The 50,117-nt window shown below is 44.2% G+C and carries 45 protein-coding genes, 3 tRNA genes and 1 riboswitch; of the genes, 9 read left to right on the top strand and 39 right to left on the bottom strand.

Features of this window, described 5'->3' with window-relative positions:
* Window positions 1-193 precede the first annotated feature (193 nt).
* The 8 genes from CIK93_RS04465 to rpsF all read right to left on the bottom strand — a co-directional run bounded on the left by CIK93_RS04465 (window position 194) and on the right by rpsF (window position 8,060).
* On the bottom strand, window positions 194-463 hold the full coding sequence (locus CIK93_RS04465) for a hypothetical protein (RefSeq protein WP_144007615.1): 270 nt from the start codon (window positions 461-463) through the stop codon (window positions 194-196).
* A gap of 432 nt (window positions 464-895) precedes the next feature.
* The gene (locus CIK93_RS04460; protein ID WP_094446700.1) at window positions 896-1,120 is read right to left on the bottom strand and encodes a hypothetical protein; all 225 of its coding nucleotides are present in this window, start codon (window positions 1,118-1,120) and stop codon (window positions 896-898) included.
* 302 nt (window positions 1,121-1,422) lie between these two features.
* The gene (locus CIK93_RS04455; protein WP_094446699.1) at window positions 1,423-5,448 is read right to left on the bottom strand and encodes a non-ribosomal peptide synthetase; all 4,026 of its coding nucleotides are present in this window, start codon (window positions 5,446-5,448) and stop codon (window positions 1,423-1,425) included.
* A gap of 12 nt (window positions 5,449-5,460) precedes the next feature.
* On the bottom strand, window positions 5,461-5,739 hold the full coding sequence (locus CIK93_RS04450) for a hypothetical protein (protein ID WP_094391827.1): 279 nt from the start codon (window positions 5,737-5,739) through the stop codon (window positions 5,461-5,463).
* Window positions 5,740-6,317: 578 nt separating this feature from the next.
* Entirely contained in the window at window positions 6,318-6,605 is a 288-nt protein-coding gene (locus CIK93_RS04445) for a hypothetical protein (protein ID WP_094446698.1), read from the bottom strand.
* 286 nt (window positions 6,606-6,891) lie between these two features.
* The gene (gene rplI, locus CIK93_RS04440; RefSeq protein WP_094390756.1) at window positions 6,892-7,425 is read right to left on the bottom strand and encodes a 50S ribosomal protein L9; all 534 of its coding nucleotides are present in this window, start codon (window positions 7,423-7,425) and stop codon (window positions 6,892-6,894) included.
* Window positions 7,426-7,445: 20 nt separating this feature from the next.
* Complete coding sequence (rpsR, locus tag CIK93_RS04435) at window positions 7,446-7,712, bottom strand: 30S ribosomal protein S18 (protein ID WP_094390757.1); 267 nt, start codon at window positions 7,710-7,712, stop codon at window positions 7,446-7,448.
* Between the two features lie 3 nt (window positions 7,713-7,715).
* Entirely contained in the window at window positions 7,716-8,060 is a 345-nt protein-coding gene (gene rpsF, locus CIK93_RS04430) for a 30S ribosomal protein S6 (RefSeq protein ID WP_094390758.1), read from the bottom strand.
* A 146-nt stretch (window positions 8,061-8,206) separates the two neighbouring features.
* Here rpsF and CIK93_RS13605 point away from each other — a divergent pair, with 146 nt between their 5' ends.
* Complete coding sequence (locus CIK93_RS13605; protein ID WP_158215469.1) at window positions 8,207-8,383, top strand: hypothetical protein; 177 nt, start codon at window positions 8,207-8,209, stop codon at window positions 8,381-8,383.
* Here CIK93_RS13605 and CIK93_RS04425 read toward each other — a convergent pair.
* From CIK93_RS04425 to CIK93_RS04370, 12 genes are all read right to left on the bottom strand, one after another.
* A complete protein-coding gene (locus tag CIK93_RS04425; protein WP_094446697.1) occupies window positions 8,377-9,066 on the bottom strand; it encodes an SGNH/GDSL hydrolase family protein in 690 nt (229 codons plus the stop codon). The two genes, CIK93_RS13605 and CIK93_RS04425, sit on opposite strands and share 7 nt — an antisense overlap.
* Before the next feature lie 104 nt (window positions 9,067-9,170).
* Window positions 9,171-9,244 (bottom strand) — tRNA-Asp (locus CIK93_RS04420).
* 21 nt (window positions 9,245-9,265) lie between these two features.
* Window positions 9,266-9,342 (bottom strand) — tRNA-Asp (locus CIK93_RS04415).
* Between the two features lie 71 nt (window positions 9,343-9,413).
* Entirely contained in the window at window positions 9,414-9,926 is a 513-nt protein-coding gene (locus CIK93_RS04410; protein WP_094446696.1) for a GNAT family N-acetyltransferase, read from the bottom strand.
* Entirely contained in the window at window positions 9,923-10,831 is a 909-nt protein-coding gene (locus CIK93_RS04405) for a glycosyltransferase family 2 protein (protein WP_094446695.1), read from the bottom strand. Before CIK93_RS04405 ends, CIK93_RS04410 begins: the two co-directional genes overlap by 4 nt.
* Window positions 10,828-11,262: a hypothetical protein gene (locus tag CIK93_RS04400; RefSeq protein ID WP_094446694.1), complete on the bottom strand. Its 435-nt coding sequence runs from the start codon at window positions 11,260-11,262 to the stop codon at window positions 10,828-10,830. The genes CIK93_RS04405 and CIK93_RS04400 overlap by 4 nt, the downstream gene beginning before the upstream one ends.
* A 78-nt stretch (window positions 11,263-11,340) precedes the next feature.
* On the bottom strand, window positions 11,341-11,958 hold the full coding sequence (gene recR, locus CIK93_RS04395) for a recombination mediator RecR (protein WP_173815116.1): 618 nt from the start codon (window positions 11,956-11,958) through the stop codon (window positions 11,341-11,343).
* Window positions 11,959-11,985: 27 nt separating this feature from the next.
* Window positions 11,986-13,779, bottom strand: a complete 1,794-nt coding sequence (abc-f, locus tag CIK93_RS04390; RefSeq protein ID WP_094446693.1) for a ribosomal protection-like ABC-F family protein — start codon at window positions 13,777-13,779, stop codon at window positions 11,986-11,988.
* 1 nt (window position 13,780) lies between these two features.
* A complete protein-coding gene (gene yihA / locus CIK93_RS04385) occupies window positions 13,781-14,383 on the bottom strand; it encodes a ribosome biogenesis GTP-binding protein YihA/YsxC (protein WP_094390764.1) in 603 nt (200 codons plus the stop codon).
* 101 nt (window positions 14,384-14,484) lie between these two features.
* The gene (locus CIK93_RS04380; RefSeq protein WP_094435367.1) at window positions 14,485-15,183 is read right to left on the bottom strand and encodes a response regulator transcription factor; all 699 of its coding nucleotides are present in this window, start codon (window positions 15,181-15,183) and stop codon (window positions 14,485-14,487) included.
* A 47-nt stretch (window positions 15,184-15,230) separates the two neighbouring features.
* A complete protein-coding gene (locus CIK93_RS04375; RefSeq protein ID WP_094390765.1) occupies window positions 15,231-16,787 on the bottom strand; it encodes a sensor histidine kinase KdpD in 1,557 nt (518 codons plus the stop codon).
* Window positions 16,788-16,963: 176 nt separating this feature from the next.
* Window positions 16,964-19,291: a TonB-dependent receptor gene (locus tag CIK93_RS04370; RefSeq protein WP_254046733.1), complete on the bottom strand. Its 2,328-nt coding sequence runs from the start codon at window positions 19,289-19,291 to the stop codon at window positions 16,964-16,966.
* Between the two features lie 720 nt (window positions 19,292-20,011).
* Here CIK93_RS04370 and CIK93_RS04365 point away from each other — a divergent pair.
* Window positions 20,012-20,086 (top strand) — tRNA-Arg (locus CIK93_RS04365).
* Window positions 20,087-20,566: 480 nt separating this feature from the next.
* On the opposite strand, the gene CIK93_RS04360 is transcribed toward CIK93_RS04365, so the two are convergent.
* Window positions 20,567-21,286, bottom strand: a complete 720-nt coding sequence (locus CIK93_RS04360) for a DUF5715 family protein (RefSeq protein WP_094390767.1) — start codon at window positions 21,284-21,286, stop codon at window positions 20,567-20,569.
* Window positions 21,287-21,304: 18 nt separating this feature from the next.
* A complete protein-coding gene (gene feoB / locus CIK93_RS04355) occupies window positions 21,305-23,686 on the bottom strand; it encodes a ferrous iron transport protein B (RefSeq protein ID WP_094446691.1) in 2,382 nt (793 codons plus the stop codon).
* A gap of 386 nt (window positions 23,687-24,072) precedes the next feature.
* Here feoB and CIK93_RS04350 point away from each other — a divergent pair, with 386 nt between their 5' ends.
* Window positions 24,073-25,512, top strand: coding sequence for a tagaturonate reductase (locus CIK93_RS04350; RefSeq protein WP_094390769.1), 1,440 nt, complete (start codon window positions 24,073-24,075; stop codon window positions 25,510-25,512).
* Between the two features lie 103 nt (window positions 25,513-25,615).
* Here CIK93_RS04350 and CIK93_RS04345 read toward each other — a convergent pair whose 3' ends face one another.
* The 7 genes from CIK93_RS04345 to CIK93_RS04315 form a co-directional block, all read right to left on the bottom strand.
* Window positions 25,616-26,626: an iron ABC transporter permease gene (locus tag CIK93_RS04345; protein WP_094446690.1), complete on the bottom strand. Its 1,011-nt coding sequence runs from the start codon at window positions 26,624-26,626 to the stop codon at window positions 25,616-25,618.
* Complete coding sequence (locus tag CIK93_RS04340; RefSeq protein ID WP_094446689.1) at window positions 26,623-27,759, bottom strand: ABC transporter substrate-binding protein; 1,137 nt, start codon at window positions 27,757-27,759, stop codon at window positions 26,623-26,625. Before CIK93_RS04340 ends, CIK93_RS04345 begins: the two co-directional genes overlap by 4 nt.
* A gap of 10 nt (window positions 27,760-27,769) precedes the next feature.
* Window positions 27,770-28,960, bottom strand: coding sequence for a YncE family protein (locus tag CIK93_RS04335; protein ID WP_094446688.1), 1,191 nt, complete (start codon window positions 28,958-28,960; stop codon window positions 27,770-27,772).
* Window positions 28,961-28,999: 39 nt separating this feature from the next.
* Window positions 29,000-31,018 carry a TonB-dependent receptor gene (locus tag CIK93_RS04330; RefSeq protein WP_094446702.1) on the bottom strand — a complete coding sequence of 673 codons (2,019 nt, stop codon included), beginning with the start codon at window positions 31,016-31,018 and terminating at the stop codon, window positions 29,000-29,002.
* Window positions 31,019-31,060: 42 nt separating this feature from the next.
* Window positions 31,061-31,251, bottom strand: a riboswitch (cobalamin riboswitch).
* A gap of 69 nt (window positions 31,252-31,320) precedes the next feature.
* Window positions 31,321-32,841, bottom strand: coding sequence for a cobyric acid synthase (locus CIK93_RS04325; protein ID WP_094435310.1), 1,521 nt, complete (start codon window positions 32,839-32,841; stop codon window positions 31,321-31,323).
* A gap of 57 nt (window positions 32,842-32,898) precedes the next feature.
* Window positions 32,899-33,840, bottom strand: coding sequence for an adenosylcobinamide-phosphate synthase CbiB (cbiB, locus tag CIK93_RS04320; RefSeq protein WP_094446687.1), 942 nt, complete (start codon window positions 33,838-33,840; stop codon window positions 32,899-32,901).
* 15 nt (window positions 33,841-33,855) lie between these two features.
* Entirely contained in the window at window positions 33,856-34,917 is a 1,062-nt protein-coding gene (locus tag CIK93_RS04315) for a UDP-N-acetyl glucosamine 2-epimerase (protein WP_094390775.1), read from the bottom strand.
* 190 nt (window positions 34,918-35,107) lie between these two features.
* Here CIK93_RS04315 and CIK93_RS04310 point away from each other — a divergent pair, with 190 nt between their 5' ends.
* From CIK93_RS04310 to CIK93_RS04295, 4 genes are all read left to right on the top strand, one after another.
* Complete coding sequence (locus CIK93_RS04310; protein ID WP_094446686.1) at window positions 35,108-35,731, top strand: flavodoxin family protein; 624 nt, start codon at window positions 35,108-35,110, stop codon at window positions 35,729-35,731.
* 4 nt (window positions 35,732-35,735) lie between these two features.
* Entirely contained in the window at window positions 35,736-36,629 is an 894-nt protein-coding gene (locus CIK93_RS04305) for an AraC family transcriptional regulator (RefSeq protein ID WP_094446685.1), read from the top strand.
* 62 nt (window positions 36,630-36,691) lie between these two features.
* Window positions 36,692-37,309 (top strand): formate/nitrite transporter family protein, encoded by a 618-nt coding sequence (locus CIK93_RS04300; protein WP_094446684.1) that lies wholly within the window; start codon window positions 36,692-36,694, stop codon window positions 37,307-37,309.
* Between the two features lie 43 nt (window positions 37,310-37,352).
* Window positions 37,353-37,748 carry a hypothetical protein gene (locus CIK93_RS04295; protein ID WP_144007616.1) on the top strand — a complete coding sequence of 132 codons (396 nt, stop codon included), beginning with the start codon at window positions 37,353-37,355 and terminating at the stop codon, window positions 37,746-37,748.
* 84 nt (window positions 37,749-37,832) lie between these two features.
* On the opposite strand, the gene CIK93_RS04290 is transcribed toward CIK93_RS04295, so the two are convergent.
* From CIK93_RS04290 to CIK93_RS04255, 8 genes are read right to left on the bottom strand one after another with little or no spacing between them, the layout of a single operon-like run.
* Window positions 37,833-38,105 carry a TIGR03905 family TSCPD domain-containing protein gene (locus CIK93_RS04290; protein WP_094438941.1) on the bottom strand — a complete coding sequence of 91 codons (273 nt, stop codon included), beginning with the start codon at window positions 38,103-38,105 and terminating at the stop codon, window positions 37,833-37,835.
* A gap of 13 nt (window positions 38,106-38,118) precedes the next feature.
* Entirely contained in the window at window positions 38,119-38,856 is a 738-nt protein-coding gene (locus CIK93_RS04285; protein ID WP_094390792.1) for a YebC/PmpR family DNA-binding transcriptional regulator, read from the bottom strand.
* Window positions 38,857-38,889: 33 nt separating this feature from the next.
* Window positions 38,890-41,340 (bottom strand): phenylalanine--tRNA ligase subunit beta, encoded by a 2,451-nt coding sequence (pheT, locus tag CIK93_RS04280; RefSeq protein WP_094446683.1) that lies wholly within the window; start codon window positions 41,338-41,340, stop codon window positions 38,890-38,892.
* Window positions 41,341-41,386: 46 nt separating this feature from the next.
* Window positions 41,387-42,955, bottom strand: a complete 1,569-nt coding sequence (locus tag CIK93_RS04275) for an NAD(P)/FAD-dependent oxidoreductase (protein ID WP_094446682.1) — start codon at window positions 42,953-42,955, stop codon at window positions 41,387-41,389.
* Window positions 42,952-43,344 (bottom strand): YkvA family protein, encoded by a 393-nt coding sequence (locus CIK93_RS04270; RefSeq protein ID WP_173815115.1) that lies wholly within the window; start codon window positions 43,342-43,344, stop codon window positions 42,952-42,954. The genes CIK93_RS04275 and CIK93_RS04270 overlap by 4 nt, the downstream gene beginning before the upstream one ends.
* A 27-nt stretch (window positions 43,345-43,371) precedes the next feature.
* Complete coding sequence (locus CIK93_RS04265) at window positions 43,372-44,217, bottom strand: N-acetylmuramoyl-L-alanine amidase-like domain-containing protein (RefSeq protein ID WP_094390796.1); 846 nt, start codon at window positions 44,215-44,217, stop codon at window positions 43,372-43,374.
* Window positions 44,217-45,389: a DUF4421 domain-containing protein gene (locus CIK93_RS04260; RefSeq protein ID WP_094446680.1), complete on the bottom strand. Its 1,173-nt coding sequence runs from the start codon at window positions 45,387-45,389 to the stop codon at window positions 44,217-44,219. Before CIK93_RS04260 ends, CIK93_RS04265 begins: the two co-directional genes overlap by 1 nt.
* 7 nt (window positions 45,390-45,396) lie before the next feature.
* Window positions 45,397-46,383 (bottom strand): Gfo/Idh/MocA family protein, encoded by a 987-nt coding sequence (locus CIK93_RS04255; RefSeq protein WP_094390798.1) that lies wholly within the window; start codon window positions 46,381-46,383, stop codon window positions 45,397-45,399.
* 121 nt (window positions 46,384-46,504) lie between these two features.
* Here CIK93_RS04255 and CIK93_RS04250 point away from each other — a divergent pair, with 121 nt between their 5' ends.
* Both CIK93_RS04250 and hisB read left to right on the top strand, forming a co-directional pair.
* Window positions 46,505-47,485, top strand: coding sequence for a hypothetical protein (locus tag CIK93_RS04250; RefSeq protein ID WP_094449304.1), 981 nt, complete (start codon window positions 46,505-46,507; stop codon window positions 47,483-47,485).
* 273 nt (window positions 47,486-47,758) lie between these two features.
* Window positions 47,759-48,817 carry a bifunctional histidinol-phosphatase/imidazoleglycerol-phosphate dehydratase HisB gene (hisB, locus tag CIK93_RS04245; RefSeq protein WP_094435338.1) on the top strand — a complete coding sequence of 353 codons (1,059 nt, stop codon included), beginning with the start codon at window positions 47,759-47,761 and terminating at the stop codon, window positions 48,815-48,817.
* A 154-nt stretch (window positions 48,818-48,971) separates the two neighbouring features.
* Here hisB and CIK93_RS04240 read toward each other — a convergent pair whose 3' ends face one another.
* Together CIK93_RS04240 and CIK93_RS04235 are read right to left on the bottom strand one after the other, a co-directional pair.
* Window positions 48,972-49,496, bottom strand: a complete 525-nt coding sequence (locus CIK93_RS04240) for an alkaline phosphatase (RefSeq protein WP_094446679.1) — start codon at window positions 49,494-49,496, stop codon at window positions 48,972-48,974.
* A 169-nt stretch (window positions 49,497-49,665) separates the two neighbouring features.
* Window positions 49,666-50,117, bottom strand: a 452-nt coding sequence (locus CIK93_RS04235; RefSeq protein WP_144269528.1) for an IS982 family transposase, incomplete at its 5' end; no start/stop codon positions are given.

Genomic DNA, 50,117 nt, shown 5'->3' with positions numbered 1-50,117 from the left:
GTTCACGCATGTCTGGAGATACCTGCGAGAGCACTAATTTCACAAAATCCAAGCCTTTTCCAAGTTTTGGCATGGCTGGAGCAGTCTTTGTTGTAATGTCGTAAGTCATTATATTACAGCTTTTTAGGTTGAAATTTTATATACCCTCAAAAAAACAACTGTAACTGATATTAACTGATATTTTGGCTAGAATTCACACTCCCTCTCCGAGGCCTGTTGCACTATCTACCAGTTTGGCAACCTGCCTCAGTTCTTTGGCAGCTTCCATACAGAACTTAGCGAAAGTGAGTTTCTCGTTGTAGTCTGGGCGATTGAACGTAGGATAGATAGTCCCGTCAGGTTTTCTATTCACGTTGATATACCGTCCCACAAACACGTGTGGGTTACGCTTTACCGGCCATAACGCCTTTGCCACATGCTCCACGAAGAGGTAATGATTTGGCAATAGTTTTAACTTCTCCAATATTCATACGGTTGCTTGGCAAGCAACTCTTTTCTTTTGGCAAATTTACTCAGGTTTTAGAAATGCATGAATTTAAACTGACATGTCAGTGTTTTTGGTAAGTTCTGATTAAACTTTGCAAACTTCAGCTATTCCCTGATGCAAAGATACTTAGGTTTTAGAAATGCAAAAATAAAGACTGACATGTCTGTTTTTTGGTAATAGAAAATGAGTTTGACACTTTGACACCCTATAGCCTTAATCGGTTTCTTATCAAGAGAATCATCCTCAGAAGGCTAAACAAGACTCCCTACTTGTTCCCTTGATGAATTCGAACCCTTCCCAGAGGATTGAAAATTCACAAGACAGACAAGAATCAGGAACCTGTCCCCTGATCCTCCCGAAACTTGCAATGTATTAGCATTTTTGTCCGCAATTCCTCTCGGTTCTCCTTCATATAGGATATTCCCTTCTATCCTTCTCCTTTACAATCGTTCTCCAATGTTCGGCAGAATATTCAAAAGTCAAACCATATTCTTTGGCATCTTCAATCAGCACCTGGCGTAGCTCTTCCGAAACACCGCCAACGGAGTAAGTTGGTGCTGCGTTTGCTTCTGTTGTCAGGACGAGTGCTGCTGCGAGCACTGTCGTCCTGTCGAGTAGTTTTTTTATGTTCATATCAATCAAAATGGGTTCTTCGTTTTCGACTGCAAAGTTACGTCGAAAACATTTTCCTTACAATACCAAATAATTATAAAATCCTCATAATCGCATTAATACACTCATTTTCCCGTAGTTTTTTACTAATATCTCGGTATATTAATTCCTTACAAAATGTTCAAAATACCTACTATCATTATCCTGTTTCCGTCATCCTATTTACGCCCTACAAATCCCCTCCTTACCTCGTTTAAGGTATTAAAAGTGGCGGCAGTATCGTACTGAAGACATCAGTATTAAAACTTTTGCGACTATGATTATCAAAACGAGAAACTATTTAATACAATGTCCTGTATTCTGTCGAGAATGTCTTTCCGGTCTCGTACTTCCATATGGTTGCAGTCGAGAAGATGGCAGGGAGAAGCGGGATAATGGGAGTTCCAATTGTCTATGTTCCCCTTCCACGATTTTCTCATCTTTTCGTTTTCTTCTCTGGTCTTTCCCTCGTCATTGGCTTGGTTCTCATGCAGGATGGGCTTGTTGACCATAATGTTCACTACGGTGCCATCGTAGTTTAATTCGGGCATATCGGCATATACCTTGTTGAAGATTTCAAGGCGACGGTCGTTAGACTTCTGAGTGGTATCAAGGTTCAGGAAATAATAGTTCTTGCGGTCATATACGGCTTCGATGTTCACCACACTGAGATTAATGCCGGGATGACGCTGACTCATAAACTTGGCAAATGCGATGGCTATTTCGGCTCCGATGCAATAACCGGTCAAGAAAAGGACTTGCTTGTCTCTCAATGCCACCATCATAAGGTCTTCGTATGTTTCAAACAAAACTTGGAGGGAGACATCCTTGCCGCCAATGAAGAAATTGTATATCGACTCGATGTTAAAGACCGAGAAGTTCTTCTCGAAACTGGAAATGACAGGCATGTTATAAGGGTATGACTCCACAAAACCGTTGAAATAAATAATCACCGGCTTTCTCTCGTCGGTACCCTCGCCCCAAGAGTATAGGTTCCTGTCGATGTTGTCTGTTAAGTTCTTCACACTCTTGAACTTCAAAACGTCGAAAGTGGTGAAGAAGACATAGGCTTTGGATGCCGACATATGAACAAAATCATCCAATAGAGCCTTGTTCATTCCCGCCTCAAAGAGGTCGGTATCGGCATCAATTCCTTCTGTGCCCATCACCTCCCTGGCTATGGAAAGGAGTTTAAGGCAAGCGTTGTCGTCGGTGTTGTCAAGCATTGTGTCGATAAGCCGTGCCATGCCTTCGAGAGTGGGATTCTCGTAGATGTTGGACGCGTTGACGGAGATACCGAAATGCTTGTGAATTCCATATACGAGTTGAATGACCATTATCGAATCGCCACCCAAAGAGAGGAAACTGTCGTTACTGTCTATAAAATCCTTGTTTAGCAGGTCGCCCCAAATCTTTACAAGACGTCTTTCCGTCAAAGTGGTTGGCGCATTGTAGTTGGCAAGGTCTGTCTCGGAAACTGGCATAGGGAGTTTTTGCCTGTCGATTTTACCGCTCGTGTTGTATGGAAATGCCGTAAGCGGCACAATAGCCGACGGAACCATATAAGAAGGGAGACGGTTGAGGACATGGGCTTTAAGGTCATCAACAGGGAATTTTTCCGCGTCAGGAACGAGGAGATAAGCCACAAGCATTTTGTTTCCGTTGTTTTCCCTTATCATTGCCAAGACATTCTTGATGCCATTGCCAAATTCCGAGATTATCGTCTCCACCTCGCCCAACTCTATTCGGAAGCCGTTCAGCTTCACCTGATGGTCGGTGCGTCCGAGGAACAACAGATGCCCGTTGCGGTCACGCATCACAAGGTCGCCGCTCTTGTAGAGTACGAGATTACGGTGGTTTTTCCTGTCGTCGTCGGATGCAAAGGGATTGGATATGAACTTGGTTTGGTTAAGGTCTGGCCTGTTGATGTATCCGTCAGACAACTTTACTCCACCGATGTATAGCTCTCCCACGGCATAGTCGGGCACCATGTTCTGATGGCTGTCGAGCACATAGGAAGCTACACCTGGCATGCTGGTGCCAATATCGTTGACGGCAGATCGAGGCGTAACGATGTTGTATGTTACATCGACACAGTTTTCCGTAGGTCCATAGGCATTGATAAACAACCTGTCCTTGCTCCAAAATTCTATTACATTATTATTCGTCAAATCGCCTCCTACCACTATAGTCTTCAAGGCTGGCAAATCCGTATGGGGCAAGGTGACAAGAAGCACTGGCGGAATGTTTATGAGCGAAATCTTGTGACGAGTGAGGAAACCAAGCAGCAGGCTCGTGTCCCTTCTCTCTTCCTCCAAGGGCAGATAGAGTGTAGCTCCGATGGCAAGAGATGGAAAGATTTCCACCACGGAGGCGTCGAAAACAATGTTGGCAAACTGCATTACCCTCGACTCTTCTGTCATCTTCTGCAAGGCAATGTTGTTGACAATAGTTTGGCTAAGCATTGAGTGCCTAATTGGAACGCCCTTCGGCTTGCCCGTTGTCCCGGAGGTGTAGATGATGTAGGCGACATCGTCTGGAAGAACCTGGGGCAAAGCCACAGATTCGTCGTCGGCAATGATGTCAGCTGCACTTGGGTCAAGACACGGTAGAGTGCCGAACATATCACGTGTTTCCCTATGGGTGAACACAAGCCGTAGGGAAGCGTCGTTGACGATAAATGCGATGCGGTCCTTCGGATGGTGGATGTCGATGGGCACATAGGTGTTGCCTGATTTCAGTGTGGCGAGTATTGCCACAATCATATCGATGGTCTTGGGCAATGCAATGCCGATATTGGACCGTGCAATGCCCATGGCATGCAGTTTGCGGGCAAGGACATCGCTCCGTTTGTCAAGTTCAGAATAAGTGATTTCTTGTTCCTGATGCACCACTGCAATGTGGTTGGCATGTTCCATCGCCTGTTTTTTGAACATACAGGTGAAGGGATCGTGGTTGGAGGCAAGTTGTAGGTTTGCCTGCTCAATCTCTATGAGTTCTTGCTGTCTTTGAGGGTCGATGAGCCTTATCTGCGACAACAAGACTTTGGGATTGTCCGTCACCTGTCGGAGGATGTATCCGAAGGTGTGGCCCAGCATCTTCACATATTCCAATGATATGGTTTGCTTATAGCGCAAGTCACAAGTCAGTTGTTTGTCGGCGTCGATGACAAGAAGCAGTTCGGCAGACACGTTGGTGTTGACGTGTCGCCAATCCAACACCTCGCAATCTTTGAAATCAACGGTTAACTCATCCAGTTTCAGAGGATAGTTAATGCTGAAATTAAAAGAGTCCCTTATGGCGTTGTGGGTCTTTGGCAGATAGTCGCCATAGATGGCAAAAATATGCTGTTGCTCTGCCATACGATTGGAGTTGGAGTATTCCAGAAGGTCGGTGAAAGACTTGTCGGAAAATTCGCTGAAAGGGTATTTGATGGGGAAATTATTTACAAACACGCCTAAAAGCGGACAACCCTTGGGACGCATGTTCAAGGCGTGGTCCAAGGCTATGGCACTGGTGTTAAGCACCTTAGACAGTGTAAGAGTCCAAACGGCGGAATAGACTCGAAAATGGGTGGTGTTGCATTGCTTGCATAGCCCGCTGACCTTAGAGTCCATCTCCTCTCCAAGGCGGAAACGCCAGGTGTTGGGCGCATCTGTGGTCTTGGTGTTGTCATACACTGTCTGAGGCAGTATCACCTTCACCGGCACATCTTTGATATATTGCTTCCAATATGCGGTGTCGGCGGCATTGTTTGTCTTGAACTGACTGTCGAGCACCTTGTTGAACTGCAAGAGTTGTTCAATTTGGTTTTCAGCGACATACCTGTTGTCCATCAGCTGATTGTAGATGGTTGTCAGGCGGTCGAAGAATGTCCTTATCGACATACCGTCCATAACCAAATGATGGAACGAATGGAGCAGATAGTGGAGTTCTCCCTTCCTTATGCAGCAGAAACGGCAAGGCAGCTCACGACCAAGGTCGAAGGGCACATTGACAAGGTCAGACAGCATCTTTTCAACGTGTTCAGCATCAGTGTCTTTGTCAATGGTGAGGAGCTTGAACGGCAGTTCAAAATTCTCCTGTGGAACGAAATAGGGATTGCCGTTATCGACCTCGACGATGGAAGAAAACGGCGGATATTCAACCATTATCTTCCTGTATGCCTCCTTCAGGACAGGCAACGACAGATTTCCCTTGATGATAAAGGTATGGTTAGGGTCGTTATATTCTGTGGACGGCGATTTCAACAAATCGTCCATCCAGAATTTTTCTTGAATAACATTTAATCTTATCCTTATTCGTGTCATTGTGTAATCTCATTAAAAGACATAAGAAACCTTGGCAAGGAAGTTAAACTTCTGCTGTGGTATTGGCAATATGAAACTCCCGCCTTGGTAATAGTCTTTGTTCAACATGTTGTAGAAATCTACCGATGCCTTAATCTTCGAGTACTGACAGTCGATGCCCGAATTGACAATCACCCTTCCGTCGATTTGATATTCAGGATTCATCACATTATTCTCTCCTATGAACACTGTTGGCAGCGAGATAGGTGAATACTGTTTTGAGAGAACCTGGACATTTGCACGCAGGTTCATGCGCCAACCATTTCGCCGTTCACTTCTTCTCGACTAAGACCAGCTTCAATCTGTTTAAGTCTTTACTTCCCATAATTAATCAATTAAATTTTATGGCTAAGTTATTTCCTTTTTTCGAGATAAACGAAGGAAAATCGGAAAAACTCCATTTCTGAGTGTAAGATTTAACTTTTCATGCGCAATTTGCTACTTGGATTTATGATTCATTTACACAATCATCCGCATAACAATTGTAAGGAATGGCTGTATGAAAATTGGGGGTAGAAATCGAAAGGCGGTCAAATTCTTAATAGTGTATGAATATAATACTGAAATATAATAAAGAAGTTTTATATTTAATTTATGGTGGTAGAGGCGAAAGCCATTGGATAAACAAACTTTCATATAACAATGACTTAACTGCGCACGGAGGACTACCACCTTAGCAAAGGTACGACAATTACGCTGATAAACGATAAATTTATTTGTTTTTTAGATTATGATGATTGCTGCTGCGAGAATGATGATTGCTATGGCGATAATTGCGGTTGGTAGTCACCTTCTGAAAATGGAAATCAGAAAAAAATCCGTGTGCCGTGCTACTCTACTTCGGTGGCAAACATACGGTCGAGGTCTTGTTGGGTGAAGGGACAGGGTTCTTGACGCAGTTTCGCCAAACGGAACTGCTGGCAGGCGTTGAGGACTGACTGCGCTTCAAAACACTTGAAAAGCATGTCTTTCAGTTCGTCAAGGCGGAGGGCATCTTCCTCGGAGAACCGACCACAGGTCTTGTAACTCATGTGCTGCTCTGGCAGGAGGTCGTGGTAGTAGTACGACCAGACCAGGAATTTCATACACACATCGGGGGTCATGAGAATCTCTTGCATAGCATCGGTATTTTATGGAAAGATTAGCATTTTTTGTGAGATAACAATTGTGACGTATTAGAAATCACAATAGAGCCACCAGGCGCAACTGGTATGGCGCGCGGGAGCGTCGTCATCATGATTTTTAGACACGTCGCACGATGCATCAGGGGAGCTGTTTTCACTGTCGCCAACTTCCCCTCCCCCGAATTGCGCACCGAGATGCTGGGCTGTTAGCTGAAAAAAGGGCGCACATACGTATGCGCACCCTCTTATGTTAATAACTTATGTATTGATTTACAGAATATTACTCTTCTGTAGCAGCTGAGGTCTCCTCCACAGCGGGAGCTTCTTCAACAGCGGGAGTAGCCTCTTCAGCCTTTACCTCCTCAACGGGAGCTGCCTCAGAAACAACCTTTACAGGAATCACAACCTCAACCTCCTTGTGGAAGTGGATGGTAGCAACGTAATCACCAACCATCTTAGCATCGCGCATGGTGATGATCTTGCGATCGATGTCGTGACCCTGCTTCTTGAGTTCATCAGCAACGATGTTAGCATTGACAGAACCATAGAGCTGTCCGGTAGCACTCACCTTAGCAGTGATAGTCAACTCAACACCATTGAGAGCTTCAGCTTTCTTCTCTGCCTCAGCCTTGATAGCTGCGAGCTTGTGAGCCTGCTGCTTGAGGTTCTCAGCGAGAATCTTCTTAGCAGAGGGAGAAGCGATAACGCCCTTACCCTGAGGAATCAGATAGTTGCGGCCGTAGCCAGACTTTACATTTACGATATCGTTCTTATAACCCAGACCGATAATATCTTCTTTCAGTATAATTTCCATATTGTCGTCCTCCTCCTTATTTATTTCATCATATCAGTTACGTAAGGAAGCAGTGCAATCTGGCGAGCACGCTTAACAGCCTGAGCCACGCGGCGCTGATACTTCAGTGAGGTACCAGTGATACGACGGGGCAGGATTTTGCCTTGCTCGTTCAGGAACTTCTTCAGGAACTCGGGATCTTTGTAGTCGATGTACTTGATGCCGCTCTTCTTGAAACGGCAATACTTCTTCTTCTTAGTGTCGATAGAAGGAGCTGTCAAATAACGGATTTCTGATTGTTCTGCCATAACTTAAGCCTCCTCTTTTTTACCGGTTTTGTTGCGACGCTTCTCAGCATATTCGATAGCGTGCTTTTCAAGTTTAACTGTCTGGAAACGGATAACTTTCTCGTCACGACGGAAAGCTGTTTCGAGCTTCTTGATCACATTGGGCTCAGCCTTGAACTCTACCAGGTAGTAGAAACCTGTAGATTTCTTCTGAATGGCGTAAGCCATCTTCTTCATACCCCAGGCCTCTTCGTTCACAACCTCTGCGCCGTTGTCGGCAAGGAGTTTGGTGAATTTAGCGACCGTTTCCTTTGTCTGCTCATCAGACAAAACGGGAGTCAAAATGAAAACGGTTTCGTATTGATTCATACTGTTTAAAATAAAAAATTGTGTTACTTTTGCAAAATTGCGGGTGCAAAGGTACTGATTTTTTTGTTAATTCTGTCATTTATCGGCAATTATTTTGTATCTTTGCACTAATTTTTAACGAATTACAACACGGAAATGACTTTTCTATGAATAAAAAATTTGCCTCCATAGGAATTTTGCTGATTCTATCTGGCGTGATAACTCTTGCCACGGCATATTTCCTGCACCATACCACCAATGGTTTGCTGATCACAGGACTACTGCTGATTGTGGGGGGCATCGTCCTTTATGTGGGTGGCATCAAGCATGGCGGACGCTATTGACGGCACACCGCTTTTGCCACCTGCGCAGCAATCTGTTTCATGCCTTTCTGTGAGGGGTGTCCCCATTGTTTGTCGATGCATTCCAATTGGATGTATTTCACCTGATAATGGTCGCAGACGGTCTTCATCGACGTGGTGATCTCGTCGGTCAAGCCATCGTTGATGATGACATAGACTGTGGTGCCGGGATAGCGTTTCTGGATGCCGTCAAGAAGATATGCCATGGCGGGGCGGAACTGATAGAGATCCCGGTTGCTCCAACCGCCGTACTGGTAGTTGCCGATAGGCGATTTCGCCCAACTGTCGTTCGTGCCTCCGAAAACGAAGATGAGGTCTGCGGGCAATAGGTTGTTTAGGCGGGTGACATACGACCGGTCGCTATAGTCTGCCTCATCATAGCCTGTATGACAGATGGTTGCTCCTGAAAACGAATTGTTCTGACTGAGGCGGAAGCCGTTGTCGCAGATGAACTGATACCACCAGAGCTGGGTGATATCTTGCACATCGTTGTTTTTTACATCAGACTGTGGGTACCAAACGGCATTGGTATCGGGTTGCACATAGCCTTTGAAGGTGCTGTAGGAATCTCCAAGGATGGCAACGGACGGTTTTGACTGTGCCATCAGCGACGCTGCGCAACAGAGCATCGCACCAACGAGTATTATCAGTTGTTTTGTTTTCATTATTATTGTTGTTTATGTCAGCATCTACAATAGCGTTACTGCCCGTTTCGGCAGCCGACAAATAAAAAAGCTCACTGAATATTCTTCAATGAGCTTTGTTTCAGCGGTGCGTACGAGACTCGAACTCGTGACCTCCTGCGTGACAGGCAGGCATTCTAACCAACTGAACTAACGCACCTTTGCTATGCGTTGAAAAGAGTGGCGGTGCGTACGAGACTCGAACTCGTGACCTCCTGCGTGACAGGCAGGCATTCTAACCAACTGAACTAACGCACCAGTCTTTTCTTGTTTAGCGGGTGCAAAGGTAGTGAGAATTTTTGAAACCACCAAACCTTTTTAAAGAAAAGTTATAAAATTCTTTGAAAAAAGCTGGCATCATGGTATTTTTCCCCGTCAAATAGCCAATCTTTGAGGGTCCTGCCTGCTATAAAACAGTATTTACGGAAGATTTGCAAGGCAGCTTCGTTGCGCTGGTCGATGATGACATAGAGCTGATGGAGATGCAGGATATGACGGGCATAATCGAGGACCTGCACCACGGCAGCTTCGGCATATCCCCGGCGCTGGTATTGGCGAATTACCACCAGTCCGAGTTCGGCACGGAGGTGCTGTGGGTCGAAATTGGCAAGGTCGGCAAGTCCCACTACCTGGTGTTCGCTGTTTTCTATGACCAGCCGCACCTGCCGATCGACATAGATATCATTACTGGCATGAACGATGTAGTCGCGGAGTGAATAGCGGGAATACGGCACATTGGAGGTTCCCATGTCCCACAGGGAACGATCGTTCTCGATGGTATAGAGCACTTCAAGGTCTTCGGGTTCCATGGCACGGAGGGTGATAACGGGTAATTGTTTCATGTGAGTAAGTCTTGAGGGGTGATAATGGTTTTGACGCGTGTTCTGACCAGTCGTGAGGGCAGGATGCCTATCATGGCCAACAATGCACGAATCCAGATGGCGAGTTCCACGAGTTTTCTGATGCAGAAATTGGTCTGTGCATGATGTTTCCGATAATAGATGATCATGGCTTTATAGAACACACGGACGTAACTGACAGTGGTCTTGTCGCTGCATCCTCCCTTATAGTGTACGATCTTACAGGGCAGATAGCAGTTGTGCCACCCTGCATCGAGGAGGCGACAGGAGAGGTCGATATCTTCGCCGTACATGAAGAAATCTTCGTCGAGCAGTCCCACCTGGTCGAGTGCCTTCCGGCGCAACATGGCGAAGGCTCCGCTGATCACATCGATCTCCGCCGGTTCTGACCATGACAGCCAACTCATGTAATAGCGTGCGAAGCGGTGGCTGTTGGGAAAGAGGCGTGCCAGTCCACACATCTTATACAGAGCGACAAGGGCTGTGGGGCGTCCTCGCCGTGATTCCGGTGCGCGTGTTCCGTCAGCATTGAGCATCTGGACTCCTGCTGCTCCCACCTGCGGATGCTGTTCCATGAAATCGACGGTCTGACGGAGTGTATTGGCGCCCACCACGGTATCGGGATTGAGGAGCAGCACATAGGGGCTGTGGCTCAACCGTATGCCGATGTTGTTGGCTTTTGCGAAACCTATATTTCCCCCACTCTCCACCACCTGCACCTGCGGGAAATGGGCCTTGAGGTCTTCGACGGTGCCGTCGGACGACAGGTTATCAACGACGATGATTTCTCCGTCAATACCTTTCATCGCCTGTTCTACGCTACGGATACAGGGTCCGAGATACTGGCGTGCATTATAGCTTACGATGACGACAGAGAGTTTTTTCATTCCGTTTCGCTTTTGCTTGTCTCTGCCTCACAGCGTTTTTGCGAGGGATAGACGAATACCATTGCCAACAGTGAGATGATGGCGAGATAGAAATAGGATGCCTTATCGAAGAGTCCGTAACATACCGCATCGATGGCAAATACCGACTGGAGCAGCAACTGGCGTGTCCATGCCCAACGGGCATACTTCTCGGGCAACTTGCGGCGTACGGACTGGCAATACATGAGTCGTAAGGCAAGGGGTACGAGTGCGATAGTGAGGCATACTGCTACCATATCGACTACATATTCCACGACAGGATTGGAGATCACCTGCAGCGTTGCGCAGCAATCGGTGGTGCGCAGCAGTACGGTGATTAGCAGGGTAAGTGTCAGGATGGTCCAGAAGGTCATCATCAGCCAGTGTTGCAGATAGGATATTGTCTTAGCCATTTCGTTTGTTGTTTATTCGTTTGCTATATGCTACAGAGATTATTACCGTTTCTTATAGATATAAATAATTTGTAGCGGTCATTTGCCCTCAAACGGCGTGCGGTTGACGATAGACCTTCCGAGGGTCACCTCATCGGTATACTCCAGTTCGTTGCCTACAGACACACCCCGTGCGATGATAGAGATGCTGACATCATAGGGAGCGAGTTTGCGGAAGATATAGAAATTGGTGGTGTCACCTTCCATGGTCGGGCTGAGTGCGAGAATTACCTCCCTGACTCCCCCTTCTTCCACCCGTTTGACCAACGAATCGATTTCAAGGTCGGAGGGTCCAATGCCGTCCATGGGCGAGATGACTCCGCCCAACACATGATACAATCCCTGATACTGCTGAGTGTTTTCCACCGCCATGACATCCTGGATGTTCTCCACGACACAGACCGTAGTGGCGTCGCGCCTTGGGTCTGCACAGATGGGGCATCGCTCAGCATCTGAGATGTTGTGACAGGTTTTGCAATAGCAGACATCGTGCTTCAGGCGACTGACGGCCTCCACAAAAGCCTGTACGTCCTGATCTTCTTGTCGCAACAGATGAAGCACGAGGCGAAGTGCTGTCTTACGGCCCACGCCAGGGAGTTTGGAAAACTCCTGCACGGCTCTTTCGAGCAACTGCGACGGATATTGCTGACTGATCATTTCTTTGGTATTATTTTCCCGATTCGTTTATTTCCTCGATTCGTCTTTTATCTCTGAAAGTTCAAGCCACCGCATCGACTTCTCATCGAGTTCGCTTTGAAGCACTGGCAGGCGCTTGCTCTTCTCGGTGATTTCATCGACAGACAGCGTACCGCTGCATAGGGCATCTTCTATCAGGTGCTGTTCCTCTTCGAGTTGTGCGATTTCCTTTTCGAGTTTCTCAAACTCCAACCGCTCTTTGTAAGTCATTCGCCGCCGGTCATCATGCCGGTAGGACTTGGCAGTCTTTCCCCTCGGTTCCTTGTTATCCTTGACCGTTGCCGCTTCTTCCATGGCGAGCCACTGGCGGTACTGGCTGTAGTTGCCGGGGAAGTCTTTCACCTCGCCCTGTCCCTTGAAAACCAGGAGATGATCGACCACCTTATCCATGAAATAGCGGTCGTGGCTGACGACAATCACGCAACCGGGGAAATCCTGTAGATACTCTTCGAGGATCTGCATGGTCACAATATCGAGATCGTTGGTGGGCTCGTCGAGTACCAGGAAGTTGGGATTCTTCATCAGCACGGTACAGAGGTAGAGTTTGCGTCGCTCGCCACCGCTCAACTTATACACGTAGTTGTGCTGCTGTTCGGGTGTAAACAGGAAATACTGCAAGAGCTGGGACGCTGTCAGGCGCTTTCCGCTACCCAGGTCAACATAATCGGCAATGGCAGTGATGACATCGATGACCTTCATCTGTTCGTCAAACTGCAAGCCTTCCTGCGAGAAATAGCCAAAGCGCACCGTTTCGCCGATGACGATACGTCCTTCGTCAGGTTGCACCTGAGACAGTAGCATTTTGATGAAGGTGGATTTTCCCGTGCCGTTGTTGCCCACAATACCCATCTTCTCGAAGCGTGAGAAGTTATAGTAGAAATCCTTGAGGATGACCACATCGTCAAAGCGCTTGGAGATGTACTGACACTCAAAGATCTTACTGCCGATATATACATTGCTCGCCTTGAGGCGGAGCTGGCGCTCTTCCATGCGCTGCTTAGCCACCTTCTCCAACTCATAGAAAGCCTCTTCGCGGTAGCGTGCCTTATGGCCTCGCGCCTGTGGCATTCTGCGCATCCATTCCAGTTCGGTGCGATAGAGATTGTTGGCACGGGCAATTTCTGCTCGTCTCGCATCAATACGCTCCTGTCGCTTTTCGAGGTAATAGGCGTAGTTGCCACGATAGGTATAGACCGTACGCTCGTCGAGTTCGAGGATGACCGAACAGACGCGGTCCAGGAAGAATCGGTCGTGGGTGACCATGAGCAAGGTGCGGTTGCCTCGCGAGAGGTAGCCTTCGAGCCATTCTATCATCTCCAGGTCGAGATGGTTGGTGGGTTCGTCGAGAATCAGCAGATCGGGTTCGGTGAGCAGCACGTTGGCGAGTGCGACACGTTTCTGCTGTCCGCCACTCAACTGCCGCATGGGTTGGTTGAGGTCGCGAATCTTCAACTGCGTCAACACCTGTTTGGCTTTCAACACCTTATCGGGATCGCCCTGGTGGTTGAAGCAGGCATCGAGCACACTCTCGTCAGGGTCGAACCGTGGAGACTGTTCCAGGAATCCAACCCTCAGGTCGCGACGGAAGACGATGTCGCCGCTGTCGCATCCCTCTTTGCCCGCAAGGACAGCGAGAAGTGTGGATTTTCCCGTACCGTTCTTGGCAACGAGTCCCACGCGTTGTCCTTCGGCTATGGAGAAACTGATGTTGTCGAACAGCTGAAGTGCTCCAAACGATTTTGAGAGGTTTTGCACATCAACATACGGAGTGTCCTTCGCCATACTATCCCTTCAGTTGTTGATTGATACTATCAATATAATCCAGGAGTTCGTCCCTACCCTGCCGACTTTCGGAGGATGTCAGGAACATCGGCGGGAGTTCCTCCCATGTTTCCTGCAACTTCTTCTTATAATTGGCAATATTCTGACTGGCCTTGCCTCCGCTCAACTTATCGGTTTTGGTAAACACGATGGCGAAAGGCACTCCTGACTGTCCGAGCCAATCAATAAACTCCAGGTCTATCGCCTGCGGTTCGTGTCGCGAATCCACCAATACAAAAACATTGACCATCTGCTCCCGTTGCAGAATATATCCTCTGATCATCTGATCGAGTTTTGCCACCTCTTTCTTGGAGCGCTTCGCATAGCCGTAGCCCGGCAGATCGACGAGATACCACTCTTTGTTGATGATGAAATGGTTGATAAGCAAGGTCTTGCCAGGTGTTGCTGAAGTCTTTGCTAACTTGCGTCGGTTGGTCAGCATATTGATCAGGCTCGACTTGCCCACATTGGACCTGCCGATGAAGGCATATTCTGGTTTTGTGTCGTTGGGACACATGCTTACCATTGGTGCGCTCAAACTAAATTCAGCACTTTTTATATCCATGCAATAAAATCTTGTCGGTATGTGATATTACTGAAACCAGCGGATTACACTTCGTAAGGCAACCCGCCAGTCTATACTTGGTTCACAAAGGTAACAGCGGTTTAGTCTTCTTCTGGAGAAATCAACTTATAACCCTTGCCGTGAATGTTGATGATTTCTATCTGCGGATCGTCTTTCAAGTGTTTACGCAACTTGGTGATATAAACGTCCATAGAGCGTGCATTGAAATAGTTGTCGTCAATCCAGATGGTCTTCAATGCGAAATCACGCTGCAGAATCTCGTTGGCATGGCTGCAAAGCAAGCCCAGAAGATCGTTCTCCTTCGTAGTCAGCTTAGACACCTTGTCGCCGATGGTCAAGGTCTGCTTCTGGGTGTCGAACACAAACTTACCGATGTGATAGACCGAACTCTCCTTGTTTTTCTTGCCACGTACACGGCGCAGGATGGCCTCGATACGTGAAACGAGTTCCTCCATGGAGAAAGGCTTGGTAATATAATCGTCTGCACCGATTTTGAAACCTTGCAGGATGTCCTCTTTGAGGGTCTTTGCAGTAAGGAAGATGATGGGGATCTCTGCGTTGGCACTACGGATTTCCTGTGCCAAAGTAAAACCGTCTTTCTTCGGCATCATGACATCGAGTACACAAATATCGAATTTGGTCTTAAGGAAAGCTTTGTAGCCTACCTCTCCATCGGGGCAAAGTTCTGCCTGGTAACCTTTAGCTGCCAGATACTCACGCAAAAGCATTCCGAGGTTTTCATCGTCTTCGCAAAGAAGAATTTTCAGTTTGTCGTCCATAATCATGAATGTTTAGATGTTATTATTCTATTTTTGTTTATTCTTGTTTATTGTTCGTGGAGCACGGGGAGGGAGATGGTAAACTTAGTACCCTTGCCCAGTTCGCTCTCACATTTGATTTCACCTTGATGCAGGTCGATGACCTTCTTGACATACGCCAGTCCCAAACCGAAGCCTTTCACATCGTGTTTGTTGCCCGTATGCACGCGGTAGAACTTCTCAAAAACTTTTTTGATATTCTCGCGCTTGATGCCCTGTCCGTTGTCGCGTATGGAGAGGTACAGACGGTCGTTATCGTTCCATGTGCGGATGAAGATATTGATCGGCTCTTCGGGTTTGCGGTATTTCACGGCATTATCCATCAGGTTGGTAATGGCATTCTGGAAATGCAGTTCATCCACATAGATGGCTGAATCCACCGCTTCTATCTCGGTAAATATCTTTCCTCCTGTATGTTCCACTCGCAATGAGAAGGTAGAGGCGATATTCTCAACCATCTCGTTGAGGTCGAGTTCTTTCTTCTTGAACACGATGCTCTTCTTGTCGAACATCGACATCTGCAATACTTTTTCTACCAAAAAACGCAAGCGTTTCGACTCATCGGCAATCACCCCACCGAGATGTTTGGTCATGGCTTCTGTCTTGGTCACGGTATTGTCGTTCATCATCTGCGCAGCCAGTGAGATGGAAGCAATAGGTGTCTTCAACTCATGGGTCATATTGTTGATGAAATCGTTTTTGATTTCAGTATAGCGTTTCTGTCGGAAGATCACCACCACGGTAAAGATAAAGGTGATGAGCAATACGATGGTAAAGATGATGGACGGGATCATGAAGCGCACCGATGAAAAGATGTAGCTGTTCATCTCAGGGAAGTGGATTCTCACCAGGCCCATCTTCGACTGCGGGTCGTTGCGGAAGAGCAACTGCGAATAGTTGTACTCTTCTCCCTCGTCAGTATAGTCAGGACAGCGATAGACCTCACGGCCGTCGGTGGTAGAGACGGTGAAATGATAGGGAATATTCACTCCGTTGTTGAGGAGCTCGGCACGGATGTCCTGGTCGAGCATCTTGAAATTCACACGTTCCTTGAGGGATTTGTCGCTGGCGGTATAAAGGATATTATAGACCACCTCGTCCAACAGTGCTTTCTGATAAACATAGCGCTTGCGCACAATCTCCTGCATGGATTTGGCAGCTTCGGAGATGGAACTCTTGTCTTTGCGGATGATCATGCCTTTGGGTACGCTAGCGGGTTTCATCTCAAACGATTTCATCTGGAAGGAAGAATAGACTGTTCCGTCGTCGGTAGCTACCGAGAACTGATGTGAGTGCTTGATGGTTCCGTCCAGTCCATCGACCATCACCGAATCCTGTCGGAATGCCCGGCGCTCGGTCTCGTTGACATCCTTTTCCAAATACCTCAGCGTCTCGTTCATCTCTAAGTTGCGCGAGGCTTGGTAGAGACTTCGGTTGACACTCTCGTCAAACTGCTCCTTCTTCATCTTGATCATCTCTTCTGCATAAGAGAACTGAAGGAAGAGCAGCACCAGGAACGAGAGTCCCATGATAATGGCTATTGCCCAGATTGTGGATTTCTTCATGTCTGCAAAGTTAGCGATATTACAAACATGGGGGTACTTATTCGTTAATTATCTTCGTTAATTTTAACAATATTAACATAAATACCGATTTTTAGTATCACATTTGCAACTAAGCACAATCAGTCCTTAGGTCATCGGTGTGTTTAATCACCTTTTTCCCTAAGGACCGATTGAGATTAAAAGTTCCAACCGAAATCGATTCCGAGTTGGAAGGGGTTACCGCGCTGTGCAAAATACAGCGATTCTCCCGTCGCTTTGCTTTGGAATGCGAAGGTATTGTAATGGGTATTGGTGAGATTGCGAGCCCACAGATTGACATGACAGCATTCCAGTTGCACGCCGATATGAGCCCCCAGCAGCGCATAGACTTGCTGTTGGTAAGTATTCATTTCATCCCAATAGATGCTGCCGAGTCCGTTGAGGTCGGCTCCGAAGATGATGGCCTTAAAATTGTCGTGATGAAGGTCAACACGATAGTCTGCAAGCAATGAGAAGGAATGTTCGGGAACAAAAGGCACGCGTTTGCCGCAATAGTCAACAGCTTCGCCTGTCGCATTATCATTGGTGGTGTAATCTTTGAACGCGGCATGGGTATAGGCATAAGTGGCAGCCCAAGACAAATGGTCGGACAGCGCCTGACCGCGTACTGCCAGTTCGAGTCCACAACTGTAACTGCGTCCTGCATTGACCATTTTTCGTCCATAGCCATAATCGCTGCTAAACACAGAGAGTTGTTGGTTGCGAATCTGCATGTAGTATGCAGCTAAATCAGCCTGAACGGTGTTACCAAAGAGATTGAGGTGGGCACCTGCCTCGTAGTTCCAACTCTCCTCTGATTTGAAGCGGATGCCTTCGAGCAACGTGGCATATTCCTCATCAGTATGGCTGATATTGACCTCAATATCCTTGCGTGCCTCCATGGCTTGTTGCAAAGCACCGCGCAGATTGTTCTGCACATCGGTCTGAATAATGTCGCTAAAGAGTTGGATATTAAATCCTCCACTACGATAACCTTTTGTCACAGTGGTATATATATTACTTCCGTTAGACCATCGATAGAGCAGTCCGAACTTAGGCAACAGCTGTTGGAACGAGGAATGTTCCTGATTGACAAATGGTGAAACCATCTTGACTTTCGCTGCCGAACCCATGATACTGAAGTCCATGTTGGCCTGTCCGCTCGTATCATAGGAAATACTGTTGCGGCTGTAATCGTATCGTAAACCGACGGTAGCGGTGAGGTGTTCGGCTATTTCAATATTCGACTCATGGAAAATGCCGATATTGGACTGTGGAGTATGGAAAGAACTCGGCACCCACAATCCCATATTTACACGGACACCTCCTAATCGCTCAATCATGGCGGCAGCAGCCGTTTCGCCCATGCGGTCAGCCAGCGAACGGAAGATCTGTCCGTAAATCATGTTGCCGATTCTACTGCCCATCTGCTGACTGAATGCCTGTCCGAAGGTGTTGGGGGCTGTGGTCTTCAACCATTCATGGGCAAGAAACACACCATTAGTCCAGTGCCAACGGCTCTTATTGGCGCTCTTTATGGTAAACTCCTGACTGAGCGAATTGCTCAACTGACGCTCATCGACCTTGAAGAAGTCGGAAGGCGAATAGTCGGCATCCATCAGCAGACGGTCGCGCAAGAACTGCCAGGAAGTGGTGCTTTGCATGATGAATCCTGCTCCTGAGTATTGGATATGGAGTCCGTTGGTCAACAGATTGCGCTGATAGCAACTTTGCTCGTTCTGACTAGGATCATCTACGCGGTTGTTGTCCAGATGGAGCACGCCATAAGGGTTGGCGTTCTGGCGAACATACTGGTAGTCACTAATGAAATCAATGTTCCAATGCGCTGACGGACGAAGCATCAGGCGGAAACGACCGCCAGCCTCATCCATCTTATCGGCAGAACGGTCGGTCTGCGTGTTACGATAGAATCCGTTTGTGCCTTGATAGAACCCTGCCAACGAGAAAGCTGCTTTGGAGCTTAACTGTTGGGAGTGTGCCACTTCCACATTACGATAGAAGGCGGTTCCCAATCCCAGTTTCAATGCCGTACCCTGATGGCTAAAAGGTGATTTAGAGTAGATTCTTACCAGTCCGCCTTCTGCATTCATTCCATAGAGCGTACCCTGGGGACCACGCAACACGTCAACGCGGTCGGTCTGGTAAAGATGGGTGTTGAACGCTGTTTTGTTGGACAGAGGGATGTTGTCAACATACACACCCATTGACGGACTGTTGACGCGGGAGCCGATGCCACGCACGTAAATAGAGGATGTAAAACGTGAACCATACGCAGGCATGGCAAGCGAAGGAACAAAAGCAGAGACGTCTCGAATATCTCCCATTCCATGGTCAACAAGTTGGTCGCGACCTATTACCGTTGAAGCCAAAGGCTGCTGGCGCAACCGATAGGTATCTTTGGGCTGCGAAACCACAACGACTTCGTCAAGGTCATAAACGCGCGAAGAGTCGGATGGTATATTCAAAGACTCAGCCTTGCTTACTGCAGGCCATAGCAATAAAATAATAAATAACGATTTGTTTCTCATAACGGCTGCAAAGTTACGTTATTTTCTCTGCCTGTCCTATCCACATTTATATGGAAAATTGCATTTTCCGCTTCTGCATTCACTTTCTACAGTGTCGGGCAGAGGCGTTTCCACTCAGATTTCTATGCTATCAAGCAGTTTGGATGCCAACGACAAAGAACTTCGTTTCTTCGGCCAAGTGACAGCTAAGATTTTCCTCAAAAACAGCACATAATTCAAGAAAAAAACGTAACTTTACGCTCAATAACTTCAAACTGGACCGTATTTTTAGTTTCCAACCTATACAATATTCTTAATAAGTTATTGTTTTAAGTTTATTTCGTTTGATGTAATTATATAGACTTCACATCTCCCGTTCAGGATTTCCGTTGCAAAATTACAACATTTATTCAGAACAACGTTTTTATTTTTTTGACGAATTTTTATAAATTACGAAAGTCATCGGAAATTTCTGTGTTTTTTTCCACACATTCCGCCATCATCATATAACTTTCCACCTGTCATTTGGTTTCCTTTCCCCCCTATTACAAGCGGTTTTATTAGTAAATTCGGCTCGATAATCGGAGTCAGAATCGCTTTCACTCAGAAAACAAGAAGAAATTATCATTTTTCTTTGGTTTTTCACTTACTTCTTTGTACCTTTGCAGCCGAAAAGTTGGTTCCGTAGCTCAGTTGGATTAGAGCAACGCCCTTCTAAGGCGTGGGTCTAGGGTTCGAATCCCTACGGAATCACTTCAAAAAAGAGAATCAGCAATGGTTCTCTTTTTTGTATTTAATAGGTAGTAAAAAACATACAAATACAGTACACCTTCTAAGCTGTCAATAAAATCAAACTAAAATTAGAATCATTAAGACGCCACGTAGGCACGTATTGAACATTTACTCAGACAACAATGCTTATGCCAACCTGTTCAAGACAGACTTTGGTTAAAGGCCATGCTTTTCTGGTTAAACCGGCGTATTACCTCAAGTCGCTTTATGGGGTAAGGGGATTTTGTGTTTAAAAAGTTACTATTATGCACGGAATATGTACAATAAAAGAATTTTTGTCGTTTTACAAGCAAAATCACACTAAACCCTATTGGTTGCGGATTTGAGAAAGAATATACGGAAAGACTTTGTCTGCTAATTTAAGGAATATTGTTTTTATATATGTATAACAGATGTTTTTGTGCCAATAGCAATATCATTGTCTTCTTTTTATGATCTGTATTAACGGACTGTCATGTGAAAACAACCCTGTTTCACTTCGTATTTGATGTAACACCGGTCTTGTTCACGTATATCGCGAAGCACTTGTGTTAAGACCCATTTCAAAGTATCGTTGCGAACAGGACGCATCACGGGATGATAACGGTTGTAACAAACATCGAACGTAGTGCCGAAAAGATGGCAGCTGCGCTCGGTGGCATTGCCATTACGGCGACGCAATTTATCAACATCTTCCTCACTACGCAATACGCTGGTTACAATCAGTTGATTGATGGGTATTCCCTTGACATAAAGACTATCATAGAAAGCCTGACCTATGTCTTGCAGCAATACTGCCGCACGAGGCACAAGATAAGGCAGGGAACTCCGGAGATGATCTACATGATAATAAGGACTTGAGGCAATATAAACCAACTCCTTTTTACGTGCTTCCGCATCAGCACGATTGGCAACAGGACGAACACCCAGGCGCTCAGCAGCGGCAAGTTGCACTTGCTGGCTATCGGGAAAGGTCGTCTTGTAAGGAGGCACATAACCAATCTTGTGTGGTTTTTCTCCTATCTCCGCCACGACAGCCGGAACATTCTGAACAGTATCTGTCACGACAGCCTCGTTGGTTTCAGTAGAATCACAACAGCCCAACAAAGGCTCTTTAATCACGGCCAATGCCACTACAACGGCATAGAAGACGGTGACATATTTTCTTTTTGATATTTTCATTTTTATGAGTTACCGTTTCTAAAACAAACTACCAATTTGATAGACTAACATGCTGACAATCCATGCTATTGCCGTGGTGTAGAAGGCAGAGAAAGCAGCCCAAGACCACGATCCTGTTTCGTTGCGTATGGCAATGACCGTAGCTATACAGGGGAAATACAATAATACAAACAGCAGATAGCTGAAGGCAGCAAGCGGTGTGATGCCATCGGCAAGCATCTGATTGCGCAAGCGGCTATATTTGGCAGTATCGTCGCTGAACGAGTCATCATCGCCAAACGAGTCGTCGCCACTGTAAATAACACCTATTGTAGAAGCCACGATTTCCTTTGCACCCACACCGGCAATGAGGCTGACATCGAGTTTCCAGTTGAAACCTTGCAGCTCGAAAACCGGTTCTACGGCCTTACCTATACTGCCAATATAGGATTGCTCCTTTTGTTGGACAGGTGATAATGATTCATCGTGGGGGAAATAACCTAACGCCCAGACGACGATGGAAGCCACGAGAATGATACCACCCATCTTCTTGAGATACTCTTTACCTTTCTCCCACGTATGTCTGCCAATGGCTTTGGGAGTTGGCCAGCGGTAAGGAGGCAATTCCATCACAAAAGGAGTATCTTCGCCCTTGACAACAAATGACGAGAACACCTTGCTGACTATGATTGCCACAATCACACCAATGACATACAGCATGATCATCACCCATGAACGGTATTGGGCAGCAAAAAACGTTCCTGTGATCATAATATAAATAGGTAGGCGCGCCGAGCACGACATGAAAGGCAAGATAAGCATCGTGATAAGACGAGAGCGCCGACTCTCTATGGTGCGCGTAGCCATGATGGCAGGAACATTACAACCAAATCCCATGATAAGAGGGATGAACGATTTACCATGCAGCCCCATCTTATGCATCAACTTATCCATAATAAAAGCTGCACGTGCCATATAGCCGCTATCTTCCATCAGCGAGATGAAAAAATAGAGAATCAATATCTGAGGCAAGAAAACAATAACTGCTCCTACTCCACCAATCACGCCATCAACAAGCATGGAACGCAAGGGACCTTCGGGCATCAGCGCAGAAGCCTGTTCGCCCAACCATGAAACGGCAGACTCTATCCAGTCCATCGGGTACTGGCCCAACGAGAAAGTGGTCTGGAACATCACATAGAGAATCAAAAAGAAGATGGGAAAGCCCAGATATTTATTGGAAAGCACATCATCTATAAAATGCGTCATGCGGTAAGTATCTTCCTTGGTGCCTTGCCGAAAGCCCGCTTCTGTCAGAGCGCCATGAATAAAACCATACTTCGCATCCATAATGGCAGTTTCAGAGTCTGTCTTTTTCTCCTCTTTCACACGAAGTTCTGCTGCGTCACGCGCTGCCATAATCTCTTTGGCATTCTCCATCTTCGCCACATAAGCCTCTGCCCGGTCATCATGCTCAAGAAGTTTGATGGCCATATAGCGTGTTGAAAAAAGCGTGCGAACCACCTCGTTGCGCTTCAGGTACTGTTGGATATGGGCAATACCGGACTCTATCTCGTGACCATGGTTGATGTGAATATGGCGAACAGACGCGTTGCAGTCTTCAAATACGCTGATGACCTCACGAAACAGCTCCTGGACTCCCCGACCCGATTTGAATGACGTACAAACAAAAGGCACACCAAAAAGCGTTGACAGCGTTTGAGTGTCTAACGTGTCTCCTCGGCGTTCAAACTCATCATACATATTGAGTGCGCAAACCATTCTGACGTTCATGTCAACAAGTTGAGTGGTCAGATAAAGATTACGCTCGAGATTGGAAGAGTCTATCACGTTGATGACAACATCGGGATGACGTTTCATCAGATGCTCACGCACGTAGAGTTCCTCCGGACTGTAACAGGAGAGCGAATAGGTGCCGGGAAGATCCGTAAGATTAAAGACAAACCCATCGCACGTCGCACGAGCCTCGCTGGCATCAACCGTCACACCACTGTAATTACCCACATGCCCGTGAGCACCACTGGCGAAATTGAAAAGCGACGTCTTACCACAGTTCGGATTACCTATCAGAGCCACATTGATGGTATTGCCAACATGTGCTGGCAAAGATTGGTCGCAAGTGTCTTGAACTGTATCTGTCATGGTTCCATGATTCACAACGGGTTGCTGATGGGATGGATCAGTATCCACCACAATCATCTCAGCCTCTTGCCTACGCAGACTGATTTCATAGCCCATAACCTTATATTTGACAGGGTCCTGCAATGGTGCATTAAGCAAAACCTCTACATCTTTTCCTCTGACAAATCCCATCTCTACGATGCGTTTTCGGAAGCTGCCATGGCCTTGTACCGTCACTATCGTGGCATGTTGCCCCGTTTTCAGATCGGATAGTTTCATTTGCTATACTTTAAAAATACGAGTGCAAAATTAGTAAATTATCTGCAAAAAAGGCAAAAACCATACTATAAATCATCAAAAATAGGTATTCCTAAATGAAATGGATTCTAAAGTTTTTACAAGGGAATAGATACCAAACTCATAAATACATGTCGTGGGGATAGTCCACGACAGGAAAAACCTCGAAGTCATCCCGAAGTCATCCCGAAGCCGAGAACGAGTCATCAACTCCTATTCTTTTCAACTTATGAATGAGAAACAAGCACTTTTTTCTCCGCAAACCTTTACGCAGAAAAATGGGACATAAATTAATCTTTTTTTTGCAGTTTCGCAATTAGTTCGTAACTTTGCCCTACATTTAAAAACAATCTATAAAATATTTAGAAATGAAACCATTAAACAAACATTTCGCACCTAAGAGTGTGATGCCTGAAAAGGTGATTCAGTTTGGTGAAGGAAACTTCCTTCGTGCTTTTGTTGATTGGATTATCTGGAACATGGACCAGAAAACCGATTTCAATGGTAGCGTAGTTGTAGTACAGCCTATAGAAAGAGGTATGGCAGACTGGCTTAACGGACAAGACTGTCTTTACCACGTTAATCTTCAGGGTCGTGAAAACGGAAAGCCCGTCAATACGCTTGAGCGAATCGATGTGATCAGTCGCGCTTTGAATCCTTATTCACAGAACGATGCATTCATGGCATTGGCAGACCAGCCTGAGATGCGTTTCGTCATTAGCAACACCACAGAAGCCGGTATTGCTTTTGACCCTGCTTGCAAGTTGGATGATAAACCTGCATCTTCATATCCTGGCAAACTCGTACAGTTGCTTTATCGCCGTTATCAGACTTTCAACGGAGATCCCACTAAAGGACTTATCATCTTCCCTTGTGAATTGATTTTCCTCAACGGACACGTACTGAAGGATTGCATCTATAAATACATCGAACTGTGGCAGTTGGGTGATGCTTTCAAGAAATGGTTTGAAGAAGCTTGTGGCGTTTATGCCACTCTCGTGGATCGTATCGTTCCAGGATTCCCACGCAAGGAAATTGCTGAGATTCAGGAAAAGATTTCTTACCGCGACAACCTTGTTGTACAGGCAGAGACATTCCACCTCTGGGTGATTGAAGCTCCTAAGGAAGTAGCTAATGAGTTCCCCGCAGACAAAGCTGGTCTCCATGTGCTCTTCGTTCCTTCGGAGGAACCTTACCACAAGCGCAAGGTGACATTGCTCAACGGCCCACACACCGTACTCTCTCCTGTGGCATACCTCAGCGGCGTTAATATTGTACGCGATGCTTGCAACCATGAGGTCATCGGTAAATACATCCACAAAGTGCAGTTTGACGAACTGATGCAAACACTCGATTTGCCTATTGAAGAGCTTGAGAAGTTTGCAAGCGATGTTTTGGAGCGTTTCGACAATCCATACGTTGACCATCAGGTGACCAGCATCATGCTCAACTCATTCCCCAAATTCTGTGCACGCGATCTGCCCGGAGTAAAGACCTATCTCGAGCGCAAGGGCGAACTGCCTAAGGGATTGGTATTCGGTTTGGCTGCCATCATCACCTACTACAAAGGTGGCAAGCGTGCTGACGGTGCAGAAATCGTTCCTAACGACGACCAGAAGATTATGGATTTGCTCAAGGATCTGTGGGCAACTGGTGACACCCAGAAGGTTGCAGACGGAGTACTCGGTGCCGAGTTCATCTGGGGAGAAGACCTCAACAAGATCAGCAATCTCAACGGAATGGTTAAACTCTTCCTTGACCTGATTCAAGACAAGGGTATGCTCGAGGCTGTTAAAACTATTCTTTAAGACATAAGGAATTCTCAAAGGAAAAAAGATATGTTTTCATTACTAAAAGGCTACACCTGTTTGGGTGTAGCCTTTTCTTATTCGGAAAATTTTTATAGCACGCTTATCGCCTTGAAAGAATAACGTAGATGACAACAGGTGCTCCTATCAAGGGCGTAATGGCATTAAGAGGTATTATCCCACCCTCACCAGGTAATACCGTCAATATATTGCAAAGCAAAGCCACAGCACTTCCTGTCAGAATTGTAGCAGGAAGAAGGACCCGATGATTGTCTGTTCCCAACATCAATCTCGCAATATGCGGTACTGCCAAACCGATAAATGCCACGGGACCGCAAAAAGCCGTGATTACAGCAGTAAGGACACCTGTTACCAGCAACAGCCAGTTGCGTACACGTATAATGTTTACGCCAAGGTTTTCAGCATAGCGATCTCCCAAGACCAAGGCATTGAGAGGCTTGACAAGAGCTAAAGAAACAGCCAAGGTTATCAAAGTTATCACACTAAAAGTAGGAAGCATTTTCAGCGAAACACCTCCAAAAGATCCCATTCCCCATACCATATACGATTTCACCCCTTCATCTGTTGCAAAAAAATTGAGCAAGGAAATGGCAGAACCAGCCATATATCCTATCATTATGCCAACAATCAGCAACATCACATGACTTCGCACCAATGTAGAAAAGAAAAAGATCAACGCCATGACGCCCATAGCTCCTGCAAATGCAGCAAGAAGAACAGCCATGAAACCGCCAATGCTGACAGTTCCAGCCGAAACGCTTCCACCGAAAAACAACATCACCAAGGCTACACCAAGGCCTGCACCACTATTAACACCAAAAATGCTGGGACCTGCCAACGGATTACGAAACGCCGTTTGCAAGATAAGTCCGCAAACAGCTAAAGAAGCACCACAAAGCATGGCAGTAACAGCCTGAGGGAGGCGCGATTCAATCACGATATACTGCCAACTGGGCTTGACGGACTCTTCTCCAATCAGAATGCGAAATGTTTCGCTCACAGGAATCGAGACAGAACCAATCAATAGGCTCACCACAAAAAACAAGAGCACCATGATGCCAAGCATGATGCATGAAATGTAGCCTTTGTTCATTTTGTATTTTCGAAATAGCGTAAGTGTTTTGATTGGATCAAATTCGGATGAAGTATCTGGATGATGTCAGAAAGCAATAGGTCAGGACGAAATGGAGTTTCTTCATAAAAAGATGTCTTCTCTACATTACATCCATAAACTTCATTCTGACGAAATGCTTTCAGCATCTTATAACCGTCGCGCTCCCCTAAGAGATCTGCCTTCGTATAGGTATGGTCACTACTATAACGGAACAGCCAGACGTCAGCTTCGCCAGCTCGTTCTAAAACATTCTCAAAGGGCAGAGCCAGACTTCCTCCATGGGTATCGTTCTCCCAAGGGTAGTCACCACCCGCATCTTTAACCATCTGCCCAATGGTGCTGCGTCCACCGGGAACATGCCATACAGAACCTGTCATCTTGTCGAAAAGCACAGTACGGCGATGTCCTCCATGACGAGCCTTTGAAGCTTGTTGTTGAAGCATGTGGTAACAGCTATCTACACAAGCGAAAAGGCTGTCTGCCACCTGTTCACGTCCAAGAAGCAAACCATAGAATCGCATCCATTCTGCACGTGCCAACGGAGAGTTTTCCATATACTCTGCACATTCTACAATAGGAATATTGATTTCCTCAACCTTTCCATAGCCACCGCTGTTTTCAAAAGGAGAAAGCATGATTATATCGGGCTTCACATCCATAATCTTCTCTACCATGGGTTGCATTCCACTACCGCAATCTGCTATTTTACCAGCTTTTACCCCTTGTTGGACAAATGGCAGTTTGATATATTTCAAATCAGCAACAGCCACTATCTTGTCCTGTGCTCCAAGCATACCGAGTAAAGAACAATGAACTGTGGTAAATACAGCAGAATGCTCTACGGGTGTACGGATAATGGTAGCCTGTGCAGGCAGTAATGCTTGATCTGGTAACTGTTCGTCTTTCGGAACCAATACATAGGTATGAAGAGTCTTCCCTGATTTCCAAGGATTACGGATTTGAGCCATCGTATATCCCTCATGACGCACAATAGTCAACAAAGAGGAATATTTTAAATGAAGCGTGTCGCCACCATCCTGCACTTCGGCCATTCGGCCTCCGCAGGATGACAGCAACACGGTCATCATTCCAAACAGGATGAACTGACGCATCTCTGTCTATTTAATATTTGATCACATTAGTGGTAACGTTGAAAGCAAAAGCGCAAGGACCTACACCTGCAGTAGCGCCCCACACCTTAGCATTCTTTGAAGCGGATACAAAAACGCCCTGTTGTGAATATTCAACGTTGAACATGAAGATCTTGCTATTTGCCTTATAATCAGTTTTGCCAGTATCAGCATTCTTCACGTTAGAAGCAATGAACACGGTACCGACAACCGGATCAACACCAATACATGCAGGGATAATCTCGTTATTAGTATCTGTGTAGAAAGTAGATGTTCCCTGGCTTAAAAGATTATAGACCTGATAAGTAGTCTTGACTGGTTTGTAAGAAGCATCGAACTCAGTATAATAACCAAAGATATTGCTACCAATGCAATCCATGTCGTTGGCATCCATCAGACGTGTCACCTCGTTATTTTTGGCAGAAATCTTATATACACCAGACTTCTTATCGCCATAGTTTCCAAAATCAAGTACATACATATCGCCAGCAGTAGTCAAGACAATCTTCTGTGGATTGACAATATTATCATTCTTAATCAGACTTCCAGAACCTGTAGTCAGGTCGATAATAGAAATAGAAGGTTTGGTACATGCTGCATAATCAGAATTGCAGACATACAGTTTTTTATCTGCCACGCTGATGCCCTCTGGGAAAGAACCAGCCTCATAGATACCTTGTCGAGTGAATGTTGTGGTGTCAATTGCAACTACATATCCATTACCTTTAGTTGTAGCGTTCCAATTCTCATCATACGAAGATTCAGACTTGCCGTAGAATGAAATATACACCTTGTCGCCTGAAGCTGTAAGGTGACGAGGTTTGAGACAACCCTCACCAAAAGTCACATTGGTCTTGATCTGTCTGAGAGACTTCAATGTCTTGGCATCAACCACTTCAAGAGTATTCTCACCAGTTACGGCAATATACATCTTACTACCATAAACCAAAGCATCATTAGGAGTACCACCTAAGGAACGACCATTCTGTGCTTGGAACTGCTTGTTGGCAACCTGATTAGAGGTATAATCGAGGTATGAAACGCTACCATCGATGTTGCTGCTCATGTTTCCACTACATACAAGGAATGCACCTTTTGTTACAGGAACAATGTATTCATGCTGTTCATTGTCGTTGTCATCACAGGCGGTAAACATAGCTGCTCCCATGAGCAGTACTGCCATACTTAATAAATGTTTTTTCATTTTGAATAAATAATTTAATTATAATTTGTAATTGATTGATATCATCCAACTTCTGCCGGGCATCGGATAATGAGCCACGATACAGTATTGTTTATTAAAGAGATTTTTAATGTCTCCACGAATTTCTACATGATGGTGTCCAAAATGGATTTGTTTATATGCTGTCAAGCCAAAATCAACATAGCCTTCTATCATTGTTGAAGGATAATGCTCGTTGTTAGGCCAACGGCTACTCATACCTGTCGCATGCAGTATTAAGTTTATCCAAGGATTCTCATAAGCAACAGAACCACTTGCTGTATGTTGAGGCATATAGGCAATCTGCTTATTGTAGTTGGGCGACTCAGGATTAGTTCGGTTTTGCACCTTTTGCAAACTATAACTTCCAGAGAGCATCAACCTATGAGCTTTATTGAACTGGTGTTCAACCTGCATTGTTGCGTCGATGCCTATACTGCGCACGTTACCGACATTGATACACGTCCAAACAAACATATTATATGGTACTGCTACTATCATGTCTTTCACCTTATTGATATAACTGTCAAACATAAGCGTTGCAGTAGTGTAACGTGAGAGATGAGGTGAGTATGTCACACCTATATTCCACTGGTCAGTTAATTCGGGATTCAATTCGGTACTGCCATAATGATAGTAGTAACTCTCATTAAAGGTGGGAGAACGAAAAATATTTTTGTAACTGGCACGCAGAAAGAGTTCTTCATCTTCAAGCAGTTTGTATGACAACGACAGCGATGGTGAGAGACGACGCATATTTCGTGCAGAATTTATTTGCACATCGGTACGATCTGTCTGTTCGACGTTCTTCTGACGGTTGATAAAAAGCGAATGCAACAGTTTTCCCGTCATGACCCAACGACCAGTTTGATATTTTACAGTAACGGACTGAAGAATACTATGGCGAAACGGATGTCCAATAATGGCGCGCCATGAACTGCCATTCAGATTGTTAAAAGAATAATCTGCAGAATAATCCATTGCCCAATGTTTCGTTGGGACAAACAGCAGGGCAGCAGAAGCATAATATTCCCGTTGCCAATAACTTGCATCGTTAACAGCGCCAGGCATTAGTTTGTCGCGATAGATAGATTCGTACCAATTTACTTTGGCAATGGTTTTCAACGCCCACGTATCTCCCCAACGTTTTTGGAACCCCGCCTGTACAAAGAAGTTGCGGTCATGAAGAGTCTCCCCACTTACGTTAGTATAATAATGGACGATACCAGGCAACTGACGTGAATTGTCATAATAGTAAATCTTACCTGTCAATCGATTTGTTGCATGAGGTTGCCATGAAAAGTTTAACTCGCCATGTCCGCTACTCATGAGACTGTTAGTACGACGATCTTTCGTCACAGTCTTTACATTTTTAATCTCATAAGGATAATCATTCTCGGCATAAATATATTCAGCTACAGCAGACACGGCAAAGGCCTTAGAAAAACTCTGTTCATATCGCAAATAGGGACTAACATATCCGAATGACCCCATCTTCAACTGAGAAGTTAAATGCGGTTTTCTTTCATCAGAAGGTAAAGGCAATGTCTGTATGTTGAGAACTGCTGATGATGCCGCCTGACGTGCAGGAATGAAAATATCATCATTATCACCAATTACCAACGATAACTTGGCGACATTATCAAGCGAATAACGAGAAAGGTCTATTTCGCCGCTCTGGCAATCACTAAGCATAACACCGTCATAACTTACACCGGTATGCTTTGCTCCAAAACCACGCACAGCCACGGTCTTCATGCCTCCTGCACCGCCATAGTCGCGTAGCGTAACGCCCGACATTCGATGAAGTGCGTCTGCCATATCTGTTACTCCCATAGTAAGCATGTCTTTTCGGTCCATCATTTGCAAAGGTGCTGTACTTGTGAGCATTCGCTTGCGCTGACTCTTAGTCACAGTCACTTCTTTCAATTGATGAACACGGCTTGTTATGGTGTCTGTCTGCGCCATTGCGCTTACAGAGACAAGCATTGCAATTATCGACAAATTGAATTTCTTCATATTTATAAACATCTCATCGCCTAGCCCAAGAGTACGATGAAAAATTTTGTTTATGCTTGGAATTGGTATTCTGACTTGTCAACCTGATCGCGAACGCCTTCCCGGTAACAAACCAGTGACTTTGTTGTTCACGTCGATATAGGGTTGTTTACAGCTGCCGGACAGTCGAGGATTTTCACCTCATTCCCTTCTATTCTCAATGCGTTTGCAAAATTACGAATTTGTAAGCGAAAAACAAAGAAGAATTATGTTTTTCTTTCTTTTTCCACAAATGCGACATCTGCTTTATCTGTCAGTTAAAGCTAATCAGACGTAGTAAGAATGTGATAAATGCGTTCCATGTCAACATGTTGTCTAACATGATCTGCCAACAAATCATATTGTTGGTTTTTATAGGTTTCATAGTCAAAGACAGACTGCTGTTGAGCATCTTTCAGATATGGTGACAATAAAACATCAACAATAGGTGCATTATCAAGTATTCCATGAATGTAGGTGCCCATGCAGCGATCATCAACGAAACATCCATCAGTTGTTTGGTTATTAAATAGATTCATCGACTGAGCATTGTCATCAAGTGTTGTCGTTCCCATGTGAATTTCATAACCGCGAAGCTTGACATTCTCATCTTTTACCAGCGTAGGACATTGGAATGTAACTTGTCGAGTAGTTTTTTCACCACCAATAACTGTCACGACAGGCAAAAGTCCCAACCCTGGCAATCGCTCGATTTCACCCTCGACATGATTCGGGTCTCGTACTTCCTTTCCCAAGATCTGATAGCCGCCACATATGCCTAGCACCGTAACGCCACGTTTTCGTGCTTCTACAACAGCTTTTGCCATTCCATTCTGACGTAACAGACAAAGATCATCTATCGTAGATTTGGATCCAGGAACGATGATGATATTTGCATCTTCAAGATCAGCAGGATTGTTGGTATAATAAAGATGCAGTCGTGAATCTTGTTCTAATGCATCAAAGTCTGTAAAATTGCTCATGTGGCGCAACAATACTACTGCAACATTTACCTTGCCTTTTACAGCCTGTCTCGACTTAACCTGCAGCGAGACACTATCCTCTTCTTCAATATGAATATCACGAAAATAAGGCAGGATACCGAGAACTGGTATTCCACATAGTTGCTCTATCATTTTCGCGCCTGATTCGAAGAGACTGATGTCTCCACGGAATTTATTGATAATAATACCTTTAATGTGACTTCGTTCTTCAGGTGTCATCAACATAATACTGCCATAAATACTAGCAAAAACGCCACCGCGGTCAATATCTGCAACAAGAATTACATTTGCATGGGCATAAAGAGCCATAGGCATATTGACAATATCTACCTCGCGCAAATTGATTTCAGAAACACTTCCTGCCCCTTCCATCACAATAGGATTGAAACGGGATGCCAAACGATTAAATGCTTCATGAGCAACATTACGAAAGCGATCTCGTCCTTCCTTTCGAAAATAGCTTCCAGCAGACTGATTGCTGTCAGGACGTCCCAACAAGACTACTTGCGATGTATGGTCAGACTGCGGTTTCAGCAAGATGGGATTCATATCGGCCTCACAAGGGATTCCTGCCGCTTCAGCTTGTACAGCCTGAGCGCGTCCTAATTCTAATCCATCGGGAGTGGCATACGAGTTGAGCGACATGTTTTGTGCTTTAAATGGAGCTGGGCGATATCCGTCTTGCCGAAATATTCTACAAAACGCAGCAGCTACAACACTCTTTCCAACATCACTTCCTGTTCCCACAAACATTAGTGGATTAAGTTTTTTCCTATGATTCGATTGTGAACTTATAGCCATTTGATAAATATTATAGTTTACATCTCAAAAACAAAGAAATATCAATTTTTTCTGTACTCAAAACAAAATCGATGCACATACAATTACCATCATAACAATCTCGACTCTTTGGTTAACACCAATGGCAATGATCATATCTTTCGTACTTAGTTGGCGATCACAGTCTCCGATATATGGTTTATAAAAACGTTGACCAAAATAATCATGAGGTCCACCAAAACGACAATCAAGAATAGATGCTAATGCAGCTTCTGGATAGCCGCTATTAGGACTTGCATGCATTCTGCCATATTTTGCTACAAAACGTAACCTGCTCCACCAACAATAAAAACTTGAAGTCAATATCATCATCAATGCTGTCAATCGAGCTGGTATGTAGTTGGCTACATCATCAATGCGTGCTGCCCAAGTTCCAAAACGAAGATAGCGTTCATTATGGTAACCTATCATAGAATCGAGAGTATTGACCATTTTATATGCCATCATTCCCGGCACGCCCAGTAGTACCAACCAAAAAAGTGGCGCCACGACACCATCGCTTAGGTTTTCTGACATGGTTTCTAATGCTGCCGAACGTACCTCCTGAGCTGTAAGATTGGCTGTGTCTCGCCCTACTATGCGAGCTACACGCTCACGTCCTTTGTGTAATGAAATATCAAGAGCGTAGAAAACTTGTCTAACTTCACGAATCAGTGTTGTTCCTGCCAAACAGTAAAACACAAGTATGGTTGTCACGGTCATCCATAGATAAACAGACACATCCAACGCTATTTTCAAAAGGTAATCGGTCAAGACAAAAGTCATTATAATAAGCACAACAGCCATTACCGCTCCCTTTGTCCGTTTCCAATGACCTTTGTTTAATATTGTTTCGCACTTATGTATGATTTTACCAAACAGCACAACAGGATGCGGTAACCACATCGGGTCACCTAATATCTTATCCAACAGCCAAGCTACAAGAATTGGCAAAATGGAAATGGCCAAGATTGAAAGCATTTGCTATTCTTAGTATTATAAATCAAGAAGCGTCTGTACAATACGCTCTGCCGAACGTCCATCCCAACGGTCAGGCAAATCACCATGTTTCCAATTGCCAGCCATCAGTAATTTCAAGGCATCATGCAATTTTTGGCAATCCTCACCTACTAACACATTAGTACCTACATTCACCGTTTCAATATGTTCTGTATAACTATTAAGAGTGATACATGGTACATGATTGAATGTGGCTTCTTCTGCCACATTACCAGAATCCGTTATCACACCTTTAGCATGTGCAGCAAGGTAACCAAATTCCAAATACGACAATGTTGGAACAAGGGTTATAGGTAGCGACATTTTTTCCACAGCTTCTCTTGCTACTCCACGTAATGGCGCAATAATTTCACATCCAGTGCACACATCGATTATAGTAGCAAGGAGGTGTTGGAGTTTATCTGTATCTGCCAAGAGTACTTTGCGATTAAGAGTCAAGACAATATACTGACCGTCTGACACATTTTCAAGACATTGAGGTCTCGTCCATCTGTCATGATTAGCACGCAATGAGTCCATCAGGATATTGCCAACCATGTAAATTTTTTGCATATCAGCACCTTCACGAGTAACAATACTATTATTACTAACACCTGCCGTAAACAACAAATCACTCAATCCATCAATGACCAAGCGATTGATTTCCTTCGGCATATTGATATCAAAGGAACGAGTACCAGCAACAAGATGAGCCAATTTTACACCTCGTTTCTTTGTTACTATGGCAGCTGCCATGGTAGAAGCAAGGTCATCAACGACGATAACAATATCTGTAGAATGATGATTAAGATAATTTTCAAACTCAGCCATCACTCTTCCTGTCAGTTCATTAAGATTTTCACAATCAACACCGAGATAAATATCTGGTTTTGGCATCTGAAGATCATCAAACAATGATGCTTCAAGGGTAGGATCATCTTGACGTCCTGCATATACCAACTGATAGGCAATACCTTCTGTCTTAATGATGGCCCTGACAATTGGAGCGACCTTTACAAAGTTCGGTCTTGCTCCTGTAAAAACACATACGTTCTGCATAAGTCTTTATTTCTATTTCGACTGCGAATTTACTATATTTTGCACTAATTACAAAGAGTTTTTCACTTTTTCTTCTATGTTATTCGCACTTTGAATCAAAAGACGTTGCTCAATTCAGTAGAAATTAGTAAATTTGCCTTCAAAATAAACTTAGTGTACGATTTACAACAAGACTCTTCAACAAATTGTTATGAAAGTTCTACTCATTAATGGAAGTCCACGAAAGGAAGGTAATACTTATACTGCCTTAACGGAGATATCAAAACAACTTAGTATCCACGGAATAGAAAGTACCATCCTATGGATTGGTAAGAAACCTGTTCGCGGTTGCATCGCCTGCAATAAATGCAAAGAGAACGGCAACGGACAATGTGTGTTTTCTGATGACATAACAAACTCCGTCATCGAAAGCATCTCTCATTGCGATGGAGTCATCATAGGCTCTCCCGTCTATTACGGTCAACCATCAGGTCAGTTACTTTGCCTTCAACAGCGTATGCTTTATGCAGGAGGGGCATACTTCATTGGAAAGCCAGCAGCTGCCGTAGCAGTTTGTCGTCGTGGCGGTGCTTCTGCAGTATATCAAACATTACTCATGCCTTTCCAAATGATGAACATGCCGATTGTGACTTCCCAATATTGGAATCTGGCTTATGGAAGAGGCGAAGGCGAAGCCGCACAAGATATTGAAGGTATGCAAACCATGCGTACATTGGCCAACAACATGGCATGGATGTTGAAAAAACTAAACAACAATGATTCATCAGACCTTCCAGAACGCGAAGCATGGACACCCATGAATTTTATTAGATAATACTATGTCAGAAATAAATCTGAGTCATATTTACCAAACCGTCTGTAATGCACCTGGTGGAAATGGATTTCGAGTAGAGCACATGCCCGAACTCTTTGCCACAAGTGACATTGACGACTGTATGGCACATGTCCACTCATTCTATGAAATTCTATGGTTTCAGGATGGTGAAGGAACACACACGGTGGACTTCGTTGATTACAAGGTTGTTCCAGGCACCATATTTTTTCTGTCTCCTGGACAGATTCACCATTTCGATTGTAAAGACAACTATCGGGGGGTTGCTATAAAAATGTGTACTGATTTGATAAAAGTCTCAAATTCTTCCACCAATATCAGTCGTTTATTCCTTGAATACAACGCGTTTCATACCTACGAAGGAACACCATATTATATTATAGACGAGCCAACATCAAAGTTACTTCAACCGTTAATACACGAAATGGAGTTAGAAGCGGAGAGAAATGGTGAATTGGGTAATATAGACATCTTAAAATCACTACTAACCATCTTTCTTGCAAAAATAGAACGATACGGCAAACATGAGGCAGAACAAACTGTTGATTATCGTAAACCTTCCCACCTACTTTTTATCCGTTTCAGACAGTTACTTGAACAGGAATACAAACAACTGCATACTGTTCAAGAATATGCTAATCGTTTAAATGTGTCCGTCCGTTCACTCAGCAATAGCGTCAACGAGTGTTCTGGAAAATCTCCATTGATTTTCATTAATAACCGCATCATATTGGAGGCCAAACGTCTTGTTCTTTATTCTGACTTGATGATTAAAGAAATTGCTTACATGTTAGGGTATGACGATCCTTCATATTTTGTAAAACACTTCAAGCGCCATACTGGTTATCTACCTTCAGAATTTAGAGAGATGGAACGTTAAAAGAAACAAGAGAGTCACAGTACATGTCATAGATCATTGAATTCAAATTAAATAATATAAATATGAACCTAAAAGAAACATTCAACACACATTTTCCGTTGGCTATTTTGGCTGGTATCTGCATTGCAATTGGTGGAACAGTCAATCTCAAAGTAGGAGGAGTAGCTGGTGCAGTACTCTTCGCTTTTGGCTTAACAACCGTAGTGTATTATGGATTGAAATTATACACAGGAACTGCAGGTTTTATACGCCGACATGGTGACTGGTCGATGCTCGTTATAGTACTCATCGGAAACATTATTGGTTGTCTTTTAACAGCCCTTGCCATCAGATATACTCATCCTGATTGTATTGAAAAAGCAGGAGATATATTGACAGGGCGTATTACCAAAGGTCCATTTGCATGCGGTTTGTTGGCCATCGGATGTGGTTTTATTATGACGACTGCTGTTCAATTTGCACGACAGGGTAAAATGTTAGCACTCTTACTCGGTGTGCCAGTTTTCATTCTCTGTGGATTCACCCATAGTATTGCCGATGCATTTTATTTTCTTGCCGCACCTTGGGATGTGGTTTGTCAACCTATCGTTGCGTTGATTTATGTCTCTGAGGTTATTGGCAACTTTATCGGTTGCAATCTCTATCGATGGATGACACCGGAGCAAGTAAGGGTAAAATAACTATCAAATCAACAAGTGAATAGAAAATAATAAGATAAATAGAATGAAACACATCGGTATATACACGATAATTGCTATTGCAATGTTTTCAGCTTGTCAAGAGACCTTAGAGCAACGTTGCCAGCGCGAAGCCCAAGCATATACAGAGAAAAACTGTCCTGCACTTATTGCCAAAGATGTAACAATAGACAGTCTGACATTCGACAAACAATCCCACACATTGTGTTATGCTTACACCTTAGGCGGTGTACTGGATGACTCTGCAATAGTGAACAAGTCTGAACTAAAACAGCAAATGCTGATGGACTTAAGAAATGCCACATCGCTAAAAATTTATAAAGAGGCTGGCTACAGCTTTCGCTACGTGTATTATTCACGAAAGCATCAAGGACAGAAACTTCTTGACGTGGTATATAAGGCAAAAGACTATCAAAAGTGAATATCTTCCAATACCTAGCAAATTAGCATCATAGACGAAATAACGTACATCTGATAAGAAAGTGAAGAAAAAACGGTTAATGAGTTAATCATCAACCGCTTTTTCTTTAAGTATTTCCAAAGCCCTACAAAGTTGGTCAGGACAACTGGTGTTTTTGGTTCCACAACGGATTCCATTAATTTTGTGGATCACATCATCAATATGCTGTCCTTTCACCAGTTGGCCAATTCCTTGAAGATTGCCATTACAACCTCCAAGAAAAAAGACCTGCTGAATAATATTATTTTCATCGCAAGTTACATCAATCATTCTAGAACATGTACCATGCGTTTCGTAACAAATATGCTTTGTTGCCATTGAGACCAACTTATTATTCTTCTACGATTTCAGGTTTCATGTTTGTATAAACAGTCTGAACGTCATCGAAGTCCTCAAGCTTTTCAACCATTTTGTCGATAGTCTCACGCTCTTCTGGAGTAACATCTTTGAGGTCGTTAGGAATACGAGTAAACTCAGCGCCTGTTACTTCAAATCCGTTTTCTTCCAAATGCTTCTGAATTGCGCCAAAAGACTGAGGATCACCATAGATGGTGATGCTGTTTTCTTCCTCATCTTCGTCGAATTCATCTTCTACTCCGTAATCAATGAGGTCAAGAATCATCTCATCCATATCCAATCCATCTTTCTTTTTGAAAGTGAACACGGCCTTATGGTCGAAAAGGAAAGAGAGTGATCCTTGAGTACCCAAGTTTCCGTTGAACTTGTTGAATACCGAGCGTACGTCTCCCACAGTACGGGTGGTATTGTCGGTCAGTGTATCTACGAAGATGGCAATTCCATGAGGACCATATCCTTCATAAGTCACTTCCTTATAATCACTCTGATCTTTACCCATGGCGTTTTTGATAGCACGCTCGATGTTATCCTTCGGCATGTTTTCGCGCTTTGCATTGGCAATAATGGCACGCAAAGCAGGGTTCATGTCAGGGTCTGGTCCACCAGCCTTAACGGCAATTGCTATTTGTTTACCAATTTTTGTGAATGTTTTGGCCATGTGGCCCCATCTTTTCAGCTTTGCAGCTTTACGATATTCAAATGCTCTTCCCATTTTATTGTATTTTTTTATTATTATTTCTTTGAATTAACGAAGTTCGGCACCAAGTTTCTGCTTAAGGTTATTGATGAGCTTCTGCATGATAGCATCAATCTGTTTATCTCCCATCGTTTTCTCAGTATCCTGGAGAATGAAATTTACTGCATAGCTTTTCTTACCTTCTGGAAGGTTCTTTCCTTCATAGACGTCAAAGAGTTCCACTTTCTTCAAGAGTTTCTTTTCTGTCTGACGGGCAACCTCCTCAATCTGAGCAAATTCAACCTGTTGATCAATAAGCAATGCAAGATCACGGCTTACTATAGGATATTTTGCAATCTCGGTGTAAAGAACCTTTTGTTTGCGTACTGCTTTCATCAAAGCTGTCCAATTCAGTTCTGCATAATATACAGGTGTGTCGATACCTGCAGCTTTCTGTTCCTTCTTTGACAGAACGCCCATCTCCAACAAAACCTTACCACCACGATTTTCGTATGTCAGTCCAGCACTAAAAATCTCATTAGTTGATTTTTTGCGCACAACCATACCAGACTGTAATCCGATTCGAGTAAGGATGTTTTCAACGTAAGCGCGCAGTTCTGCAAATGAGAAATCTTCGTCAGGATGCGCCCAAGATCCTGTAATTCGTTTACCAGTGAGCCAAATACCGAGGTGATACTGTTCTGTATAGGCTTGCATTGGATTTTCTTCATTTGTCTTATTCGGATCAAAATAATAGACATTTCCAAATTCGAAGAAACGGCAGTTTCCATTTCTTCTATTGGCATTGTGTTCAATACTTTCCAATCCTCCATAAAGCAATGATTGTCGCATGACGTTCAAGTCAGATGAAAGCGGATTCATGATTTTCACCAACGTATCCTGACGTTCACCATAATAAGCGGCTTTTGTCAGCGAATTATTTAGAATTTCATTGAAGCCCATGCCAACAAGTTGTTCGCTGACGAGATTGGCCATTTTGTGTTTATGGTCTTCCTCACCTTTTATAACGAGTGAACTCTTCAACTGTGTTGGAATTTCCACATTATTGTAACCATAGATGCGTAAAATATCTTCAACCACATCACAAGGACGTTGTACATCTACACGATAGGCTGGAACTTTAAGTGTTAAGCCAAGTTCGTTTTCTTCAATGATTTCCATTTCGAGCGAGAGACAGATTGACTTCAATGTAACCACATCGATGTTTTTTCCAATGAGTGAGTTTACATAGTCAAACTTCAGGTCAACCACTGCATCTTTAATAGGTTTTGGATATACATCACAGATTTCCATAGAAACCTTACCACCTGCCAACTGCTTACAAAGCAATGCTGCATATTTCAAAGCCTCTACTGTACCATTCGGATCTACACCACGCTCAAATCTAAATGAAGCATCGGTTGACAGACCGTGGCGACGTGCAGACTTTCTTATCCAGGTAGGATGGAAATAAGCACTCTCAAGAACCACATTACGAGTGGTTTCATACGTACCACTACCCTTTCCACCGAATACACCTGCAATACACATAGGTGATTCTGCATTACAAATGGCGAGGTCACGTTCTGAAAGTTTATGATCTACTCCATCAAGAGTTTGGAATGGAGTCCCCTCTGGCATGGTTTTCACTACAATCTTTCGTCCTGTTACCATATCTGCGTCAAAGCAATGCAAAGGTTGACCCAGTGCCATCATCACGTAGTTGGTAATATCAACGATGTTATTGATTGGTCTCAGACCGATGGTAGAAAGTTTATTTTTCAGCCAATCAGGGGATTCTTTCACTTCACAGTCTGTAACACTAACACATGCATAACGCTTGCAAGCTTCCTGGTTCTCAATAACCACTTCAATGGGTAAGTCGTGGTTATCTACCTTAAAATCTGCCGTTGAAGGCTTGTGAAGTTGTGTTTTATAACCATTTTGCTTGAGCCAAGCATAAAGGTCGCGAGCCACTCCCCAATGTGAAAGTGCATCAGCACGATTGGCAGTAATATCAACCTCGATTAGCCAATCGCTCTCCAAATGGTAATATTCTGCGGCAGTCATTCCGACCTTTGCATCTTCAGGCAATACGATAATTCCATCATGTGAATTACCAACACCTATCTCGTCTTCTGCACAAATCATACCACAAGATTCTACACCTCGCAGTTTTGATTTCTTAATAACAAACTCCTTATCGCCATCATACAGGACACAGCCCAAATCTGCCACTATAACTTTCTGTCCTTCAGCAACATTTGGCGCTCCACATACGATCTGCGATAGTGACTCACGACCGAGGTCAACAGTTGTCACATGCAGATGATCTGAATTAGGATGCATTTCACAGGTGACTACTTTGCCAACATACAGACCTTTAAGACCACCTTTAATACTCTGAACTTCTTCAAGTGCGTCAACTTCGAGACCAGTAGATGTCAAGGCGTCACACACTTCCTGTGGCGTCAGGTCGAAGTCAACATATTCTTTTAACCATTTATAAGAAATATTCATTGCAATGAATTTATTGTTTCAATTTCCGCGCAAAATTACTAAAAAATCAGCAAACACCCAAATATTTAGCACACATTTCGGCACAACGTTCTCCATCGACGCCTGCTGAAACAATTCCTCCCGCATAGCCTGCGCCCTCACCACAAGGAAAAAGGCCTCTAATGCGAACGTGCATTAAAGTGTCACGGTCGCGTACAATACGTACTGGCGAAGAGGTACGAGTTTCAACGCCTATCATCAATGCTTCGTTGGTTAAAAAGCCATGTGATGACTTTCCAAACTGTAAAAATCCTGCTTTTAACCGATTGCTTACAGCTGGTGGCATCCAAAAGTGAAGTGGTGAAGATATGAGCCCTGGTGCATACGATGACCGCGGTAGGTCGGCACTGAGTCTACCATTTACGAAATCAGCCATACGTTGTGCTGGAGCGGTTTGTTTCCTATTGCCTTGCAACCAACAGTCATACTCCATCTGTTGCTGGAAACGCATCATGCAAAGTGGATCATCTCCTTCCACGTCTTCTGGTCTGATTTCTACTACCATACCGCTATTACTCCATTGTCCACCTCGGTTGCTAGGTGACATTCCGTTAACAACAATCTGTTGCTGATCTGTTGCGGCAGGTATTACGAAACCTCCCGGACACATACAAAACGAATATACACCACGTCCTTCAACCTGTGTCACAAAAGAATATTCTGCGGCAGGGAGATAACGTCCACGTCCCTGTTTAGAATGATACTGAATTTGGTCTATCAGAGCAGAAGGATGCTCCAGGCGCACACCAACAGCAATTCCTTTGGCTTCGAACTCAATATGCGCATCTGCGAGATAACGATAGACATCACGTGCAGAATGTCCTGTTGCGAGAATCACGGGACCCTTGAAAACTTGCTGTTCTCCTGTGGGTAAATAGACAGCCTCTACACCTACCACCACATCGTCTTTCAACATGAGCCGTGTCATCTTCGTTTGAAAATGCACTTCACCTCCACATTGTAAAATGGTGTGGCGCATATTTTCTATCACACGTGGCAACTTATCGGTACCAATATGAGGATGTGCGTCTGCCAATATCGCGGTTGAAGCACCATGCTGACAGAACACATTGAGTATTTTGGTAGTGTTTCCTCTTTTTTTGCTACGTGTATAGAGTTTTCCATCTGAATAGGCACCTGCCCCACCTTCTCCGTAGCAATAGTTGCTTTCGCCATCAACACGTTGATTTTTGGTTATCAACGAAAGATCACGCTTTCTTTCGCGAACATCCTTACCGCGTTCCAACACGATAGGACGAAGTCCGAGCTCCACAAGGCGTAAAGCGGAAAAAAGTCCGCCAGGCCCCTCGCCCACTACCACAACGGCAGGTTTGTCTGACACATCGCCATAAATTGTCTGTTCGTAGGCCTCGTCTGTGGGCAGTTCGTTGATGTATAATCGCACCTTGAGGTTTACCACCACCCTACGTTGTCTTGCGTCAATACTCCGCCGCAAGACACGTACACTATTCACCGTACGTCTGTCAAAGCCGTACTCATCTGCCAAAAACGCCACAAGATTCTGTTCGCAGGCAGCCACTTGCGGTATTACTCTAACGTCGTATTCTCGGATCATTCTGACTTACCGAAGAGATCGTTTGCTTCTTCTATTTCGTCCTCGTCAAACCATTTACTTAAGCGTTGTTTTGCTTTTTCCTGTATTTCAGGTGCCACATCGCCCCATACTTTTTTCAGTACATAGAGCAATACTGCAAGGTCATCGGTCAATCCCACAATGGGAATTGCATCAGGAATAACATCAAAGGGACTAATCATATATCCCAGCGCTCCAATAATCAGCGCTTTATTGGCTGTACTTACTTTGTCGCTTTGTAACGTATAGTACAGGATAAGGGCCGCATAGACCAACTTCGCACCGGCACGTTTAGCGATGCGTGAAATCTTTTCAACGAAGTCTGACTGAGAGAACTTGTTGGCATAACTCATGAAATCAGGTAATTCCATATTTTTCAGTTTTAAATTTGTTTTATACTATTTTATTCTAATAACGCGAATTCCAAGAAATGATGGATGCTTCTTCATATACTGAGCAAGTGTCATAGGTTCGAGCACCACTTTTTTATGTATCATAGACGCATTGAGTAAATGCAATCCATCACTTTTCCATTCTGCAAATCCGACATGTGAAATATCGAGCCCTTTCTTATTGGTTACAATAGCTAAAATATCGCCATCATGTATCGTCTGTCGAAGAATCTTGCTATTTGTAATCTGTTTATTGGGAATATAACTGAAGGTCTGTCCTGTAAGTTTCCGTTCTTGTGCAGCTATCACTTTGACATCCTTAGGATTGTTCTTCAAGGCCACATAGGATAGCGGATGAGCACTCATATAGCCTACACGGACGTTTTGTACCGCAGTAAATGGGGTATTGTTGCTTTGAATTTCCTTAACCCATCCGGCTTTTCCATTAGACAGTATCCAGTCTGTAAAATAATGCAATCTGGACGTATATCCATTGATTTTGTGATGATGGTAACGTAATTTTTCCAACATGCTACAATAAGCATCGAACGAGGTTTGCTTGTTTTTTGCACAGATGGTAAGTGCGGTCACCGTTTCCACAAGGGTGGTACAGTCAAGCTGTCGGGTATTAACCACAAGTCGTTCTGTCGGTTGACCTTCAAGTGTATGAGCCACATAAGGCCGTCCTATCAATTGATGGGCAAAGAATAGCGGCGTCTTGTTCTTATGATTATCAACCGCCTTTTGCAGCATAGTCACAATTTTTACACTATCCACCTTTTGATAAACACAACGTTGTGCGTGAATTTGCAGCGAAATGCCCATAATGAGCATCAGAATATATTTTTTCATCACTGTTTTCTGTTTTTATATCTTCCACGTTTACCGAAATTATAACCTACATAGGCATTTACTGTACCATATATATTACTTGCGGAAAAACGAGATTTCTTATAGTTGTTCCAATAGACGATAGCACTCAGTCCTGCAAAAAAACGGGTATTATTGAAGACAAGCCCGAATCGTCCTATTCCATCAATATTAACATTGTTTATATCAAATCCATGTGCTGCAGGTTCTTTCATTTCTCCCTTCGTTTTTTTATAGGCAAGAGCCAACGATGTACTGGCGCAGAACAGAAAATTAGGTGCAAAAACCCAATTATAAGCATAGCCCACGGAAGCATTATAGTTGTAGTATTTCACTTTATTGAACATTAGTGCACTATCGAGTTGTTCACCATGCATTCCTTCGTTTTTATCTATAAGATCTTGTAACCGTTCGTGGTCAAACGACAGACTATTGTGCGAATATCCTATACCAGCCATCCATGAACCACAACTGATTTTCTGACATGTACTTTGTGCAAAAGCAGCAGGATAAGAGAAACGTTGGTGGTTGAAAATATAATAGAGATTGAAACCTGTAGTTCCAACCTTGAGTCCATCAAATGAGTGGCCTTTCAACAGCTGCTCTGAGCTTTTATCAGATAGTCTCACCCTACTTATTTTGTAATCGCTTCCTGTCTTACGATAAAAAATGTCAAGACCGACCTGTGCAGCATAGATACTAAAATCCCAACCTTGTTTGGCTTTTTCTTGGTTGAATCCAAAGTGCTTTACATCGAAAGTATAACCAAGAAATACCCACCTCCATCCAAAATATGGTCCGATTTTTATGGTCGGATTCGGAGAAAATGTCAAAGACTGCCCATTCTTCTCTGACGTACGTAATTGATAGATGTCGTAACTTTGGGTAGCTTGTAGCATAACTGCCCAGTTATAATGTTGCGGTTCTACATAATTTGTATCAATATAACTGAAACCGCGTATAGTACGCCGCAACCAACTCAATTTGCGCTTGGGAGGTACAGAAACTTCCGTTGGTACTTTTTGTGTATCAGTTTCCGCTTTTACAGGATAGTTAACAGACGGCAGAACTTGAGTAGCATGGCCTTTCATCGTCGTAGCCAATGCCAACACAAGAACAATCAATACCATTCTTAAGTATTCCACCGTCATCATCTTTTTTTTAGAACTTACCAAGAATACGATCGAGCACCCAATTAACTGGAGTTGCCGATATACTTGTACACTCACAAACGCCAATACCTCTCAAATGTTCTATCACATTCTTAATAATGGGATACTGTACGTATGGGGGATTAGGTACGGTAATGTTTTCCTCGCCTTCGCTGGTATGCAGACGAATTGGCTGATAGACAAATACTGAGAAACTCACCGATCCTTGATCACCAATCAGTTCGATACGATCTTCCTGTGCTGACTCATGAGCTACAAAACACCAAGAGCCACTTCCTGGTACTCCGTTTTCAAATTCGAAGCAGGCACTAACGGAATCTTCAACCTCATAGAGACCACCTCTGTTAGCCTTAATTCCACGAGCCTCAATAATGGTGCCAAACATATATTGCAACAAATCCAACTGATGAGGAGCCAAATCGTAGAAATAGCCACCTCCTGCCACATCGGGCTGCAAGCGCCACGGCATTTTATCTGGTCGGTCATAGTCAAGTGCTCGTGGAGGCACAGCAAAACGCACCTGCACATTGACAAGACGACCAATACGACCACTATCCACAATTTCCTTCACCTTAAGGAAATAAGGCAGATAACGACGATAATATGCTACAAAACAGGGCACTCCAGTTTCTTCACTTACTCGATTGATTCGCGCACAATCGTCATATGAGGCAGCCAATGGCTTCTCCACATAAACGGGTTTTCCTGCACGCATGGCCATAATGGCATAAGTAGCATGACTCGACGGAGGCGTGGCAACATAGACGGCATTGACATCAGGGTCATCTATGAGCTCTTGAGCATCTGTGTACCATTTGGGTATTCCATGGCAAACAGCATAGCTTCGTGCACGTTTTTCGGTACGACTCATAACAGCCACTACAGTAGAACCCTCAACCTCAGAAAAGGCAGGTCCACTTTTTTTCTCAGTTACTTCTCCGCAACCGATAAATCCCCATTTTACGGTCTCTAACATGCGTATAGTTTCTTTAATTTCATGCAAAGTTAGAAAAAATCTCTTAATTCTTTGCAGTCTTCACCTATTTTTTAAATATAATTGACTACCTTTGGCTTCGATTTCTAAAATTAAAGATTAAATGAATAGTAAAGAGCAAATCGACGAGCTGATGAAACCGCGCAGCTACAGAGCAGTTGTTTCTTCTGGATTCCGTTTCTATACAGCACATTTTCGCACTGTATTTAAGTCTTCATGGCTGATGGCATTAGCCTACTCACTTATGGTCGGTCTTACAGGATTGGTTGCTGCGGTACAAATGCCCAAGGTCGTTATGAAACTGATAACTTTAACACAACACGGTGCAGACAGTACTGCACTTATTGACTCACAGAAGAGTTATTTTATCACTGGTGGACTTCTCGTGGTCTTTGTGATTGTATGTATGCTATTACTCGCAGTTACCATAGGGTGTGTGTTGACACGTCTTAAAGAGCACAAAGAAAACCATACATTAGTGTTGCCTACAAGTTGGTGGAAGCCCAATTTTCTATTAGCGTGGCGAACCGTTAAAGGCGGTATTTTCACTTCCTTACTAACGATAATACCCATTGCATTATTGGCAGGCGGTACCATCGCATATTCCATAGCCTCACCTCAATCTTTCGCTACTCATTCTACTACCGTGTGTGTGGCAGTAGTTATTCTTTCCCTCTTGATTATTGCCTTCGGACTACCCATCGTTCCTACCCTGATACATTATATATTTAGTGAACGCACTCCTTTCCTACAGGCCTTGCGTGCCAACTACAAAGGGGGACTCCGTTTTTGGGGTGGTCTTTTCGCTATCGTAATCATAGATGTTCTATGGGCCATCATCGTTGATCTCATCATCTGCCTTCCTGCCAAAATCCTGTTTATGGCCAACCTCTCGGCACAGACAGGCCAACTTTATGGTGACCCATTGTCCATGCCTGCCTATATGCCAATGCTTACCTTTGTGACATTTACCATCTGTGGATTTTTCCAGTTTTTCGCCACTCTTCCGGCTCTATTCCACAGTTATTATGCTTATGGCGCCATCGTTTCTCGTGAACAAGAGCGTTTTCGGCAAGCCAAATGAGCAGAAGTAAAGCTCGCTTTAAATCTGCCATGGCGAGAAAACGAAGGATGAAATCCAACGTTTTCGGCAAGCCAAATGAGCAGAAGTAAAGCTCGCTTTAAATCTGCCATGGCGAGAAAACGAAGGATGAAATCCAACGTTTTCGGCAAGCCAAATGAGCAGAAGCAAAGCTCGCTTTAAATCTGCCATGGCGAGAAAATGCGGCATGAATGGAACATCAGGATACAATAAAAATCATACACTTGATATATTTAACAAACCCCATAAATTAACATGAAAAGAATACTCTTCATAGACCGGGACGGAACCATAATCAAAGAACCCGAGGACGAACAAATTGATGCTTTTGAGAAACTGCAATTCGTAGAGGGCGCCATCGGCAACCTTGCTTTTCTCAGACAACACACCGACTATGAGCTTGTCATGGTGAGCAATCAGGACGGATTAGGAACCGATTCATTTCCTGAAGAAACATTTTGGCCTGTTCATAATTTCATACTTCAAACGCTGAAGGGCGAAGGTGTTGAATTTGATGATATACTCATCGACCGCCATTTTCCAAACGACAATGCGCCCACGCGTAAACCCGCTACTGGTCTGGTGGAGAAATACATGAACAACCCCGACTACGACATGGCTCACAGCTATGTGATTGGCGACCGAGATACTGATAGACAATTTGCAGAAAATATTGGTTGCCAATTTGCTCAAATCGGCAACTGGAATGAGGTTACAGAACGCATCTTTGCTGGTGACCGTACTGCCGAGGTTCGACGCACCACCAAAGAAACTGATATTTACGTTCGTTTGAATATTGATGGTACGGGGCAATGTGACATACATACTGGATTAGGGTTCTTCGACCACATGCTTGAACAGATTGGAAAACACGGTATGATGGACTTGACCATCCACACCAAAGGCGACCTTCACGTCGATGAGCACCACACCATAGAGGACACCGCTTTGGCGCTGGGCGCTTGCCTGCATCAGGCTTTAGGATCCAAACGAGGCATTGAGCGTTATGGTTACGCATTGCCCATGGACGATTGTCAATGCTCAGTATGTTTAGATTTCGGTGGACGCCCATGGTTGGTATGGGATGCAGAATTTCATCGTGAACGCATTGGCGAAATGCCAACAGAGATGTTTCTGCATTTCTTCAAGAGTCTGAGTGATGCGGCTGCCATGAACCTCAACATCCGTGCTGAAGGTCAAAACGAGCACCATAAAATTGAAGGCATCTTCAAGGCCCTTGCACGTGCTTTGCGCATGGCCGTCAAACGCGATATCTTCCATTACCAACTACCCAGCACCAAAGGAATGCTTTAAGGCTCTCTTTAGTTGGCACGCTTGGTGAAAGCTATATGGCTAACTCGTATAAAAAACATAGGTTGCTAACTTATCATGAAAGAGGATACTTAGCAACCTATGTTTTTATAATGAATTATTTTTTCCGTTTAATAGAGTCGCTTCATCAAGAAGATTATCTGCGACCTTTAAAGACACTGGTAATGGGTTGTCCACGCCATGCCTGGGGACGTTTTAGATGGAAAATTTCAGCAATAGTGGCAGCCACGTCAAACTGCATCATCACATCTGTAATTTGATATCCCTCCTTAATACCTTTTCCATAGATAATAAATGGGGTTTCCATTTCTAATAATGTCTTACCGCCATGACCTTTCTCCTTACCACCATGATCGGAGGTTATAATAAATATGGTATTTTCAAAGATACCTGCATCTTTTGTGGCTTGAATGATACGACCCACATAGCGGTCGGCTCTTGCAATTGCATCGTAATAGGCTGGTGTGTCATGACCAGACTCATGACCAGCATGGTCAATACCGTCATAACAGAATGCTGCAAAATTGGGACGCTTTTCCTTGATATAATCTTCCGCAAGTTCAGTCAGTTTGTCAAGGTTATTTAAGTAATCAGCCACTACCTCCACCCTACTTATTGCCAAACTATCCACTAAATATTTAATACCATCCCACTCCATCATGCAAGCTGTTTCCGCCTCAGGATGTTGCTCGTACAAAATAGAGTATATAGTAGGCCCCAGTTCGGGATAACCGAGTGTTTAATACAATATAAATACAGCGTGAATACGCCTCCTCCCCATACCATTAGGAGTGGGTAATAACAGAAGGCTGAAAGAAGTTGATTTGCCCTTAGAATAGTGACAGTTGCTTCGTGTCTTCGATGCAGTATCCTTGCAATGCCTTTGGCTTGTTGTCGAAGAAGCAATATGCTCCCAATGCTGAAATAAGGTTCATGATAAAGTTGCTTACAGATCTATGGCGTGAGTGTACAATCTGTGCCGTATTCTTCAGCATGTCGTTAATGGTTTCGATAATGTATCTCTTGCGCAGCATCATTCTGTCATAGAACGGCATCAGCTTGTTTTTCATGTTTACGCGCAACCCTGTCACCAGCTGTATTCCATCCTCAAAGAGGAAGTCAAACAGCTTCTGCGAAATATAGCCTTTGTCAGCAAACAGCTTGCCATACAAACGTTTAGCAAGAACCTTGAACACATTCGGGTCCTTGTCGCTGACATTTGCACCAGTAAGTACAAACGCTATTATCTCGCCTCTGTCATTGCACGCAAGATGGAGCTTAA

Origin of the sequence: Prevotella sp. P3-92, from assembly GCF_002251205.1 — a bacterium.
GTDB lineage: Bacteria > Bacteroidota > Bacteroidia > Bacteroidales > Bacteroidaceae > Prevotella.
Note: the sequence above shows the minus strand (reverse complement) of the source record. Positions and strands in the feature narration are given on the sequence as shown.

What these genes read in the sequence shown, in the direction of transcription:
- CIK93_RS04460 (WP_094446700.1), bottom strand. Translation starts at nt 1,120, where the DNA reads ATGAACATAAAAAAACTACTCGACAGGACGACAGTGCTCGCAGCAGCA.
- CIK93_RS04455 (WP_094446699.1), bottom strand. Translation starts at nt 5,448, where the DNA reads ATGACACGAATAAGGATAAGATTAAATGTTATTCAAGAAAAATTCTGG.
- CIK93_RS04450 (WP_094391827.1), bottom strand. Translation starts at nt 5,739, where the DNA reads ATGAACCTGCGTGCAAATGTCCAGGTTCTCTCAAAACAGTATTCACCT.
- CIK93_RS04445 (WP_094446698.1), bottom strand. Translation starts at nt 6,605, where the DNA reads ATGCAAGAGATTCTCATGACCCCCGATGTGTGTATGAAATTCCTGGTC.
- rplI (WP_094390756.1), bottom strand. Translation starts at nt 7,425, where the DNA reads ATGGAAATTATACTGAAAGAAGATATTATCGGTCTGGGTTATAAGAAC.
- rpsR (WP_094390757.1), bottom strand. Translation starts at nt 7,712, where the DNA reads ATGGCAGAACAATCAGAAATCCGTTATTTGACAGCTCCTTCTATCGAC.
- rpsF (WP_094390758.1), bottom strand. Translation starts at nt 8,060, where the DNA reads ATGAATCAATACGAAACCGTTTTCATTTTGACTCCCGTTTTGTCTGAT.
- CIK93_RS13605 (WP_158215469.1), top strand. Translation starts at nt 8,207, where the DNA reads ATGAATAAAAAATTTGCCTCCATAGGAATTTTGCTGATTCTATCTGGC.
- CIK93_RS04425 (WP_094446697.1), bottom strand. Translation starts at nt 9,066, where the DNA reads ATGAAAACAAAACAACTGATAATACTCGTTGGTGCGATGCTCTGTTGC.
- CIK93_RS04410 (WP_094446696.1), bottom strand. Translation starts at nt 9,926, where the DNA reads ATGAAACAATTACCCGTTATCACCCTCCGTGCCATGGAACCCGAAGAC.
- CIK93_RS04405 (WP_094446695.1), bottom strand. Translation starts at nt 10,831, where the DNA reads ATGAAAAAACTCTCTGTCGTCATCGTAAGCTATAATGCACGCCAGTAT.
- CIK93_RS04400 (WP_094446694.1), bottom strand. Translation starts at nt 11,262, where the DNA reads ATGGCTAAGACAATATCCTATCTGCAACACTGGCTGATGATGACCTTC.
- recR (WP_173815116.1), bottom strand. Translation starts at nt 11,958, where the DNA reads ATGATCAGTCAGCAATATCCGTCGCAGTTGCTCGAAAGAGCCGTGCAG.
- abc-f (WP_094446693.1), bottom strand. Translation starts at nt 13,779, where the DNA reads ATGGCGAAGGACACTCCGTATGTTGATGTGCAAAACCTCTCAAAATCG.
- yihA (WP_094390764.1), bottom strand. Translation starts at nt 14,383, where the DNA reads ATGGATATAAAAAGTGCTGAATTTAGTTTGAGCGCACCAATGGTAAGC.
- CIK93_RS04380 (WP_094435367.1), bottom strand. Translation starts at nt 15,183, where the DNA reads ATGGACGACAAACTGAAAATTCTTCTTTGCGAAGACGATGAAAACCTC.
- CIK93_RS04375 (WP_094390765.1), bottom strand. Translation starts at nt 16,787, where the DNA reads ATGAAGAAATCCACAATCTGGGCAATAGCCATTATCATGGGACTCTCG.
- CIK93_RS04360 (WP_094390767.1), bottom strand. Translation starts at nt 21,286, where the DNA reads ATGAAAATATCAAAAAGAAAATATGTCACCGTCTTCTATGCCGTTGTA.
- feoB (WP_094446691.1), bottom strand. Translation starts at nt 23,686, where the DNA reads ATGAAACTATCCGATCTGAAAACGGGGCAACATGCCACGATAGTGACG.
- CIK93_RS04350 (WP_094390769.1), top strand. Translation starts at nt 24,073, where the DNA reads ATGAAACCATTAAACAAACATTTCGCACCTAAGAGTGTGATGCCTGAA.
- CIK93_RS04345 (WP_094446690.1), bottom strand. Translation starts at nt 26,626, where the DNA reads ATGAACAAAGGCTACATTTCATGCATCATGCTTGGCATCATGGTGCTC.
- CIK93_RS04340 (WP_094446689.1), bottom strand. Translation starts at nt 27,759, where the DNA reads ATGCGTCAGTTCATCCTGTTTGGAATGATGACCGTGTTGCTGTCATCC.
- CIK93_RS04335 (WP_094446688.1), bottom strand. Translation starts at nt 28,960, where the DNA reads ATGGCAGTACTGCTCATGGGAGCAGCTATGTTTACCGCCTGTGATGAC.
- CIK93_RS04330 (WP_094446702.1), bottom strand. Translation starts at nt 31,018, where the DNA reads ATGAAGAAATTCAATTTGTCGATAATTGCAATGCTTGTCTCTGTAAGC.
- CIK93_RS04325 (WP_094435310.1), bottom strand. Translation starts at nt 32,841, where the DNA reads ATGGCTATAAGTTCACAATCGAATCATAGGAAAAAACTTAATCCACTA.
- cbiB (WP_094446687.1), bottom strand. Translation starts at nt 33,840, where the DNA reads ATGCTTTCAATCTTGGCCATTTCCATTTTGCCAATTCTTGTAGCTTGG.
- CIK93_RS04315 (WP_094390775.1), bottom strand. Translation starts at nt 34,917, where the DNA reads ATGCAGAACGTATGTGTTTTTACAGGAGCAAGACCGAACTTTGTAAAG.
- CIK93_RS04310 (WP_094446686.1), top strand. Translation starts at nt 35,108, where the DNA reads ATGAAAGTTCTACTCATTAATGGAAGTCCACGAAAGGAAGGTAATACT.
- CIK93_RS04305 (WP_094446685.1), top strand. Translation starts at nt 35,736, where the DNA reads ATGTCAGAAATAAATCTGAGTCATATTTACCAAACCGTCTGTAATGCA.
- CIK93_RS04300 (WP_094446684.1), top strand. Translation starts at nt 36,692, where the DNA reads ATGAACCTAAAAGAAACATTCAACACACATTTTCCGTTGGCTATTTTG.
- CIK93_RS04295 (WP_144007616.1), top strand. Translation starts at nt 37,353, where the DNA reads ATGAAACACATCGGTATATACACGATAATTGCTATTGCAATGTTTTCA.
- CIK93_RS04290 (WP_094438941.1), bottom strand. Translation starts at nt 38,105, where the DNA reads ATGGCAACAAAGCATATTTGTTACGAAACGCATGGTACATGTTCTAGA.
- CIK93_RS04285 (WP_094390792.1), bottom strand. Translation starts at nt 38,856, where the DNA reads ATGGGAAGAGCATTTGAATATCGTAAAGCTGCAAAGCTGAAAAGATGG.
- pheT (WP_094446683.1), bottom strand. Translation starts at nt 41,340, where the DNA reads ATGAATATTTCTTATAAATGGTTAAAAGAATATGTTGACTTCGACCTG.
- CIK93_RS04275 (WP_094446682.1), bottom strand. Translation starts at nt 42,955, where the DNA reads ATGATCCGAGAATACGACGTTAGAGTAATACCGCAAGTGGCTGCCTGC.
- CIK93_RS04270 (WP_173815115.1), bottom strand. Translation starts at nt 43,344, where the DNA reads ATGGAATTACCTGATTTCATGAGTTATGCCAACAAGTTCTCTCAGTCA.
- CIK93_RS04265 (WP_094390796.1), bottom strand. Translation starts at nt 44,217, where the DNA reads ATGAAAAAATATATTCTGATGCTCATTATGGGCATTTCGCTGCAAATT.
- CIK93_RS04260 (WP_094446680.1), bottom strand. Translation starts at nt 45,389, where the DNA reads ATGATGACGGTGGAATACTTAAGAATGGTATTGATTGTTCTTGTGTTG.
- CIK93_RS04255 (WP_094390798.1), bottom strand. Translation starts at nt 46,383, where the DNA reads ATGTTAGAGACCGTAAAATGGGGATTTATCGGTTGCGGAGAAGTAACT.
- CIK93_RS04250 (WP_094449304.1), top strand. Translation starts at nt 46,505, where the DNA reads ATGAATAGTAAAGAGCAAATCGACGAGCTGATGAAACCGCGCAGCTAC.
- hisB (WP_094435338.1), top strand. Translation starts at nt 47,759, where the DNA reads ATGAAAAGAATACTCTTCATAGACCGGGACGGAACCATAATCAAAGAA.
- CIK93_RS04240 (WP_094446679.1), bottom strand. Translation starts at nt 49,496, where the DNA reads ATGATGGAGTGGGATGGTATTAAATATTTAGTGGATAGTTTGGCAATA.